This is a genomic window from Curtobacterium sp. A7_M15, from assembly GCF_030705415.1.
GTDB lineage: Bacteria > Actinomycetota > Actinomycetes > Actinomycetales > Microbacteriaceae > Curtobacterium.
Genome location: NZ_JAUZED010000012.1, coordinates 1 through 53,499, shown reverse-complemented (window position 1 = coordinate 53,499; position 53,499 = coordinate 1). Strand labels below are relative to the sequence as shown.

At 72.0% G+C, this 53,499-nt stretch carries 46 protein-coding genes and 2 tRNA genes; 24 read left to right on the top strand and 24 right to left on the bottom strand.

What is annotated here, in order from left to right:
- From Q7F20_RS04265 to Q7F20_RS04230, 8 genes are all read left to right on the top strand, one after another.
- The coding region (locus tag Q7F20_RS04265) for a hypothetical protein (protein ID WP_305738869.1) at positions 1-1,360 on the top strand (1,360 nt) is incomplete at its 5' end.
- A 107-nt stretch (positions 1,361-1,467) separates the two neighbouring features.
- Positions 1,468-1,842 carry a ribosome silencing factor gene (rsfS, locus tag Q7F20_RS04260; RefSeq protein ID WP_305738868.1) on the top strand — a complete coding sequence of 125 codons (375 nt, stop codon included), beginning with the start codon at positions 1,468-1,470 and terminating at the stop codon, positions 1,840-1,842.
- A 117-nt stretch (positions 1,843-1,959) separates the two neighbouring features.
- A tRNA-Ala gene (locus Q7F20_RS04255) sits at positions 1,960-2,035 on the top strand.
- 91 nt (positions 2,036-2,126) lie between these two features.
- A complete protein-coding gene (locus Q7F20_RS04250; RefSeq protein WP_305738867.1) occupies positions 2,127-3,050 on the top strand; it encodes an aldose 1-epimerase family protein in 924 nt (307 codons plus the stop codon).
- On the top strand, positions 3,029-4,558 hold the full coding sequence (locus Q7F20_RS04245; protein ID WP_305738866.1) for an anthranilate synthase component I family protein: 1,530 nt from the start codon (positions 3,029-3,031) through the stop codon (positions 4,556-4,558). The genes Q7F20_RS04250 and Q7F20_RS04245 overlap by 22 nt, the downstream gene beginning before the upstream one ends.
- Positions 4,559-4,680: 122 nt before the next feature.
- Positions 4,681-5,505 carry a hypothetical protein gene (locus Q7F20_RS04240; protein ID WP_305738865.1) on the top strand — a complete coding sequence of 275 codons (825 nt, stop codon included), beginning with the start codon at positions 4,681-4,683 and terminating at the stop codon, positions 5,503-5,505.
- Positions 5,506-5,600: 95 nt separating this feature from the next.
- On the top strand, positions 5,601-7,229 hold the full coding sequence (locus Q7F20_RS04235; RefSeq protein ID WP_305738864.1) for a DNA polymerase Y family protein: 1,629 nt from the start codon (positions 5,601-5,603) through the stop codon (positions 7,227-7,229).
- A 52-nt stretch (positions 7,230-7,281) separates the two neighbouring features.
- A complete protein-coding gene (locus tag Q7F20_RS04230; RefSeq protein WP_305738863.1) occupies positions 7,282-10,764 on the top strand; it encodes an error-prone DNA polymerase in 3,483 nt (1,160 codons plus the stop codon).
- Positions 10,765-10,793: 29 nt separating this feature from the next.
- On the opposite strand, the gene Q7F20_RS04225 is transcribed toward Q7F20_RS04230, so the two are convergent.
- Positions 10,794-12,278 carry a cell wall metabolism sensor histidine kinase WalK gene (locus Q7F20_RS04225; RefSeq protein WP_305738862.1) on the bottom strand — a complete coding sequence of 495 codons (1,485 nt, stop codon included), beginning with the start codon at positions 12,276-12,278 and terminating at the stop codon, positions 10,794-10,796.
- Positions 12,275-12,952: a response regulator transcription factor gene (locus Q7F20_RS04220; RefSeq protein ID WP_305738861.1), complete on the bottom strand. Its 678-nt coding sequence runs from the start codon at positions 12,950-12,952 to the stop codon at positions 12,275-12,277. Before Q7F20_RS04220 ends, Q7F20_RS04225 begins: the two co-directional genes overlap by 4 nt.
- A gap of 207 nt (positions 12,953-13,159) precedes the next feature.
- On the opposite strand from Q7F20_RS04220, the gene Q7F20_RS04215 reads away from it, so the two are divergent.
- On the top strand, positions 13,160-13,468 hold the full coding sequence (locus tag Q7F20_RS04215) for a hypothetical protein (RefSeq protein WP_305738860.1): 309 nt from the start codon (positions 13,160-13,162) through the stop codon (positions 13,466-13,468).
- A gap of 148 nt (positions 13,469-13,616) precedes the next feature.
- Here the strand turns inward: Q7F20_RS04215 and Q7F20_RS04210 are convergent, their stop codons facing one another.
- Complete coding sequence (locus tag Q7F20_RS04210) at positions 13,617-14,711, bottom strand: aromatic acid exporter family protein (protein WP_305738859.1); 1,095 nt, start codon at positions 14,709-14,711, stop codon at positions 13,617-13,619.
- 80 nt (positions 14,712-14,791) lie between these two features.
- Between Q7F20_RS04210 and Q7F20_RS04205 the strand changes: the two genes are divergently transcribed.
- Both Q7F20_RS04205 and Q7F20_RS04200 read left to right on the top strand, forming a co-directional pair.
- On the top strand, positions 14,792-16,036 hold the full coding sequence (locus Q7F20_RS04205; protein ID WP_305738858.1) for an aminoglycoside phosphotransferase family protein: 1,245 nt from the start codon (positions 14,792-14,794) through the stop codon (positions 16,034-16,036).
- A 465-nt stretch (positions 16,037-16,501) separates the two neighbouring features.
- Positions 16,502-18,637 carry a DEAD/DEAH box helicase gene (locus tag Q7F20_RS04200; protein WP_305738857.1) on the top strand — a complete coding sequence of 712 codons (2,136 nt, stop codon included), beginning with the start codon at positions 16,502-16,504 and terminating at the stop codon, positions 18,635-18,637.
- A gap of 85 nt (positions 18,638-18,722) precedes the next feature.
- Here the strand turns inward: Q7F20_RS04200 and Q7F20_RS04195 are convergent, their stop codons facing one another.
- Positions 18,723-18,995: a mycoredoxin gene (locus tag Q7F20_RS04195; RefSeq protein ID WP_070416538.1), complete on the bottom strand. Its 273-nt coding sequence runs from the start codon at positions 18,993-18,995 to the stop codon at positions 18,723-18,725.
- 60 nt (positions 18,996-19,055) lie between these two features.
- On the opposite strand from Q7F20_RS04195, the gene Q7F20_RS04190 reads away from it, so the two are divergent.
- The gene (locus tag Q7F20_RS04190; RefSeq protein ID WP_305738856.1) at positions 19,056-20,585 is read left to right on the top strand and encodes a CYTH domain-containing protein; all 1,530 of its coding nucleotides are present in this window, start codon (positions 19,056-19,058) and stop codon (positions 20,583-20,585) included.
- Between the two features lie 128 nt (positions 20,586-20,713).
- On the opposite strand, the gene Q7F20_RS04185 is transcribed toward Q7F20_RS04190, so the two are convergent.
- Positions 20,714-22,888, bottom strand: coding sequence for a S9 family peptidase (locus Q7F20_RS04185; protein WP_305738855.1), 2,175 nt, complete (start codon positions 22,886-22,888; stop codon positions 20,714-20,716).
- On the bottom strand, positions 22,885-24,060 hold the full coding sequence (locus tag Q7F20_RS04180) for a Fic family protein (protein WP_305738854.1): 1,176 nt from the start codon (positions 24,058-24,060) through the stop codon (positions 22,885-22,887). Before Q7F20_RS04180 ends, Q7F20_RS04185 begins: the two co-directional genes overlap by 4 nt.
- 126 nt (positions 24,061-24,186) lie before the next feature.
- On the opposite strand from Q7F20_RS04180, the gene Q7F20_RS04175 reads away from it, so the two are divergent.
- Positions 24,187-25,386, top strand: coding sequence for an amidohydrolase (locus Q7F20_RS04175; RefSeq protein WP_305738853.1), 1,200 nt, complete (start codon positions 24,187-24,189; stop codon positions 25,384-25,386).
- 85 nt (positions 25,387-25,471) lie between these two features.
- Here the strand turns inward: Q7F20_RS04175 and Q7F20_RS04170 are convergent, their stop codons facing one another.
- Together Q7F20_RS04170 and Q7F20_RS04165 are read right to left on the bottom strand one after the other, a co-directional pair.
- A complete protein-coding gene (locus Q7F20_RS04170; protein WP_305738852.1) occupies positions 25,472-26,362 on the bottom strand; it encodes an aminodeoxychorismate lyase in 891 nt (296 codons plus the stop codon).
- Between the two features lie 34 nt (positions 26,363-26,396).
- Entirely contained in the window at positions 26,397-26,747 is a 351-nt protein-coding gene (locus Q7F20_RS04165; protein WP_305738851.1) for a tryptophan synthase subunit alpha, read from the bottom strand.
- A gap of 96 nt (positions 26,748-26,843) precedes the next feature.
- Between Q7F20_RS04165 and Q7F20_RS04160 the strand changes: the two genes are divergently transcribed.
- Complete coding sequence (locus Q7F20_RS04160; RefSeq protein WP_305738850.1) at positions 26,844-27,368, top strand: 8-oxo-dGTP diphosphatase; 525 nt, start codon at positions 26,844-26,846, stop codon at positions 27,366-27,368.
- On the opposite strand, the gene Q7F20_RS04155 is transcribed toward Q7F20_RS04160, so the two are convergent.
- Genes Q7F20_RS04155 through Q7F20_RS04145 form a run of 3 tightly spaced genes read right to left on the bottom strand, consistent with a single transcriptional unit; the run spans position 27,365 to position 30,284 of the window.
- Positions 27,365-27,655 carry a hypothetical protein gene (locus Q7F20_RS04155; protein WP_305738849.1) on the bottom strand — a complete coding sequence of 97 codons (291 nt, stop codon included), beginning with the start codon at positions 27,653-27,655 and terminating at the stop codon, positions 27,365-27,367. The two genes, Q7F20_RS04160 and Q7F20_RS04155, sit on opposite strands and share 4 nt — an antisense overlap.
- A 27-nt stretch (positions 27,656-27,682) precedes the next feature.
- A complete protein-coding gene (locus Q7F20_RS04150; RefSeq protein ID WP_305738848.1) occupies positions 27,683-29,317 on the bottom strand; it encodes an ABC transporter permease in 1,635 nt (544 codons plus the stop codon).
- Positions 29,265-30,284, bottom strand: a complete 1,020-nt coding sequence (locus Q7F20_RS04145; RefSeq protein WP_305738847.1) for a helix-turn-helix domain-containing protein — start codon at positions 30,282-30,284, stop codon at positions 29,265-29,267. Before Q7F20_RS04145 ends, Q7F20_RS04150 begins: the two co-directional genes overlap by 53 nt.
- A gap of 102 nt (positions 30,285-30,386) precedes the next feature.
- Between Q7F20_RS04145 and Q7F20_RS04140 the strand changes: the two genes are divergently transcribed.
- Both Q7F20_RS04140 and Q7F20_RS04135 read left to right on the top strand, forming a co-directional pair.
- The gene (locus Q7F20_RS04140; protein ID WP_305738846.1) at positions 30,387-31,256 is read left to right on the top strand and encodes an oxidoreductase; all 870 of its coding nucleotides are present in this window, start codon (positions 30,387-30,389) and stop codon (positions 31,254-31,256) included.
- 113 nt (positions 31,257-31,369) lie between these two features.
- Complete coding sequence (locus Q7F20_RS04135; protein ID WP_305738845.1) at positions 31,370-31,714, top strand: hypothetical protein; 345 nt, start codon at positions 31,370-31,372, stop codon at positions 31,712-31,714.
- Positions 31,715-31,758: 44 nt separating this feature from the next.
- Here Q7F20_RS04135 and Q7F20_RS04130 read toward each other — a convergent pair whose 3' ends face one another.
- Entirely contained in the window at positions 31,759-33,897 is a 2,139-nt protein-coding gene (locus Q7F20_RS04130) for an ATP-dependent DNA helicase RecQ (RefSeq protein ID WP_305738844.1), read from the bottom strand.
- Positions 33,898-33,974: 77 nt separating this feature from the next.
- A complete protein-coding gene (locus tag Q7F20_RS04125; protein ID WP_305738843.1) occupies positions 33,975-35,483 on the bottom strand; it encodes a hypothetical protein in 1,509 nt (502 codons plus the stop codon).
- Between the two features lie 190 nt (positions 35,484-35,673).
- Here Q7F20_RS04125 and Q7F20_RS04120 point away from each other — a divergent pair.
- Positions 35,674-35,747: transfer RNA gene (locus tag Q7F20_RS04120), tRNA-Pro, on the top strand.
- 139 nt (positions 35,748-35,886) lie between these two features.
- Here Q7F20_RS04120 and Q7F20_RS04115 read toward each other — a convergent pair.
- Positions 35,887-37,014: a hypothetical protein gene (locus Q7F20_RS04115; RefSeq protein WP_305738842.1), complete on the bottom strand. Its 1,128-nt coding sequence runs from the start codon at positions 37,012-37,014 to the stop codon at positions 35,887-35,889.
- 87 nt (positions 37,015-37,101) lie between these two features.
- Entirely contained in the window at positions 37,102-38,124 is a 1,023-nt protein-coding gene (locus tag Q7F20_RS04110; protein WP_305738841.1) for an LLM class flavin-dependent oxidoreductase, read from the bottom strand.
- A 158-nt stretch (positions 38,125-38,282) separates the two neighbouring features.
- Here Q7F20_RS04110 and Q7F20_RS04105 point away from each other — a divergent pair, with 158 nt between their 5' ends.
- Both Q7F20_RS04105 and Q7F20_RS04100 read left to right on the top strand, forming a co-directional pair.
- On the top strand, positions 38,283-39,392 hold the full coding sequence (locus Q7F20_RS04105) for an acyl-CoA desaturase (protein ID WP_305738840.1): 1,110 nt from the start codon (positions 38,283-38,285) through the stop codon (positions 39,390-39,392).
- Between the two features lie 14 nt (positions 39,393-39,406).
- Positions 39,407-39,619 carry a cold-shock protein gene (locus tag Q7F20_RS04100; protein WP_305738839.1) on the top strand — a complete coding sequence of 71 codons (213 nt, stop codon included), beginning with the start codon at positions 39,407-39,409 and terminating at the stop codon, positions 39,617-39,619.
- Positions 39,620-39,789: 170 nt separating this feature from the next.
- On the opposite strand, the gene Q7F20_RS04095 is transcribed toward Q7F20_RS04100, so the two are convergent.
- The 4 genes from Q7F20_RS04095 to melA form a co-directional block, all read right to left on the bottom strand.
- A complete protein-coding gene (locus Q7F20_RS04095; protein ID WP_305738838.1) occupies positions 39,790-40,656 on the bottom strand; it encodes a carbohydrate ABC transporter permease in 867 nt (288 codons plus the stop codon).
- Positions 40,656-41,615: a carbohydrate ABC transporter permease gene (locus tag Q7F20_RS04090; RefSeq protein WP_305738837.1), complete on the bottom strand. Its 960-nt coding sequence runs from the start codon at positions 41,613-41,615 to the stop codon at positions 40,656-40,658. The genes Q7F20_RS04095 and Q7F20_RS04090 overlap by 1 nt, the downstream gene beginning before the upstream one ends.
- Positions 41,599-42,903: an ABC transporter substrate-binding protein gene (locus Q7F20_RS04085; protein WP_305738836.1), complete on the bottom strand. Its 1,305-nt coding sequence runs from the start codon at positions 42,901-42,903 to the stop codon at positions 41,599-41,601. Before Q7F20_RS04085 ends, Q7F20_RS04090 begins: the two co-directional genes overlap by 17 nt.
- A gap of 127 nt (positions 42,904-43,030) precedes the next feature.
- Entirely contained in the window at positions 43,031-44,455 is a 1,425-nt protein-coding gene (gene melA, locus Q7F20_RS04080; protein WP_305738835.1) for an alpha-galactosidase, read from the bottom strand.
- 123 nt (positions 44,456-44,578) lie between these two features.
- Between melA and Q7F20_RS04075 the strand changes: the two genes are divergently transcribed.
- Positions 44,579-45,403: a helix-turn-helix domain-containing protein gene (locus tag Q7F20_RS04075; RefSeq protein ID WP_305738834.1), complete on the top strand. Its 825-nt coding sequence runs from the start codon at positions 44,579-44,581 to the stop codon at positions 45,401-45,403.
- Between the two features lie 16 nt (positions 45,404-45,419).
- Here the strand turns inward: Q7F20_RS04075 and Q7F20_RS04070 are convergent, their stop codons facing one another.
- From Q7F20_RS04070 to Q7F20_RS04055, 4 genes are all read right to left on the bottom strand, one after another.
- The gene (locus Q7F20_RS04070; RefSeq protein WP_305738833.1) at positions 45,420-46,112 is read right to left on the bottom strand and encodes a DUF6766 family protein; all 693 of its coding nucleotides are present in this window, start codon (positions 46,110-46,112) and stop codon (positions 45,420-45,422) included.
- Positions 46,113-46,182: 70 nt separating this feature from the next.
- A complete protein-coding gene (gene arr / locus Q7F20_RS04065; RefSeq protein WP_305738832.1) occupies positions 46,183-46,593 on the bottom strand; it encodes an NAD(+)--rifampin ADP-ribosyltransferase in 411 nt (136 codons plus the stop codon).
- A gap of 27 nt (positions 46,594-46,620) precedes the next feature.
- A complete protein-coding gene (locus tag Q7F20_RS04060) occupies positions 46,621-47,832 on the bottom strand; it encodes an MFS transporter (RefSeq protein WP_305738831.1) in 1,212 nt (403 codons plus the stop codon).
- Positions 47,833-47,840: 8 nt separating this feature from the next.
- Positions 47,841-48,383, bottom strand: coding sequence for a helix-turn-helix domain-containing protein (locus Q7F20_RS04055; protein ID WP_305738870.1), 543 nt, complete (start codon positions 48,381-48,383; stop codon positions 47,841-47,843).
- Between the two features lie 147 nt (positions 48,384-48,530).
- Between Q7F20_RS04055 and Q7F20_RS04050 the strand changes: the two genes are divergently transcribed.
- From Q7F20_RS04050 to Q7F20_RS04040, 3 genes are all read left to right on the top strand, one after another.
- On the top strand, positions 48,531-49,448 hold the full coding sequence (locus Q7F20_RS04050; RefSeq protein ID WP_305738830.1) for an ABC transporter ATP-binding protein: 918 nt from the start codon (positions 48,531-48,533) through the stop codon (positions 49,446-49,448).
- Positions 49,445-50,281: an ABC transporter permease gene (locus tag Q7F20_RS04045; RefSeq protein ID WP_305738829.1), complete on the top strand. Its 837-nt coding sequence runs from the start codon at positions 49,445-49,447 to the stop codon at positions 50,279-50,281. The genes Q7F20_RS04050 and Q7F20_RS04045 overlap by 4 nt, the downstream gene beginning before the upstream one ends.
- A gap of 71 nt (positions 50,282-50,352) precedes the next feature.
- Positions 50,353-50,838, top strand: a complete 486-nt coding sequence (locus tag Q7F20_RS04040) for a hypothetical protein (protein ID WP_305738828.1) — start codon at positions 50,353-50,355, stop codon at positions 50,836-50,838.
- Here Q7F20_RS04040 and Q7F20_RS04035 read toward each other — a convergent pair whose 3' ends face one another.
- Entirely contained in the window at positions 50,839-51,441 is a 603-nt protein-coding gene (locus Q7F20_RS04035; protein ID WP_305738827.1) for a dihydrofolate reductase family protein, read from the bottom strand.
- Here Q7F20_RS04035 and Q7F20_RS04030 point away from each other — a divergent pair.
- Positions 51,432-53,414 (top strand): family 43 glycosylhydrolase, encoded by a 1,983-nt coding sequence (locus Q7F20_RS04030; RefSeq protein ID WP_305738826.1) that lies wholly within the window; start codon positions 51,432-51,434, stop codon positions 53,412-53,414. The genes Q7F20_RS04035 and Q7F20_RS04030 overlap by 10 nt on opposite strands.
- Positions 53,415-53,499 lie beyond the last annotated feature (85 nt).

The following is a 53,499-nucleotide window of genomic DNA, read 5'->3' as shown; positions in this document are numbered from 1 at the left end:
CGCCTCCGCCGCCGCCCAGGCCGAGGTCCGCCACCGTCCCGGCAGCCACGTCGCCCCCGCCCCGGGAGCAGCCGCGCAGTCGGCTGCGCCGTCGTCCGCTGCGGCGGCCGGTGCCGGCGTGTCGTCGATGCCGCCCGCGTCGGCGACCGAGATCGTCCCCGGCTCGGGTGGACTCACCCGTCGGCAGATCCGGCAGATGCGCGCGGCCGAGGGGCAGGCCATCCAGCCCGTCCCGCTCCAGAACCCCACGCCGCAGTCGTCCGACCGCACCGTCGAGGACGTGCTCGGATCCGTCGATTCGCTGCACGACGGATCGGGTCGAGCAGACTCGACGGGCGCGTCGTCCGTCTCCGAGGGCACGGACCAGCACCCCGTCAGTGCTGGTACGTCCGAGCCCGAGCCGCTCGCGCAGGAGTCCTCCGTCGCCGCGGAGCCCTCGGCCGAGACGGTCGTGCTCGACCAGGCAGCCGTGGCGCAGGCGACCGAGGCCGATGGGTCGCCCGACGCGATCGAGCCCCTCGAGGAAGCCGCCGCCCACGGCGAGGAACCCCGTCGCCACCGTTCGACGTGGGCCCCGCCAGAGACCGCCGAGTCGTCCGACGCCGGCGCTGCCTCGGAGACGCCGGATGCCCCGGCTGCGGCACGACGAACCCCCGTCGAGTCCTCGACGCCGGCGGTGTTCCCACTCTCGCTGGACGAGGACGACACGAACGAAGTCCCGGTCCAGAGCACCGCGGGGGCGGCGCAGCCTTCGGCACCGCACGCGCCTGTCGGCTCCGCTCCGGTCTCGACGGGCATGCAGGACGACGCGACCGAGGCCGCCGCACCCCGCGTGCCGGCGTCGTTCCAGCGCCCGGCCGAGCCGAAGCCCCTCACGACCGCCTTCGAGCCGCCCGTCGGTCACTGGTCGCAGCAGGCGCACGATTCGAACGACGCCGAGATCCACGACGAGGAGACCGGCACCCGCCGCGTCGCCGTGACCAACACGAACGCGATCATCCTGCCGAACTCGGCCCTCGCCGACCCGACAGGTGCGCTGAACGCCACGGGTGAGGTCATCCTCACCGGCTCGATCGACCTGCCGTCCTCGCTGTCCTCGACCGGGTCCCACCGGCCGATCGACGGCGCCGAGGTCGACCGTCTGCTCGAGCAGCACGACGAGCAGCCCGAGACGGACGCCAGCCCGGTCCGTGCCAGCCGTGCGGTGTCGAGCCACACCTCCACTCGGCAGGTCGTCCTGGCGGCGGCCAAGCCGAAGGAGTCGCGGACACCGCTCATCCTCGGCGTGACGGTCGGTGCCGTCGGCATCGCAGCGGCCGCGGTCATCATCGTGGCGCTCGTCACGACCCACACGTTCTGAGTCCTCCCCACCGCACGCTGCCTGGCCGTGTGTCGGTGGGGTGGCTTATGATCATGACCCATCAAGCGATCCGGCAGCCTGCCAGGTCGACCGACCGGAAGGAATCCGTGACCGCCTCCTCACGTGCACTGGAACTCGTGCAGATCGCCGCTCAGGCGGCTGACGCCAAGCAGGCCGAAGACCTCGTCGCCCTCGACGTGACCGGGCCGCTGCAGCTCACCGACGTGTTCCTGCTCGCGACCGGCCGGAACGAGCGCAACGTGCTCGCCATCGCGGACGAGATCGAAGAGCGCCTCCTCGACGCCGGGGCCAAGCCGCTCCGCCGCGAAGGCCGGAGCGAAGGGCGCTGGGTCCTCATCGACTTCGGCGAGATCGTCGTGCACGTCTTCCACGAAGAAGACCGTCAGTACTACTCGCTCGAGCGTCTCTGGTCGGACTGCCCGACGATCCCGCTCGAACTCCCGGTGGACCACACCGCCTAGATGCGACGCGCCCGGGTGGCGGCGATGATTTCGTCACCCGGTGTTCGCATGGTGTACGCTTCACTGGTGCCTCCGGGGAACTGGGGGACAGAGAAGTCGGTGGGAACACCACACTTCGGGTCTGTGGCGCAGCTGGTAGCGCACCTGCATGGCATGCAGGGGGTCAGGGGTTCGAGTCCCCTCAGATCCACCATCACCCCCGCGGTTCTCCGGAACCGCGGGGGTTTTCTCGTTCCGGGAATCCGCGGCCGTGGTGATCCGTCTCTCCCCACTACGCTGAGCGCATGAGCAGCGACGCACCCCTGTCCGGTTCCGCCCTGACGATCACCGCCGGTGGCTACACCGCCGAGATCGCCTCGGTGGGGGCGACGCTGCGGACGCTCCGGTTCGAGGGACGCGACCTGGTCGTGCCGTTCGACGTGGACGAGGTGCGCCCGGCCTTCCGCGGCGCAGTGCTGGCGCCGTGGCCGAACCGCGTCGTCGACGGCAAGTACACGTTCGGCGGGACCGAGCACGAGCTCGCGTTGACCGAGCCGAAGCGGCAGCACGCGTTGCACGGGCTGGTCGCCTGGACCGACTTCCGGACCGTCGCGCACGAACCCGACCGTGCGGTGCTCGCCACGACGGTGCCCGCGCAAGAGGGGTACCCGTTCCGCGTCGAGGTCCTGGTGGAGTACCGCGTCGACGGCGACGGACTGCACACCACGATCACCGGGACGAACACCGGCGCCGACGCAGCACCGTGGGGGACCGGGCCGCACCCGTACCTCGTCGCCGGCGAGGGGCGGGTCGACGACTGGACCCTGACCCTCCCCGCCGCCGAGGTGCTCGAGGTCACCGAGGACCGGCTCGTCCCGACGGGTCTCGCGCCGGTACATGACGAGTTCGACCTGCGCTCCGCGACGCGCATCGGCGACCGCTTCATCGACCACGCCTTCACCGGGTTCGACCGCGATGCGGACGGCACCGCGACGATCGTCCTCACCGCCGCCGACGGCCGTGGCGTCCGCGTCGCGTTCGGCCCGGAGTGCGGGTGGGCGCAGGTCCACACCGCTGACCACGTCGTGCCGGAGTACCACCGCGTGGGGCTGGCCGTCGAACCGATGACGTGTGCGCCCGACGCCTTCAACGCCGGTCCCGATGCCGGACTCGTCGTGCTCGAGCCCGGTTCCTCGTCGGCTGCCTCGTGGACGATCGCGGCGGTCTGACGGCAGCACCCGCGTCCGCTCGGATCGAGGTCCGGCGGCTGTCGTCGGCTCCCGACCTCGGTGCCCTCGCCGCAGCGTCCGGAGCCGACGTGGTCTGGCTCGACTCCTCGTTGCCGGCAGGTTCGCCCCCGACCGCACACGCCCGTGCCCGGTGGTCGGTCCTCGCGCTGACGGACGGTCCGTTCGCGGCACGGTTCCGGCACGAGGGGCGGCGTGCGTTCGTCGAGACGGCCACGGCGTCCCGCACGTGGTTCGGGGGCGTGGCGACCGTCGAGGGCTCGGATCGGCCCGCGTTCGCGGTCCTCGCCGACCTGCTCGCGCGCACCCCGGTGCTGCCGGAGCCGGTCGCGGGCTGCGGTTTCGCGCTCGGCTGGGTCGGGTTCCTCGGCTACGAGCTCGGTCGCGAGTCCGGCGGCGTCGACCGGACGGCCGAGGGGCACGCGGACGCGGACCTGCGGTTCGTGGACCGGGCGGTGGTCGTCGACGACTCCGGTGACGCCTGGGCACTCGCCCTGGCGAGCGATGCGGAACCCGAGGCCAGCGCGCGGAACCGCGCATGGCTGGAGACGGTGACCACCCCGGCCGCGCGGGTCGACGTCGACGGCGCGGCCCCGTTCCTCCAGGGCCGGGCTCCGGCCACCGGGCGCGTGACGCGCGCCGCCTACGAGACGGCGGTGGACGCGTGCCGTGCGGAGATCCGTGCGGGCAACGCGTTCCAGGTGTGCCTCACGACCTCCTTCGCGGTGCCGCCGGTCCAGGAGGCACGGCTCGGCCCCGCCTCGGACCCCCACCTGACCGAGTACCTGCGGCTCCGCGCGCTGGACCCCGTCCCGTTCGGTGCCTACCTGCGGCTCGGCCCGCTGCGCGTGGCCAGCCGGTCGCCTGAGCGGTTCCTGCGGATCGACGCGTCCGGGACGGTGTCCGCAGAGCCGATCAAGGGGACCAGACGACGCTCCCACGACCCTGTGGAGGACGAAGCGGCCCGTGCCGGACTGGCCGCGAGCGCGAAGGACCGTGCGGAGAACGTGATGATCGTCGACCTGCTGCGGAACGACCTGCTCCGGACGGCGGTGCCGGGGTCGGTGCACGTCGATCGGCTCTGCGACGTCGAGACCTACGCGAGCGTGCACCAGATGGTGTCGACGATCGGCGCGGTCCTCCCGGAGGGGACGTCGCGGGCCGCCGTGGTGCACGCCGCGTTCCCGCCGGGGTCGATGACCGGCGCACCCAAGATCAGTGCGATGCGGATCGCGGATCGGCTCGAGGACGGGCCTCGCGGGCTGTACTCGGGTGCGATCGGGTACTTCTCGGCCAGCGGCGCGGTCGACCTGTCGGTGGTGATCCGCACACTGGTGACGGTCGTCGACGACCGGGGCACGGTGTGGTCGCGGTCGTTCGGTGCCGGCGGCGCGGTGACGTGGTCGTCGGTCGCCGTCGACGAAGCGGACGAGGTCGAGACGAAGACGCGCTCGGTGCTCGCGGGAGTGGGGGCCGTCGCCCGCTGGTGAGGCGGGTCGTCAGGGCGGATCGTTCCTCCACAGCCCCGGAGACCACCGACAAACGGCGTGTCGAACGCGTGTTCGAAGCAATTGTCCACAGGATGTCGGACCCGATTGACATCATCGAACACATGTTCGAATATGAGGGCATGCAGACGGCGGCGGCACTCCGATCGCCCGGGGCTCCGACAGAGCCGACCGGGCGGTCCGGTGCTGCCCGGCCGGTGCGGCGGGTCGACCACCTCGGCGACGCCCGCGCCGCACTCGAACGGATCACCTCGCTGCGGTCGCGTGTGGCCGAGATGGAGTCCACCCGGGTCGACACCGAGGGGCTGCCCACGGCCGAGGCACTCGCACCGCTCCTGCCCGGCGGCGCGATCCGCGTGGGCGGCTCCTACTCGGTGCACGAGTCGGTGCTCCTCGCGATGACGATGCTGCAGGCCGCCTCGGCCGCCGGTGCCTGGTGCGCAGTGGTCGGGGTGCCGTCCTTCGGGGTCGAGGCAGCGGCCGCCGCCGGCATCGACCTCGAACGGCTCGTGCTCGTCCCGGACCCCGGTGACCAGTGGCTCACCGTGACGGCCGCGCTGGCGGACGTCGCCCAGATCGTCCTCACCCGCCCGCTCGGCCGGGTGGTGCCCGGCGACGTCTCACGGCTGTCAGCACGGCTGCGACAGCGTGGTGGGGCGCTCGTCGCGCTCGGGTCCTGGCCGGGGGCCGACGTCTCGCTGCGGGTGACCCGGTCCGAGTGGAGCGGCATCGGCGACGGGCACGGCTTCCTGACGGAACGACGGGTCACGGTGTCGGCGTCCGGTCGGGCGGGGGCAGGGCGGCCGGTGGACGCCGACCTGTTGCTGCCCGCGGCGGACGGCACGGTGCGGGCCGCCGTCCCGGACGCTGCGGCATCCGGCCCGAGCCGGACGGCACCCGTGCTGCGTCCCGTGGCGGTGGCGTCGTGAGCCCCCGTGGTGGTGGTCGGACCCGGACCAGCGGGTCCCGCGTCACCGGTGCCCTCGCCGGGCGCGGGTCCGGCGCCGGTGTGGGTGCAGTGGGCGTGCCGGATGCGCGGGCCGTCCGAGCCGACGCGCTCGCCCGTGGTGGTGCGCTGCCAGAGCCCCCGCCGACGCGGACGATCGTGCTGTGGTGCCCGGACTGGCCGGTGATCGCGGCCGCTCGCGCTGCCGGGTCGCCGCCGGACCACCCGTTCGCCCTGGTGGTGAAGGGCCAGGTGTACGCCAGTTCCGCCAGCGCCCGGCAGCACGGCGTGGTCCGGGGGCTCCGTGTGCGTGAAGCGCAGGCGCGCTGCCCCGAGCTCGTCGTGCAGCCCTACGACGACGCGCTCGACCACCGGGCGTTCGAACCGGTCATCCGCGCGGTCGAGGCGGCGGTCCCCGGTGTCGAGGTCCTGCGGCCGGGCACCCTCGCGCTGCGGTCCCGTGGGCCGGCCCGCTACTACGGCGGAGAGCGAGCCGCGGCGGCGACCCTCGCGGGCATCGCTGCCGACCACGGTGCCCCCGGGGTGCGCGCCGGCGTCGCGGACACCCCGTTCGCCGCCGAACACGCTGCACGGGCCCGCCCCGCACGTCCGGGGGAGCGGGTGCGGATCGTGCCCGTCGACGGCTCCGCGCAGTTCCTGGCCGGGCTGCCGCTCGGGGTGCTCGGGGACGCCGACCTGGCGATGCTGCTCGGGCGCCTCGGCATCCAGACCCTGGGTGAGTTCGCCGCGCTGGCCGACGAACAGGTGCGCGACCGGTTCGGGCTCGCCGGGGCGTTCCTGCACCGGCTCGCCGGCGGTCGTGACCCGCGGGAGATCGCGGCGCGCGCGGTCCCGCCGGAACTCCGGGTCGAGGCGTCGTTCGAACCCTCGCTCGACCGTGCCGACCAGATCGCGTTCGCGTTCCGCCGCTCTGCCGACGACTTCGCCGCACGGCTGCGGGCAGCCGGACTCGTCTCCACGACGATCCGGGTCGGCATCGTCGACGAGCGGGACATCCTGCTCGAGCGCACGTGGGTGCACCCGCGGTGGTTCGACGCCGCCGACGTGGTGGACCGGGTCCGTTGGCAGCTCGCCGGCGGAGTGGACCCGACCGGGCTCGAGGCGCCGGTCGTCCAGGTGGTCCTCGAGCCCGTCGCGGTCGACGACATGGCCAACCACGAACGCGGACTCTGGGGGACCGGGCCCGACGAACGCGTGCACCACGGTCTCGCCCGCGTGCAGGGGCTGGTCGGGCACGAGGGCGTGGTGACGCCGCGGATCGGCGGCGGTCGCACCCTGGCCGAACGCGTGGTGCTCGTGCCGTGGGGTGACGCTCCCGTCGGTGGCGAGCGTGCCCTGGCGACCGTCCGCGACCGCCCGTGGCCCGGCAAGCTGCCCGGGCCGCCGCCGGCGACCGTGCTCGACCGTCCCCGCCCGGTGGACGTCGTCACCGGCGACGGTGGCACCGTCGACGTGGACGACCGCGGTGCCCTCACCGGGGTCCCGGAACGGTTCCGTGCCGAGGGGGAGCGTGGCGGCCGGTTCGACGCCGTGACGGCGTGGGCCGGACCGTGGCCGCTCGTCGTGCGCTGGTGGGAGGCCGGCGGTCGCCGACTCCACCGGTTGCAGCTCGTCGACGCCGACGGACGTGCCTGGTACCTCGTGCTCGCCGACCACCGGTGGTGGGCCGAGGCGGTGGCGACGTGACCGGCGTCGGTGTCGGCCGCGTGGCCGTCGGCGCGGACAGGCAGGTGTGCTGATGGGGTACAGCAACCCGCCGATCCCGTGGTCCCAGTTCGAACGCGCGCTCTCCGACAAGCGGAACCCCGGCAGCTCGCACGACGGCGACGGTGGCGACAGCCCAGCGTGGTCCCGCAAGCGCGAGCCCTACGCTCCGACGACCCCGCCGGTGTCGGACGACACCAACGTGCCGGTCGTTCCGTACGCCGAGCTGCACGCGCACTCGACGTTCAGCTTCCTCGACGGCGCGAGCGGACCGGAACAGCTCTTCGAAGAGGCCGCTCGACTGCATCTGCACGGGCTCGCGCTCACCGACCACGACGGCTTCTACGGTGCTGCGCGCATGGCCGAGGTGGCCGAGGCCTACCCGACCGTCGCCACGGTGTACGGCACCGAGCTGTCCCTCGGACTGACGGAGCCGCAGAACGGCGTGCCCGACCCCGAGGGGACGCACCTGCTCCTGCTGGCGGACGGGCAGGACGGGTACCACCGGCTCGCCGGCGCCGTCACCCGCGCGCACCTGGCGGCCGGCGCCGAGAAGGGACGGCCCCGGTACGACCTCGACGACCTCGCAGCACGGTCTGACGGGCACTGGCGGGTGCTGACCGGGTGTCGCAAGGGGGCCGTCCGGCAGGCGCTCGAGCGCGGGGGCGAGTCCGCGGCCGAGGACGCCCTGCGCGCCCTGCTCGACCGGTTCGGCACCGCGGGGGTCGTCGTCGAGCTCACCGACCACGGCGACCCGATGGACACCGCACGGAACGACGTTCTGGCCGACCTCGCCGCGAAGCACGCGCTGCACACGGTGGCCACCGGCAACGTGCACTACGCCACCCCGGACCGCTTCCCGGTCGCGACGGCGCTCGCCGCGGTCCGCGCCCGCCGCAGTCTCGACGAGATCGACGGGTGGCTGCCGGCCGCGCCGACGGCACACCTCCGGTCGGGGGCAGAGATGACCCGGCGGTTCGCCCGCTACCCGGGGGCGATCGAGCACAGCGTGGAACTCGCCGATGAGCTCGGGTTCCGGCTGAAGACCGTCAAGCCCGGGTTGCCCGACATCGACGTCCCCGACGGGCACACCACGATGTCCTGGCTGCGGGAACTCACGTGGCGCGGCGCCCGCCGGTTCTACCCCGGCAGCGCCGACGGTGTCGACCCGCAGAAGCGCGAGCGCATCGAGCGCGAGCTCTCGGTGATCGAGGACAAGGACTTCCCCGGCTACTTCCTCATCGTCCGGGACATGGTGCAGTACGCCCGTGAGCGCGGCATCCTCTGCCAGGGCCGCGGTTCGGCGGCGAACTCGGCGGTCTGCTACCTGCTCGAGATCACCGCGGTCGACTCGATCCGCTACGGGCTGCCGTTCGAACGCTTCCTGTCGGCCATGCGCGACGAGGAACCCGACATCGACGTCGACTTCGACTCCGACCGTCGTGAAGAGGTCATCCAGTACGTCTACGAGAAGTACGGCCGGTTCAACGCCGCGCAGGTCGCGAACGTCATCACCTACCGTCCGAAGGGCGCCGTGCGGGACATGGCGAAGGCGCTCGGCCACAGTCCCGGGCAGCAGGACGCCTGGTCGAAGCAGGTCGAACGCTGGGGCTCGGTGACCGAGAGCCAGGACCACGACATCCCCGACACCGTGGTCGACATGGCACAGCAGGTGCTCGGGTTCCCACGGCACCTCGGCATCCACTCCGGCGGCATGGTCCTCACCGACCGGCCCGTGGGCGAGGTCGTGCCGATCGAGCACGCCCGCATGGACGGCCGCACGGTGCTGCAGTGGGACAAGGACGACTGCGCCTACATGGGGCTCGTGAAGTTCGACATGCTCGGACTCGGCATGCTCGCCGCGCTGCAGTACTCGTTCGACCTCGCCGCCGAGCACTGCGGGGAACGCTGGGACATGCACTCCATCCCGAAGGAGGAGCAGGGCGTCTACGACCAGCTGTGCCGGGCGGACACCATCGGGGTGTTCCAGGTGGAGTCCCGAGCGCAGATGGGAACGCTGCCCCGACTGCTGCCACGGCGCTTCTACGACCTCGTGATCGAGGTCGCCCTGGTGCGTCCCGGGCCCATCCAGGGCGGCGCGGTCCACCCGTACATCCGACGTCGCACCGGCGAAGAGCCGATCACGTACATCCACCCGTCGCTCGAACCCGTGCTCGAGCGGACCCTGGGGGTCCCGCTCTTCCAGGAACAACTCATGCAGATGGCGATCGCGGTGGGAGGGTGCTCTGGCGACGACGCCGACCTGCTCCGGCGTGCGATGGGGTCGAAGCGCGGGCACGAGAAGATCGACCGGCTCCGCGAGAAGCTCTACGCGGGGATGGCAGCGAACGACATCCACGGCGAGGACGCCGACGCCATCTACGCCAAGATCCAGGCGTTCGCGAACTTCGGCTTCGCGGAGAGCCACTCCATCAGCTTCGCGCTCATCGTCTACGCGAGCGCGTGGATGCGACTGCACTACCCCGGGGCGTTCCTCGCAGCGCTGCTCCGTGCGCAGCCGATGGGGTTCTACTCACCCCAGACCCTGGTGGCCGACGCACGGCGGCACGGGGTGACGGTGCTGCGTCCGGACATCCTGCGGTCCGGCGTGGACGCCACGTTGGAACCGCTGCACGACGACGACAACGCCGCCGCCGACGACGGCGTCGGCTCGGCAGACGGCGGTCCAGGAGGCGCGACGCACGTCCACGCGACGGGTCACGACGACTGCCTGGCCGAGGAACAACCCCCGGTGCTGCCGTTCGACAAGGCCACGCCCGACGACACGGCACGGCACCGGCGGGACGGCGCCTTCGCGGTCCGCCTCGGACTGGCCGAGGTCTCCTCGCTCGGCCGGAAGAGCGCCGAGAAGATCGTCGCCGAGCGGGACACCCACGGCCCCTTCACCGACATGTCCGACCTCGCTCGTCGCGTCGGCCTGACCACGGCGCAGCTCGAGGCGCTCGCCGCCGCCGATGCCTTCGCGTCGATCGGGGTCGACCGACGCGGTGGGATGTGGTCGGCCGCACAGGCCGCTGCCGAGCGTCCCGACCAGCTGCCCGACACCCAGGTGACGGTGCAGCCTCCGCTGTTCGGGCAGATGACCAGCGGTGACGTCCTCATCGCGGACATGTGGTCGACGGGGATGACGACGGACGATCATCCCGTGCGGCACGTCCGTGGGGGCCTCGTGGCTCGCGGGGTGCTCAGCGTGCAGGACACCGCGACGGCCGAGACCGGACGGCGGGTCGAGGTCGGGGGGATCGTGACGCACCGGCAGCGTCCGGCGACGGCGTCCGGCATCACGTTCATGAACGTCGAGGACGAGACCGGGCTGGTGAACGTGATCTGCAGCGTCGGGGTGTGGGGGCGGTACCGACGGGTCGCGCGTGAGGCGCCGGCGGTGATCGTGCGCGGGATCCTCGAGCGGTCGCCGGACGGGGTCGTGAACCTCGTGGCCGACCGGATCGAGCACCTGTCCCTGTCGGTCCGCACGCGGTCGCGGGACTTCCAGTGACCGGACCGGCAACGCACCGGCCCGACGCGCTACTGCACTTCCGGGATGCGGATCGTGACCTCGAGCCCGCCGGACCGGACGTTCCGGAGCGACGCCGTCCCGCCAGCCCGTTCCGCCACGGCACGCACGATCGCGAGCCCCAGACCGGAGCCTCCGGGCAGGGGGATCGTGCCCGTCGCGGGATCGGGGTTCGGGCGGGACTTCCGGGCCTCGTCGGGACGGGTGAACCGGTCGAAGGCGACCGGGATGAACGACTCCGGCACACCGGGGCCGTCGTCCGTGATCTGCAGGATCCCCTCGCCACCGGCACTGCGCCACGAGACGAAGATGCCTCCGCCACGGGGGAGCGCGGCGACCGCGTTGCCGGCGATGTTCGTGACGAGCTGTGCCATGCCGCCGGTGTCGAGCCGGTACCGCGGCTCCGCGGTGCCACCGCCGATGCCCGGGCCGGAACCGCCGACGGCGACCGGGGACTCCAGGTCGAAGTCGACGGTGATGTCCTTCGTGGACGCGATGAGCCGGACGCGGTCGACGGCGCTCATGACCTCGTCGCCGAGGTCCGACCAGCCGGTGGGTTGCGCTTCGGCACCGTCCTGTTCACGGCGCTCCGACTCCTCGATGCGGGACAGTGTGAGCAGGTCGTTCGCCAGGCGGGACAACCGCGCCACGCTGAGCTTCGCCCGCTCGATGTGGGCGGCGAGGGCAGCTGCGTCGTCCCCGTCGAGGGACGCCAGGTCGAGCTGGGTCGTGAGGATCGCGAGGGGCGTGCGGAGTTCGTGGCTCGCGTCCGAGACCATCTGGCGTTCGCGTTCGGTCGCCTGGCGCGTGCGGGCGAGGAAGGCGTTCAGGGTCGTCGCCAACGAGGCGAGTTCGTCCTGCGCCGGTCCGACCGGCAGCTCAGCACGCTCGGGGGCGACGGAGAGACGCTCGGCCTCGCGCCGCATCCGGTTCACCGGGCGCAGGGCTGCGGTCGCGAGCGCCCACGACGCGACGCCGAACGCGACCAGGATCGCGAGTCCGGTGAGCGACAGCGTCGAGGTGAGGTCGTCGACGACGATCGCCTCGGCCTGCGAGTTGCGGGCCGCGACGACCGTCCACCGCCCCGCCTGGTTGACGGGGTGCTCGACGACGACGCGGTACTCCGAGCCGGCGACCCGGATGAGCGACGTCCCGGCCTTCGTCTCGGTGAGACTGCCGAGAGCGCGCTCGACACGTGGCGGCATGGTCGACAGGGCGATGTCACCGGACGGCGAGACCACGGCCACGAGCTGCGCGTTGCCCGGCGGGGACAGATCGGGATCGCTGTCCACCTCGAGCGTGGCCACGTACGGATCGGCGTCCGCGTCGAGCAGGGTACGGGTGGCGCTCGCGACGACGCTGACGACCTGGAACCGCATCACGAGCACGAGCAGCACGATGACCACCGCCGCGATCGCCGTGGACCCGATGGTGATCCGAGCGCGGAGCGACAGGTTCCGCAGCGGACGGCTCAGGCCACGCCCGGGACCGGTCACGCCCCGAGCAGATCGAGCCGGTAGCCGCGACCGCGCACGGTGGAGATCGCGACCGTCGCCTCGTGCGAGGTCAGCTTCTTGCGGAGGTACGAGATGTAGTGCTCGACGACGTTCGGGTCGACGTGCTGCGAGCCGTCCCAGACCTCTTCGAGGATCTTCGGACGGTCGACCACGGTGCCCACCGACCGTGCGAGCAGTCGGAGGAGCGCGAACTCGGTGGGGCTGACGGCGACCCGCTGGCCCTTGATCATGATGCGACGGGCCTCGGAGTCGATCGCGACGTCGCCGACCTCGATGGTGCGCGGGGCGCCGGCGGACTCGCGGCGGCCGAGGGCGCGGAGGCGGGCGGTGAGCTCGGCGAAGGCGAACGGCTTCGTGAGGTAGTCGTCGGCGCCGGCGTCGAGGCCGAACACCCGGTCGTCCACGGCATCACGAGCGGTCACGAGGAGGATCCGGACCGGGTCTTCGCGCTCGCGGATGCGTCGGGCGAGTTCGAAGCCGGACATGCCGGGCATCATGACGTCCACGACGGCCAGGTCGAACGCCTGGTCGCCGAGAGCGATCAGTGCCTCGACCCCGTTCTCGACCGCGGTGACGCGGTACCCCTCTGCGGCGAGCCCACGCTCCATGAGCGCGCGCATCTCGTCATCGTCCTCGACCACCAACAGGCGCATAGCGACCTCCTCGACCCCATCGTGGCACCGAACCTGTACATGCGGGAGATCTCCCGGCCGAACAGGCTGAATCTCGTCACAGTCACGGCGGTCGGACAGGTAGAACGGTCTGTCCCCCGTTCGTGGGACGTGAGGACTGCTTGCTTCGTTGCTATGCTCGCGCCTCGGACGAGGCGTACCCGACGCCAGGTCCACAGTGGGGGCACCATGAACGACACGCCGGAACACCCGGCCCTCGTCCGTCTGCGTGCCGAGCTCGACGCCGCCTGGAAGGGCATCGGCGTGCTCGGCGACATGGAGGACAGCAGCCGCGACCGTGTGGTCGCCGAGCTCCGGGCAGCGGTCCCGGACATCGCGAGCATCGCCGCCCGAGCTGCGGGGGCCGACGCCGCCGTCGCCGAGATCCGACGGTTCGCGAGCGTCGAGGTCGTGCCGAGTGACTCGGCCGTGCCGAACGCGACGATCTGGGACGACATCGTGCACTCGGCGGCAGAAGCAGCTTCGGCCGCACGCTGACACGAGGTCCAGTGAGCAGGAATGGTCGAGTCTGCCGCCCGGACCCGACAGTTCCTGCTCACTGACGAGCGCGGACGGACGACACTGACGAGCGCGGACGGACGACACGGACGAGCGCGCACGGACGACGGCGGGGGAGCCAGCCGCGTCAGTCGTCTTCGCCGAGCAACTCCTCGCGCACGCGCCGGATGTCCTCGAGCAGCGCCCCGATCAGGATCCAGTGCCGGGAGTTCGGCCGGATCACCTCGAGCGGCGCCGTGAGTGCCGGCTCCGCGACGTGCTCGTCGGGGTGCGGCGACGTCGGGACCGCCCACCGGAGCCCGGGGGACACGGTCGTCGACTCGGGGACCTCCTTCGCGGCGACCCGGGCGCTGAGCGACCGCACGTCGGCCGCGATCCGGGCGACCTCGGTGGCGATGCTCCCCACGACGGGGTCCGCACGGAGGTCGGGCGCCGTGTTGTCCTGGATCGCCCGCGTCATCCCGGTGACCCGGGTGACGAGCACACGGAGGTGTTCGGCCACGACGATGTCCTCGTCGAGGACGGTCCGGTGCCGGCCACCGCGCGGGTTCATCGTGAGGGACTCGCGGGCGGCGGTGAGCGAGGCCTCGGCTCGGGCGTGCTGCTGCCGGAGCGCCCTGGCCTGCAGGAGTGCCTCGTGCCAGCGGTCCTGGTCCCAGCCCTCGGTGAGTCCGATCGCCACCCGCTCGAACGCGGCGGCGGTGTCCCGGGCGAGCCGCGCGACCGCGAGGTGCGCCGGGCCGAGCAGCACCGGTGGCACGACGAGGGCGTTCACGATGAGGGCGACGATCGCTCCGAGGACGGTCTCGAGGATCCGGTCGGCCGAGTAGTTCGGCGTGACGACGCCCGCGGTGAGCACGAGCATGCCGCTGATGCCGACCTGCGTCGCCGAGGTCGGGGTGAGCCGGAGGGCCCAGGCGATGAGGATCGCGAGCACGATGACGAGCAGGACGACCCACACGGAGTCGCCGAGCCACAGGTGGAACCCGGTGGCCAGCACGACCCCGAGGACGACCCCGGCGCTGCGCTCGAGTCCCTTCACGAACGACTGGTTGATGCTCGGCTGGACCACGAGCAGCGCGGCGATCGCGGCGAAGGTCGGGAACGGACCGTGGATGAGCAACCGGCACAGCAGCACGGCGGCGACCACCGCGACCGCGGTCTTGACGACCTGCAGGAACGGCGTGCGACTGGAGCTGCGGAGACGCGCGACCGGGTTCACGACGACCACGGTAGCCACGGTGCGCGCGCCGAGCCGTGCACGAACGCGACGAATCCGGCCCTGTCCGGTTGACTGGTCTCGTGTGGCCCAACCATGAGCGCGTCATCCCGCAGGCCTTCGCCGGCTCCGGGACCTCCGTGGTGGCCGCACGCGCGCACTCGGTCGAACCCTCGGGCAACGGGTACCTGTACGGCTACGAGGTCGACACCGTGGACCGCAACGGCCAGCGCGCCACGGTCCTGACCTACGTGGACACCGGTGGGACGCACGACCAGAACAGCGCGATCGTCACGGACCCGGCGACGGGGGAGCCCGTCTCGGTGTGGGCGTACCCGAACGACCCCGGGCTGCCGGTGCTGCCCCAGGTGACGTACCGCGACGCCGTCGCCGAGCTCCTCACGACGCTCGGCATGCCGGTCACCGACCCGACCCTCACGGTCGCGGCCTACCGCCCCGGCAAGCGCGCCGTGGTGCGGGTCGACGCTGCCGAGGGGACGCTCTTCCTCAAGGTCGTGCGCCCGCACCGGGTGGCCCCGATCGAGAAGTCGCACGAGCAGTTCGTCGCGGCCGGGCTGCCGGTGCCGCGGGTGCTGTCGAGCCGGGGGGACGGTCTACTGGTCCTCGAGCGCATCCGCGGTGTCCCCGCCGGCAGTCGGATCCTCGAGATCGCGGACGACCCGCGGTTCGTGGCCTCGCTCGCGGCGCTCACCGGTCGGATCGCGACGGTCCCGATGACGCAGCAGGCCCGCGCGGACGCGATGGACCACGCCGACTGGCACCGACGCACCCTCGTCGCCGCGCTGCCGCAGGACGCCGAGGAGATCGACTCCCTGTACGACGCCATCGGACGACGCTCGATCGGCTGGGCGACGGCGACGAAGCAGGTCGTCCACGGCGACCTGCACCTCGAGCAGGTCTTCGTCGACGAGGACGAGCCGTGGCGCATCTCCGGTCTGCTCGACATCGACACGGCGGGCTGGGGCTACCCGGTGCGCGACATCGGCGCCGTGGTGGCGCACCTCGTCGTCACCGGGCTGTGGCACCGCTCCCGGGGCGACGCGGATCGCGGGGCGGCCGCCGAGCGCCTCGCCGACGCCGTCGCCCGCGACTGGGTCGCTCGGAACCCCGACCAGTCGGACCGGATCGGCCCGGCGATCGGCGCGCAGCTGCTCGCGCACGCGGGCGGCCAGGCCACGACCGGGTCTGCCAACGGCATCCACACCGCGGAGCAGCTGCTGGCAGCGACGCAGGCGGCGCTCGCCGAGGCGACGCCGATCGTCCCGTCCGACGGCCTGCTGCGGCCGCGGTCCGCACCACAGGCCTGACGCGACCACCTGCGGGACGGCGGTCGCGAGGCGGGTCCGCACCGCGCCTCCCGGATCCGACAGGAGGTGGATCCCAGGAGGCGCGACTCGCGCGGGCGTCGTCGAGTCGCCTCCGTCGGTGGTCGAGGAGTAAACTGAACGAGCACGCACCGCGTTCCCGCGTGCCGCGTCGATTCCGGACGCAGCAGTCGGTCACTTGACCGACGTGGGGACCGGGTCCGTGAGCGCTCCGAGGGGGCACCACGTGCGTGTGACGGCGCCGGATCCCGGCGCGGACCGTTGCATCCGGCCCCACCCGGTGGCCGCGATGGGAACGGTCCGCGGGACTCCACGTCCCCCGGACGGGGACCGGCGAAGCGGTGGGCCACGGTGGCCCACGGACACCGGAGCCGTGCCAGGCACCGGTCCAGGACTTCCGCCCCGAGGGGCGGCTCGCCCGCACGAACGGGCGGAACAGGAGGAGCGTTGGCTCGATCAGGCACCCGGCGAGCAGCCGGCGGGACGCGGACCGCGTCGCGTCGCACCAGGCCGCTCGACAACGACGGCGTCATCCCCGTCCTCGCCCGCGCCGTGCGCGAGGTCGAGGCGGCGGCGCAGCGAGGTCCGCTGAAGGCGTCGAACCGTTCGAAGTTCCAGGCGGTCGCCCTGCTCATGCGCGAGGAACGCGCACGGGTCAAGGCGGACACCGAACTCACCGACTCGCAGCGCGCCGAGCAGCTGAAGCGGCTCGACGGTGTGGCGACGATCCTCGCGAAGACCGCGGCGCGGGACACCAGCGTGATCCAGCTCTTGACGGAAGAGGCGTCGGTCAGCGAGACGACCCGCGCCGTCAAGCGCGACATGATGATCGCGGGCGGCATGGAGCTGCAGCCCGAGGAACTCGTCATCGCTGCGGAACCCTCGCCGACGGTGGAGACCCCGGTGCGAGCCGTCGTGCCGCAGTCGGTCGTGCAGCGACAGCTCGCCAACCCGTTCCTGCCGCCGGACTTCGCGCTCGCCGACCAGCCCGTGGCGCACCCGCGTCGTCTGGCGAACTGGGAGCTGTTCGGCCCGCTGTTCAAGTCCTTCGAGTACGGCGCGGGCGGGGGAGCGGCGACGATGCCGCTGCCGGAGCCCACGACGCTGCACTCGCGTTCGGGCACGACGCTCATGAAGCACCAGGCGGAGCTCATCGCCGCCGTGGCCGAGGGCCACCGCACGTTCCTGCTCGCCGACGAGCCCGGTCTCGGCAAGACCGCGCAGTCGCTCCTCGCCGCCGAGGCCGCGAACGCGTTCCCGCTGCTGGTGGTCGTGCCGAACGTCGTGAAGACGAACTGGAAGCGCGAGGCCGCCCGCTGGGTCCCGAACCGCTCCGCCACGGTGATCCACGGTGACGGGGACGACCTCGACGGGTTCGCCGACATCGTCATCGTGAACTACGAGATCCTCGACCGGCACGCCGGTTGGCTCGGGAACTTCGGGTTCAAGGGCATGGTCGTCGACGAAGCGCACTTCATCAAGAACAAGGACTCGCAGCGCTCGCGGTTCGTGCTGCAGATCGCCGAGGCGATCCGGTCCCGCACCGCGTCGCCGCTGCTGATGGCCCTCACCGGCACGCCGCTGATCAACTCGGTCGAGGACTTCCGCACCATCTGGGAGTACCTCGGGTGGATCGACGACAAGAAGCCGCGCGCCAAGCTCATGAACGAGCTCGAGGAGATCGGCCTGACACCGGCCGACCCCGGGTTCTTCGTCGAGGCCCGCAAGGCCGTCATCGACCAGGGCATCGTCCGCCGCCGCAAGGTCGACGTCGCCGCGGACATCCCGGCACGCCGGATCGCCGACATCCCCGTCGAACTCGACGACGAGGTCGGCCGCTCGATCCGCGACGCCGAGCGCGAGCTCACCGCGAAGCTCGTCCGTCGGTACCACCAGGCGCTCGACGCGCGCACCGGCCAGGACCCGGTCGTCGGCATCGACCACAAGCTCGTCCGCCAGGTCGCGCGGTGGGAACTCGAGGACCAGGACGCCTCGCCGACCGGCGAGAACGTGTTCTCGATGGTGCGGCGGATCGGTCGTGCCAAGGCGCAGCTCGCGGCGGACTACGCGGCGCAGCTGGCCTCGAACGTCGGCAAGGTCGTGTTCTTCGCGAAGCACCTCGACGTCATGGACCAGGCGGAAGAGGTCTTCGCACGTCGACACCTCCGGACCGCGACGATCCGCGGGGATCAGACGCCGGCGCAGCGCACGGCGGAGATCGACTCGTTCGTGAACGACCCCGACGTCGCCGTGATCGTCTGCTCGCTCACCGCCGCGGGCGTCGGCCTCAACCTGCAGGTCTCGTCCAACGTGGTGCTCGCCGAGCTGTCGTGGACGAGCGCTGAGCAGACCCAGGCGATCGACCGCGTGCACCGCATCGGGCAGGAAGAACCCGTGACCGCCTGGCGGATCATCGCGGCCCAGACGATCGACACCAAGATCGCCGAGCTCATCGACTCGAAGGCGTCCCTGGCCGCCCGCGCGCTCGACGGCTCGGACGAGGAGATCGTCGACTCGGGCGACATCCAGCTCGACGCGATGGCGGCGCTGCTGACCGAGGCGCTGGAGCGCGGAAGCAAGTAGCGCCCGCCGCCGGCACAACGCGCCCCGCAACAGTCATCGCGCCCCGTTTCCACGGGGCGCGATGCACGTTACGGGGTGCGCGGCGTCAGATGCGCGACTGCACCTCGGCCAGCGACGGGTTCGTCGCCGTGCTGCCGTCCGGGAACACCAGCGTCGGCACGGTCTGGTTGCCGCCGTTCACCTCGGCGACGAGCTCGGCCGTGCCGGGCGTCTGCTCGATGTCGACCTCGCGGTAGGGGACACCGGCCTTCGACATCTGGTTCTTCAGGCGTGCGCAGTAGCCGCACCAGCTGGTGGTGAACATCGTGACGGCGCCGGCCTCCGGCACGAACGCGTCGCGGGTGATCGTCTCGCTCATGCGCTCAGGGTAACCCCGCCGGTTCGGGGAACACGGCGAAGCCCTGGTAGACAGGAGCGCGTGAGTGACACGCACCTCGAGATCGAGCGGACCTACGACCTCCCCGAGGGTGGTGCCCTGCCCGACCTCGTCGGCATCGGCGGCATCATCCGCACCGAGCACCAGGAGCCGTTCGACCTCGACGCGACCTACTGGGACACCGAGCGGTACGACCTCGTGGCGGCCCACGTGACGGTGCGACGCCGCACGGGTGGCCCCGATGCCGGCTGGCACATCAAGCGCGCCTCGTCGGACACCGTCCGGCACGAGCAGCACTTCCCGCTCACCGACGACGCCGACGCCGTCCCGGACGAGGTCCTCGCCGCACTGTTCACCGAGCGTCGTGGTCGTGGCCTCCGGCCCGTCGTCCGGATCGCGACCACCCGCACCGTGACGCGGCTGCTCGACGAGGACGGCGACCAGGTCGCCGAGCTCGCGGACGACCAGGTCCGCGCGACACGGCTCGACGACGAGGCACCCGAGAGTCCGCGCACCTGGCGCGAGGTCGAGGTCGAGATCGTCGGCGGGGTCGACCCGCAGGTCGCCCACGAACTCTTCTCGTCGCTGGACGGGCGCTTCGCCGCCGTCGGCGCCGGCCCCGCCGCCGTCTCGTCCAAGCTGGCACGTGGGCTGGCAGGAGCACCGGCACCGCGCCTCCAGGCCGAGGACAAGCCGGACAAGGGAACGACCGCACGCGTGCTGGTGAAGCGGCTGCGGAAGCTGCGCGGAGCGCTGCTCGTCCAGGAGGCGCGGCTTCGCTCCGGCGACGCCACCGACCTCCGGCAGGCGGCCGAGACCGCCCTCGAGATCGCCGCGATCCTCGGTGCGTACCGACCGGCGTTCGCCGACGGCGATGCCGTCGATCGAGCGGTGGAGGGTGCGGACGGACTCGCGGAGGTCACGGCGCGCGCCGCCCTCGCCGAGTACCTCGTCGACCGACTGCCGCGCGCGTCGACCCCGGCGCAGGACGAACTCGTCGACGCCATGACGCGCGAGCGGATCCTGGCGGCCACCCGGGAACGTCGCAGCCAGGCGGTCCGGGACGTCGTGGCGTTCCTGCACGGTGAGCCGTTCCTCGAGCTCCTCGACGCCCTCGACGACGCGGTCGAGCGTCCCGCACCGACCGCGTGGGCACTCCGGTCGCCGAAGAAGGTCGCGCAGGACGTCGGTGCCGAGCTGAAGCCCGAGGTCCGCGAACTCGTGCGGGCCGCGGTCGCCGACGACACCTCGGACACCGCTGCGGCGCGTGAGGCCGCCGACCGTGCCACGACCGAAGCCGCCTGGCAGGCGACGATGCGGGCGCGGCTGGCGATGGACGTGCTCGGCGACGACGCGTTCCCGCACGCGCTGTGGAAGCGCATCGGGACGGCCGCCGACGTGCTCACCGAGCGGGTGCGGTCGCTGCACGCGCTCGACACGCTCCGGACGAACGCCGCGATCGCCGAGCGCGGTGGTGAGGGCACGTTCGGGTACGGCGTGCTCGCGGGTGACCGGGTGCGCCTGGCCGAGGAGTCCTACGACGAGGCGGTGCACGCGCTCAATCGCGTGTGAGCCCTGAGCCCTGGGCCCTGGGCCCTGGGCGCGCGGGGCGCGGGGCGCGCGGGTGCGCGCTGTTCGTCTGGTGAGCAGAAATGGTCGGGTGCCCGCGAGCAACCCGACCGTTTCTGCTCACCGGATGGTCAGGACGCGGGCGTCTCCTCCGCGGGCGCCTCCTCTGCGGGCGCCTGGTCCGCCAGCCCGAGGACGTCGAGGAGCCAGGCCAGCTCGAACGCCCGCTCCTTCCACGAGTCGTACCGCCCGCTGACACCGCCGTGACCCGCGGCCATCTCGGTCTTGAGGAGCACCGGAGCGCCGACCTCCCGCAGCCTGGCGGTCCACTTCGCCGGCTCGACGTACAGCACCCGGGTGTCGTTGATGGAGGTCACGGCGAGGATCTTCGGGTACCGCACGTCGTCGCGGACGTTCTCGTACGGCGAGTACTCGCTCATGTACCGGTAGACCTCGGGATCGTGCAGCGGATCGCCCCACTCGTCCCACTCGATGACCGTGAGCGGCAGGTCCGGGTCGAGGATGCTCGTCAGCGCGTCGACGAAGGGCACCGCCGCGAGGATGCCGGCGAACCGTTCCGGAGCGAGGTTGGCGACGGCACCCATGAGCAGCCCGCCCGCGCTGCCACCCTCGGCGACGAGACGGTCGGCGGTGGTGCGCCCGGTGTCGATCAGGTGCGTGGCGACCGCGACGAAGTCCGAGAAGGTGTTCTTCTTCGTCAGGGTCTTGCCGTTCTCGTACCAGTGCCGGCCGAGCTCGCCGCCACCGCGCACGTGGGCGACGGCGAACACGACGCCACGGTCGAGCATCGAGAGACGCATGACGCTGAAGCCGGGGTCGATCGAGTGCTCGTACGACCCGTAGCCGTACAGGTGGAGGGGGGCCGGGCGCGCGGTGTCGACCGCGTCACGGCGCCACACCAGGGAGATCGGCACGCGGGTGCCGTCGTCGGCGGTGGCCCAGTCGCGTTCCTGGACGTAGTCGGCCGGGTCGTAGCCGCCGAGCACGGGCTGGCGTTTCAGGACCGTGACCTCGCCGGTCGCGAGGTCGAGGTCGCTCACCTCGGAGGGGGTGACGAAGGACGTGAACCCGATCCGGAGCGTCGGCTGGTCCCACTCCGGGTTGCCGCCGAGTCCGGCCGAGAACAGGGTCTCGTCGAAGGGGACCTCGTGCGCGTCGCCGAAGCCGTCGCCCTCGATCGGGATGACGGCGACGCGGGGGAGCGCTTCGGACCGGTACTCGAGCGCGAGGTGCCCGGCGAAGGCGTCGACCGACTCGATGCGGCGCTCGGCGTGGTGGGCGACGACGACGCGCCGGTCGCGCTCCGACGTGGGGTCGTCCGCGGGGACGTCGACGAGCTCGAAGTTCTCGGCGCCGTCGTTGTGCAGCACGAGGAAGCGGTCGCTGCCGCCCACGATGGCGTGCTCGATCTCGTACTCGACGCCCTCGCGCCGGGGCCACACGACCTGGAACTCGCCGGTGGGGTCGGCCGCGTCGAGGACGAGCGCTTCGGACGTGATCTTCGACCCGAGCTCGATCACGATGTACTGCGAGGACCGGGTCACACCGACGCCGACCCAGTACCGGTCGTCCGGTTCCTCGAACACGACGACGTCGTCGGCCGCCGCGCTGCCCACGGTGTGCCGCCAGATGCGGTCGGGCCGCCAGGATTCGTCGACTGTCGGGTAGAACACGAAGCGGCCGGACGGGTCGAAGGTCGCCCCGGAGCCGGTGTTCGGGATCTCGTCGCCGAGGTCGGTGCCGGTCGTGAGGTCCCGGACGTGCAGCGTGTACCGCTCGTCGCCCTCGACGTCGATGCCGTAGACCAGCCGCGTACCGTCGTCGCTGATGTCGTAGGAGCCCAGCGAGAAGAAGTCGTGCCCCGCTGCGAGCTGGTTGCCGTCGAGGACGACCTGCTCGCCTGGGAGCGTCGCCTCGCCCTCGACCACGGCCGGCGGGGTCCAGTCGTCCGGACCGGCGATCGGCGCGCGGCAGTGCACGCCGTACTGGCTGCCCTCGGCCGTGCGGGTGAAGTACCACCAGTCGCCCATGCGGACGGGCACCGAGAGGTCGGTCTCCTGCACGCGGTTCTTCACCTCGGCGAAGATCCGGTCGCGCAGCCCGTCGAGGTGCGCCGTCGCCTGCTCGGTGTGGGCGTTCTCGGCTTCGAGGTAGGCCAGGGTGTCCGGCGACTCCTTGTCGCGCAGCCACTCGTAGTCGTCGACGAAGTCGATGCCGTGGTGGGTCCGCGTGACGGGCCGCTTGTCGGCGGTGGGCGGGGTGGCCTGGGCGTGCTCGCTGCTCACCACCCCACCCTATTCGCCCGGTGCGTGACGGCGTCGTGGACGCGGTCGGGGAAGGCCGTCAGTTCGTCGGCGACGGCGACCGCCACCCATGCCCGGCGTCGACGCCGTTCGGTGGCCGGCCGCAGCACGCCGGCGCGGCACAGGTCGTCCGTGACGGTGTCGATCGTCCGGGAGTCGTCGCCGAGCAGCTGCTCGAGGCGGTCCTCGGTGACGACGGGATCGTCGACGGCCCGGAGGACCGGCGGCGTCGCGACCGCGGCCTCGTCGAGGAGCAGCGCCGTCACGGTGGCTTCGTCGCAGACCGTCCCGAGGGCGATCGCGAGGTCGCGGACCCACTCGTCGACCGCGCCCCGCCGGTAACGGTCGAGGTGCCAGAAGTACCGGTCGCGTTCGGCGACCAGGGCGGTCGCGACCGGTGCCGCTACTACGCGGGCGAGGCCACGACGGCGGAGCACGGCGGCGACGAGGGCCCGACCGATGCGCCCGTTGCCGTCGGTGAACGGGTGGATCGACTCGAACTGCGCGTGCGCGATGGCCGCCTGCGCGATCGGGTGCAGGTCGTCGCGGTGGAGGAACTCGAACAGGTCGTCCATCAGCTCGGGCACGAGTGCGGGAGGTGGCGGGACGTGGCGTGCGAGCCGGGGCGTGGCGCCGCCGCCGATCCAGTTCTGCACGTCCCGCCAGCGGCCGGCGTACCGACCGTCGAGCGGATCGTCGCGCATGAGTCGGAGGTGGGCCGCGAGCAGCGCCTGTTCCGAGATCATGCCCGAGGCCGCGGACGACACGAGCGTCTCGAGCGCCGCGCCCGCCCGGACCATCACCGTCGCGCTCTGGTTCGACCGGACGCCGACCACCGCCCGCGCGAGGTCGTCGAGCGTGGCGTGCTCGTCCTCGATGCGGGAGGAGGCGACCGCGTCGGTCCGGGCGAGCAGACGGCCGAGTACGGCGAGCCGGTCGCCGTGCTGCCCGTCGAGGTCCGCGACGGTGGCCGCTGCCCGGTCGAGCAGTGCTGCGGTGTCGGCGTCCGGGGCCCAGGGCAGCCGGGCGATCCGCGGGGGGATCGACGCCACCACCGATGTCGTCTCGCGGTCGTGCCGTGGACCGCGCACGCCGCTGCGCCAGGGGAGCGTGACGGTGGTGTGGGACGGCCAGGGGTGCTCGGTGCGGGGCATCGGTTCCTCCACGGTGGACGAGACGGGACGACGCCTCGACGCTAGAGCGGCACCGGTCACCGCCGCGAGGAATCTGCATGTCGTGTGCACGGCCGCGGTGTCCGTCCCCGTCGGTACCGTGGTGGCATGAGCAACTCCTTCGTCGTGACGAACGCGCACGTGGTCCCCGTCACCGCCCCCGAGTTCGACGGCGGTGCCGTCGTGGTCGAGGACGGTCGCATCACCGCGATCGGCCCGGACGTCTCACCGCCCGACGGTCTGCCGGTCGTCGACGCGGCGGGGGCGTGGCTCGTCCCCGGCTTCGTCGAGTCGCACGGACACGTCGGCATCCACGAGGAGGCGAACGGCGAGGCGGGCAACGACACGAACGAGATGACCGGTCCGAACATGGCCGGGGTCCGGGCGATCGACGCGATCGACATCGACGACGAGGGGTTCCGTGACGCCCTCGCCGGCGGCATCACCTCGATCGTCGTCAAGCCGGGCTCGGGCAACCCGATCGGCGGCCAGACCGTCGCGATCAAGACCTGGGGCGGCCGCACGATCGACGAGCAGCTCATCTCCGACGCGGTGAGCGTCAAGAGCGCCCTGGGGGAGAACCCGAAGCGCGTGTACGGCGGCAAGGGTCAGACCCCGTCCACCCGACTCGGCGTCGCGAAGATCATCCGCGACGCGTTCGTGGACGCCCAGAACTACCGTGCCGCCCGCGACGCCGCGGAGGCGAAGGGCGACCCGTTCGCTCGCGACCTGACGAAGGAGACGCTCGTCCGCGTGCTCGACGGCGAGCTCGCGTGGGACCAGCACACCCACCGTCACGACGACATCGCGACCGCGATCCGACTGGCCGAGGAGTTCGGCTACCGCCTGGTCGTGAACCACGGCACCGAGGCGCACAAGGTCGCGCACGTCCTCGCCGAGAAGGACATCCCCGTCATCTACGGACCGCTCTTCACCAGCCGTTCGAAGGTCGAGCTCCGCGACCGCGGCATCCCGAACCTCGCGGCCATCGCCGCGGCCGGGGTGCGCGTCGCGATCACTACCGACGCCCCCGTCGTGCCGATCGGGATGCTCGTCGACCAGGCCACCGCCGCCGTGAAGGAGGGGCTGCCCCGGCAGACCGCGCTCGAGGCGCTCACGACGAACCCCGCCGACTTCCTCGGGTTCGGGGACCGCGTCGGCCGCCTCGCCGAGGGCTACGACGCCGACCTCGTCCTGTGGGACGGCGACCCGCTCGACGCGACCAGCCGCGCGACGCGCGTCTGGATCGAGGGCGAGTCCGTCTTCGAGTGGGCCGACGGCACGGGCGTCACCACCCCGCGCTGGTAGCGATCCGTGCCGGACGGGAGGCGCGGGACGGGCCCGCACCGCGCGTCCCGTCCGTCACGTGGTCACGTCCAGGGCGAGACTCGCCTCAGACCTCGCGCGCCAGCAGGAAGTCGTTGATCCGGGTCGTGAGCTCCGCGTCGATCGCCCGCTCGACGCCGTTCACCGACCGGATCGGCGCCGCCTGGCGGACGCTCGAGACGAGCCAAGCGGCGTCGGCCGCGTGGAAGTCGTCCAGCGTGACGAGCTCGTAGGCCGTCTCGAGCCCTGCGTCCTCGGCGAAGCGGAACACGTCCGCCTGCGTGGTCCCGTCGAGGATTCCGATGTCGGTCCGCGGCGTCACGAGCCGGCCGCCGACGGACAGGACGAGGTTCGCGCGCGTGCCCTCGAGCACGTAGCCGTCCGTCGAGACGAACACGGCGTCGTCCGCGCCACGGCGGACGGCCTCGCGGAGTGCCGCCATGTTCACGGCGTAGGACAGCGTCTTCGCGCCCTGCAGCAGCCACGGGGACGTCCGCTCGACGTCGTGCCGGTAGCCGCGGTCGAGCGTGACGACCGAGATGCCCTCGGTGCGCGCGGCCGTCGAGTCGGGGGACGGTGCCGCGTAGACCCACCCCGTCGGGCGCTCCGATCCCTCGACCCCACGGGTGAGGACGGTCTTCACGAAGGCCTCGCGCACGGGGTCGAGCCGCGCGCAGACGCCCTCGACGGCCTGCCGCCACGCGTCGGTGTCCGGTGCGGGCAGGTCCAGCTTCGCCGCCGAGCGGCCGAAGCGGGCGAGGTGTGCCTCGAGCGCCTGCGGATGTCCGTCGACCACGGTGATCGTCTCGAAGACGCCGTCGCCGCGCGTGATGCCGAGGTCCTGCACCTGGACGTGCTCCTCGAGCGGCTTCGCCCACGTGAACGCGTCCGCTGCCGGGTCGTGCGGGGCGCGGTCGCGGGAGGGCTGGTTCAGGACGGCGAGGACGGTTTCGGTCATGCCCCCATCCAACCGCAGCCCGGCCGGGAAGGCCCTAGCCGGCTTCGGGCAGCGCGCCCAGGAGCTTCCACACCGCCGGCGTCAGCTCGGGGTGCTGCAGGGCGATGCGACGGAGCCGGTGGTACTCCTCGCCCAGACGCGTGCCCTGCCCGGAGGCGGGGTGCATCGACCACTGCGCGCTCCGCTGGCCGATCGCGGCGTCCAGTTCGACGGCGTCGGCACGGAGGATCAGCACGACCTGTTCGTCCACGGTGGGGAGCGTCGGCATGAACTCCCACGGGTCCTCGCCCTGGCGGCTGCGGTGCTCGACGATCATCGAGATCTCCTCGGCCGCCTCGGCGCGCAGCACTTCGAGGCTGCGCCCGGCCCTGCCCGGCTCAGCCATGGTGCCCCCGCAGCACGCCTGCCATGGAAAAAGCGTACGCCACTTCTCGGGCCCGACCGGACGCCCGCACCCGGTCGCGTCGGTCAGACTGGACACGTGACGGAACGTGACGCGAGCAAGTCCCAGCACCCCGCCGTGGTCGTCGTCTACCTCGTGCGTGACGGGGAGCAGGGTCCCGAGGTGCTCCTCGGCGAGAAGCGTCGCGGGCTCGGCACCGGCCGGATCGTCGGGCCGGGCGGCAAGCGGGAGCCGGGGGAGACCGCCGTCGAGACGGCGGTGCGCGAGGTCGCCGAAGAGGTCGGCCTGCGGCTCGACGCGGCGGACCTGGAGGCGCGGGGCACGTTGGACTACAGGTTCCCGTACCGCCCGTCCTGGTCCCAGGTCTCGGACGTCTTCGTCTGCCGCCGCTGGCAGGGCAGCCCGTCGGGCAGCGACGAACTCGAACCACGGTGGATCCCGGTCGACGCCGTGCCCTACGACGCGATGTGGGACGACGCGAAGTACTGGCTGCCGGGCGTGCTCGACGGCGGATCGGTGCGGGCGCGGTTCACCTTCGCCGAGGACGACGCGACCGTCTCGGGCTACACCGGCACCGGGGTGGCGGCGCCGTCGCGTCCCTAGCGCGTCGGCGTCTGGGTGCGGGTGCTGCCGGTGCGGGCCTCTTCAGCGGCGGCGATGACCTCGGCGTCACCGCTCCGGCCGCCGAGCGGGCGCACGAAGAAGTCGATGATGCCGAAGACGATCGCACCGATCATCGCGAACATCGCCCAGCCGACGAACAGGCCGGCGACGTTCCGGCCGTCGGCGGGGGCGAGCAGCACGCTCGCCGCGTAGAAGCCGACCGCCAGCACCAGGAACACGACGACGACGGTGACGAGGACGCGGTGCCAGGCGATGCGGGGGTTCATGCCCTCAGGATACGCGCCGCCCGCGGCTCAGCGGTCCGCGTGCCGACCGTGCGGACGGTCGGTGCCGGTGGGGCCGGCGCTCGCGCCGGCTCCGTCGACGGCGCGACCCGACGCGTCGGGCCGACCCGCGGCCCTGGAGCCGTCCACCCGGTGGACGGGACGGGTGCGGGGGCCGGTCGCCGCGCCTCCTTGACGCTGCACCGGACCGGTGCGGTCCCCGCGCACGACGGGGATGCGACCGGTGGGCGTGGCTTCGTTCTCGAGGCCGTCGCGGCCGCCGATGAAGACGTCGCCGCCGACGCGTTCGTCCTCCCACCCGTCGTCACGGAGGACGGTCAGCGTGCCGGTCTCGGTCGAGGTGAGACCGTGGCGCTCGAGCTCGGCGTCGCGCTGCTTGCCGAGGAACTCGCGGTTCGCGTTCTGGGCGTCCTGGAACATCGTCGTCCGGCCGGTCACGATGGCGCGGATGCGTCGGCGTTCCCACCACTTCTTGCCGAAGTACCTGAGGACGAGCCCGGCACCGGCGTAGCAGGCCATCGTGATGATCCCGCGGGAGTACGACGGGCCGACGCCGTAGATCTGGTGCTTGATCATGTCGACCATGCTCGAGCCGACGACGACGTTGTTCAGCCACGCGAACGGCTCCGGCATGAACCACTTCGGGTAGGCGCCACCGGACGAGGGCATCGACAGGAAGACGAAGCAGATCATGGCCGGCGCGGCGATGAACCGGCCGACGAAGTAGCTCAGGCCGTTGACCGCGAGGCCGATCGCGACGATCCAACCCCAGGCGATGAGGACCAGCGGCACGAAGTGTCCGTGGATGGCGCCGACCACCGGTCCGGCGAGCGTGTTCGTGATGAGCGAGATCACCAGGCCACCCACGACGATGACCGCCATGCGGGTGCGGTGCCGGAGCGGCCCGCCCATGATGCCGATGAACATCGCGACCATGTACCCGCCGATGCACCAGGCGAGCATGACGTACATGGCGACCGTGCCGTACTCGTCCCATGCGGGCAGCGGTGCCAGTTCGGTCACGGTGGGGGCGGCCACCCCGATGCCGGTCAGGACGGTGCTGAGCGTCACCGGGACGAGCGAGGCGACCTGGAACTGGTGCGCCGTGGCCTTGAAGACCTCGTTCGTCGACGGGTCGTAGGCCACCGCCATGGTGCCGGCGAGCACGTCGCGCTTGGCCTGCGCCAGGGAGTCGTAGGTGTGGAACAGGTACTCGCCCGGCAGCGCCTTCTGCACCGCGGCGACGAGCGTCGGGTCGCTGCCGACGAGGGCGACGGGGACGTCGTGCGGGTGCGGGGCGTGGAACGCGAAGACGTAGCAGAGGCAGAAGCCGACGATGAAGAACAGCGGCATCCACAGCTGCAGACCGATGAGCTGGAGCGAGGGGTGCAGCGTCCCGAACCAGCGTCGGTAGGCGCTGATGCGCTGCGGCTCCGGAACGGGCGCCTGGCGGACACGACCCGCACCGCCGGAGCCGGACCGCGTGGGCCGTGTGCCGGCGACGGGGGCGCCGCGTCGGGGCTTCGAGCCACCGCGTGTCGACGGCCGCGTCGCGCGCTGCTTGGGAGCTGAGGACTGCCGCGGCCCCCCGTCACGATCCGGGAGGTCGTTGTTCCTGGGGACGTCGTTCCGCGGCGTGCTCACTCGGCGATGCGCTCCTGTTCTGGGTCGGGCCGCCAGGATACGCCCGGGATCCTGGCGGCGCGCCCGCCGGCCCGCGCCCGCGTCCGCCGCCCCCGCCCGCGCCCGCGCCGCCACCACCCGCCCGCGCCTCGCCCGCGGCCAGGCTGCCGAGCAGCGCCAGCGCCCCGGCCGAGGACGACCCCGGTTCGGCGTGGTGCACCACGAGCAGCTGCCCGTCCGTCCCGCCGATGCCGAGCTTCTCCCGCCGGAGCTCGAGCTCGCCGACCTCGGGGTGCCACATCCGTACCGTCGCCCCGGCGAGCGGTCGGACGTCGTGGCGTGCCCACAGCCGACGGAAGTCCTCGCTCCCGAGGGACAGTTCACCGACCAACGACGTGATGGCCGGGTCGTCCACACTGGTCCCGATGGAGGACCGGAACGAGGCCACCATGCCACCCATCTGCTGTTCCCAGTCCGGGTAGCGCTCCTGCTCGGTGCGTCCGAGGAACATCGTGCGCAGTCGGTTCTCGCCCGCTCGCATGCCCGGGGCCAGGGCGGACGCGAGCAGGTTCGCCGCGAGGACGTCGAACGCACGGTTCTCCACGAACGCCGGCAACCCGATGACGTCGAGCAGCTGCAGTGTGCCGGTCGGGACGCGCTCGCTCCGGACGCCGCGGGGACCCCGGACACGGTCGGGAGCTGCAGCACGTGACCCGGACGCGCTGGCGAGACCTCGCAGGTAGGCACTCGCGGTGGCGTCGAGGCCGAGCACCCGACCGATCGCGTCGAGCACCTGCCCCGACGGGTTCCGGTCGCGGCCCTGCTCCAGACGGAGGTAGTAGTCCGCGCTGATGCCGGCGAGCGTCGCCACTTCCTCGCGGCGGAGTCCCGGGGTGCGTCGCACGCCCGTGACGCGCAGGCCGGCGTCCTCCGGTCGCACGAGCGCACGTCTCGCCCGGAGGTACTCGCCGAGGGTGTTGTCGCTCACCCCTCGATGCTACGGACCCGGCGCGGGTCGATCCTGGTCCCCGTGGTCCCAGGGTCGACGGGGACCTGTCCGTCCCCGCGGACCCGGAGCATCGTGGAGGACATGACCGACACCACACTCCCCGGCGGTTCCTTCCGCCTCGCCGACGACCTCGACCTCACCCGCGTCGGGTACGGCGCCATGCAGCTCGCGGGCCCCGGCGTCTTCGGGCCGCCCACCGACCGCGACGAGGCGATCCGCGTCCTCCGGACCGTCGTCGAGCTCGGGATCACCCACATCGACACGGCCGATTTCTACGGCCCGCACGTCACCAACGAGGTCATCCGCGAGGCCCTCCACCCCTACGCCGACGACCTCCACATCGTGACGAAGGTCGGTGCCCGACGGGACGCGGACGGCGGCTGGCCGCACGCCCGCGAGCCGCACGAGCTCGTCGAGCAGGTGCACGACAACCTGCGGCACCTGGGGCTCGACCAGCTCGACGTGGTGAACCTCCGCGTCGGCGGCTTCGACGCCCCGGAGCCGGGCAGCCTCGCACCGCAGTTCGAAGCGCTCGCCGAACTCCAGCAGCAGGGGCTCATCAAGCACCTCGGCCTGTCCACCGTGAACGCGGAGCAGCTCGCCGAGGCGCAGTCGATCGCCCCCGTCGTCTGCGTGCAGAACTTCTACAACATCGCCCGCCGTGAGGACGACGCGATGGTCGACAGCACGGCCGCGCAGGGCATCGCCTACGTGCCGTACTTCCCGCTCGGCGGCTTCTCGCCGCTGCAGTCCGGAGCGCTCGACGCCGTCGCCGATCGGCTCGGGGTGTCACGGCTGACCGTGGCGCTGTCGTGGCTGCTCCAGCGCTCGCCGAACATGCTCCTCATCCCGGGGACCTCCTCGGTGGCGCACCTGCGCGACAACGTCGCCTCGGCGGGCTTCACCCTGCCGGCCGACGCGGTGGCCGAGCTGGACGCGATCGGCGCCTGAAACGCGGGTCGGTGCGGACGGGAGGCGCGGTGCGAGCCCGCACCGCGCCTCCCGTGTGCGACGATGACGGCTGGGGGCGGCGCCCGACGACGCGTCCACGGGGGAGGTCCGACATGTCCGCACGATCGACCGGCGCCCAGCCGACCGGCTGGGCGAGCAGCTGGTGGCTCGCCGTGCCCGGGGCCGTCGCGCTGATCGCCGGCGCCGCGCACGCGTACGGCCTGGCGAACGTGCTCACCGAGGGACTGTCGCCGTGGTGGGTGGTGACGGGGATCGTCGCGCTCGTCGCGCTCCTCGCGACCGTGGTCGCCCTGTTCCGGGTGCCCGGGCCGCGCCCGGCCGTGGTCGTCCTCGCGGCCGCGGGCTTGTTCGTGGCCGGCGGAACGCTCCTGGCCGACGCCGCAGTCGTCGTCTTCCTGCAGTGGGTCGCCGACGGCCTGCGCAACCCGAACGGCTGAGCAACCCGAACGGCTGAGCAACCCGGACGGCTGAGCCGGAGTGGTCAGGCGACCGTGGCCAGCGCGAACGGCAACACGGCCGACGCTCCCGCCCTCCTGAGTTCGCGCCCGGCCACGGTCATCGTCCACCGGCTGTCGACCAGGTCGTCCACGAGCAACACCGGCCCCTCGTGCGCCTGCAGCGCCGCTGCGAGCGCGGGATCGACCACGAACGTGTCCCACACCCCGGACAGTCGGTAGGCGCTGTTCGTGGCACCGTCCCCGCGCGGCGTCCCACCGTTCCGGCCGAGCGTCCCGAGGAACTGCAACCGCCCGATCGAGGACAGCGCCTGCGCCAGGGACCCGACGAGCTCCGGCCGGGACCGCGACGACATCGCGACGACCCCGGTCGGACGGGTCTCCCACGGCCAGTCCTTGAGCGCGCGGACGCAGCCGTCGACGAGCTCCCGCGAGACCGGCGCGTCGGGCACTCCTGGCGCGAAGAGCGCTCGGAGGGGGCCGCCCCACCCGAGGTCGGTCAGACGGGCGACCGCGCGACCGGGCTGGACGAGCTCGTCGGGGCCGATCTTGCCGCGCACGGGGACACCGAGCGACGACATCCCCGACGGCCACTGGGCGCGCGGGGCGATCTCGACACCGACCTTGTCGAGCGCCGCTGCGGCTCCGGAAGCGTCCGACGACGACACCGACGTCGGGAACCAGGCACCGGCACAGTTGTCGCAGCGACCGCACGGCTCGGCGGACGGGTCGTCGAGGTCCTGCTGCAGGAGCTGCATCCGGCACTGCGCCGTGGACTCGTAGTCGAGCATCGACGCCGCCTCGGCAGCGCGAGCAGCCGCGACCCGCTCGTAGCGAGGCGCGTCGTACTCCCACGGTTGCCCGGTCGCGACCCAACCCCCGGCGACACGCTGGACGGCGCCGTCGACGTCGAGCACCTTGAGCAGGAGTTCGAGGGTGGAGCGCTTGATGTCGACCAGTCCCTCGAGGGCGACGGTCGACATCGCCGAGTCGCGGGACAGCGCGTTCAGCACCGCAGAGGCCCGGGACTCGGTCGGCATCGAGGCGCTGGCGAAGTACTGCCAGATCTCCTGGTCCTCGCGCCCGGGAAGCAGCAGGACGTCGGCGTTGTCGGTGGCGCGGCCCGCGCGACCGATCTGCTGGTAGTACGCCACCGGGGAGGACGGCGCCCCGACGTGCACGACGAACCCGAGGTCGGGCTTGTCGAACCCCATGCCGAGCGCACTCGTGGCGACCAGCGCCTTCAGCTCGTTGCCCTTGAGCTGTTGCTCGAGCTGCTCGCGTTCCTCGGTGTCGGTGCGACCCGTGTAGGCGCGCACGGCGTACCCGTTGTCACGCAGGAGCCGGGCGATGTCCTCGGCCGCGGAGACGGTGAGCGTGTAGATGATGCCGCTGCCCGGCAGGTCGCCGAGGTGCGCGAGCAACCAGCCGAGCCGCTGCCGTGCGTCGGGGAGCGACAGCACGCCGAGCCGCAGCGAGGCCCGCGCCAGGGACCCGCGGATCGTGAACACCGGGTCGTCGGGGCCGGCCGTCAGCTGCTCGGCGACGTCCTCGACCACGCGTTCGTTCGCCGTGGCGGTGGTGGCGAGCACGGGCACACCGTGGGGGAGCGACCGGATGAGCTCGGCCAACCGGCGGTAGTCCGGCCGGAAGTCGTGGCCCCAGTCGGAGATGCAGTGCGCCTCGTCCACCACGAGCATGCCCATGCGGGCGATGAGCGTCGGCAGCTGTTCGTCGCGGAACCTGGGGTTGTTGAGCCGTTCGGGGGAGACGAGCAGGACGTCCACCTCGTCCCGCGCGAGCGCCGCCTGCGTCTCACCCCACTCGTGCGCGTTCGCGGAGTTGATCGACACCGCCCGCACTCCGGCCCGTGCAGCGGCGGCGACCTGGTCGCGCATGAGTGCGAGCAGCGGCGACACGAGCACGGTCGGGCCGCCCCCGCGTCGCCGGAGCAGCAGCGTCGCGAGGAAGTACACCGCGGACTTCCCCCACCCCGTGCGCTGCACCACGAGGGCTCGCTGCCGGTGCTCGACGAGTGCCGAGATGGCCTCGAGCTGCCCCGGGTGGAACACGGCGTCGGGGCGCCCCGTGAGCGCAGCGAGCGCCTCCTGCGCCTCCGTAGCGATCGCGGGGGACGGCGGAGCAGGCGGTGGGGCTACAGACATGACCCCATGCTGTCAGCACCGACCGACGAAACCCGACCCGCGCCTCCCGGCTGTGGAGAACTCGCCCACGGGACCCGCTACTGGTACGTGATCAGCGACGGTGTCGGCGACACGTCCGCCATCGTCTGCTGCGGCGTCAGCATCGGCTGGTCCTCATCGTAGAAGTTCTTCCAGCCCCAGTGGATGCCCGCGGGCGCACCGACGTGCAGCGCCTTCCACGTCGCCTGCTTGTCCGGTTGCGACCCCTGCCCGTCGACGTGCACGAGCATGTCGAGCTCCGGGTGCTGCTCGAGCGACGCGCGGTCCTGGATCATCGACAGCCGGAACTGGTGGAGAACGAACGCCTTCGGGGGCAGCCCCTTCGATCGGACCAGATCGGCGAGCCACGAGGACACCTCGTTCACCTCGGACGCCTTCACGCTGCCGATCTGCCGCAGCGGAACCTGGTCGTGACCGAGCCGCCACTCCGGGTCGAGTGCGAGCCAAACGCCCGGCTCCGACAGCAGCGACTCGTACCGCTTCGCCTGTGAGAGGAAGTCCGCGCGCCCCGGCTGGAGGTCGAGGATCACGGGCATCCCGGCGTCGTGCGCGGCATCGACGTAGGGCTCGAGCGTCGACACGGGCAGCTCGGTCGAGTAGTCCCCGTCCGCGCCGGCGTCCCCGGCGGCGACGGTCGCGATGACCTCCATCGCGGGGGTGATCGGTACGCCGCCGAGCCCCTTGTACGACGCTGCGACGGACTTCGCACGCTGGACCGTCGCCACCGGGTCCTGCTCACCGAGGACACCGAGCGCGGGTGCTCCCGGCGCGCCGTAGAGCGCCACGTAGCGGTGCCCATCGAACGGCCGCTGTCCGCCGTCGGGCAGCTGCCACCCGTTCTCGGCGGCACGGACGGTCCACTCCGGGTCCTGCAAATCGGCGAACGCCGCCCCGACCAGCACCGTCGGGTGGTCGCGTCGCTCGTGCAGCGCCGTCACGACGTCGGGGGCGGCCGAGGGATCCGTCACACCGTCCGGCATCGTCACGACACGGGCACCCGCCGCCTTCGCGGTCGCCACGGCTGCGGCGTCGGCGCTCGCGTCCGCCACGACGACGGTGGCCTGCCTGGAGGCGCTGCTCGGCTCCGGCGCGTCCCCTCCGTCCGGCGCGTGCTGCTCCGGGACGTCGGTGTCGATGGTGACCGTGCCCTCGGCCTGGTACCAGCGGGCGCCGAGGCGCTCGAGCTCGCGCGCGGCGGGCGACTCGCCCTTCTGCTGTGAGCCACCCTTGCCCTGCGACTCGTCCTGCTCGGTGAGCAGGACCGGGACGTGCGCTGCCTCGGCGGCGCTCGCCGCGGACCGCACGGCGTCGGCGTCGTCGGCGGGCGCGATCACGGCGCCGGGTGCGGACGCGAACAACGCGCGGCTCGTGCGGACCGATCGTTCGGCCGCGTCGGACTCCGCAGCGACCGACACGGTCTGTGCCGTCGCCTTCGCCAGGGTCGCGCGGGTCGGCCCGGACTGGGCCCCGGTGCACCCCGCCGCTCCGAGCAGCAGACCCGTTGCTGCGAGTGCGAGGAGGACACGGGAGGCGGGACCGGAACGCATCGGGCCACCCTACGAGCCGGGCGGCGGGGACCCTGGGAATCCGACGGGTGTCGTGCTGGGCGGACGCCGTGCCGGGGCGACGCGCGCGGGACGATCCGTCGTGGCGTCGGAGGGGGCCGGCGTCCGCTATGCTGGTCGGGTTGCTCCGCGCTCCGGTCGGACGCGGGCGACGTGGGTCCCTCGGGGCTCGCGGGCTGTGGCGCAGCTTGGTAGCGCACTTGACTGGGGGTCAAGGGGTCGCAGGTTCAAATCCTGTCAGCCCGACCGAGAAGCCCCGGTGGAACGCTGTTCCGCCGGGGCTTCGGTGTTGGTGCCGTGCTCTTATCGAAGGGCCTGCGCGCCACCTGCCCCCGCCGCGCTGGGCAGCTGATCTCCGCTCGTTCCGCGGCGCCACCGAAGAGCCCTACGGCTGCCGCGCAGCGAGGTAGCTGAGGGTGCCGTCGAGCAGATCCGTGAGGTCCGCCGCCGACGCCTCGGCGAAGTCGATCTCTGCGATCGCCTGGAACCGGAGTGTCCCGTCCCCGTAGAAGGCAGGCCTCGTCCTGTTCCGGTTGTTCCGCTTCCCGTCGGCCAAGGGGACCCCGGCGAAGCCGTGCACGATGACCGGCTCCCACTCGCCTCGCGGCTTCGGACGGCTGGACCGGGTTCGGCTCAGGAGTGATGCCAACTCCGGGCGATGGGCGTCGAAGTGCGCTCGGATGCTCGCAGCATCGAGCGAGTCGGCCATGCTGGTGGCGAGGTCGTACGCCGCACGGCGCACCTCTTCGTCCTCCTTCTCGCCGGGCCGGGGGTCGAAGTCCACACCGAACCGGAGTTCTCCGCCCGACTTCGTCTCCCACCACCGGACCTCGGCCATGAAGGTCCGGTCCTTCCCTTCGCCACGGATCGGTGTCCACCCCACGACGAGCGGGATCCCACCGCCGGCGGTCACACCGTCTCCTGCGTAGCGACCTCGGGACCGGAGGTCCTCGGCGATCCGTCTCGTGGCGACACGCGCGAGGAACTTCTGGTCGAGCACCCGGATCGGTAACCGGTCGGCTGCTCCCCGGGCCGCGAACACTCCCGAGATCGATCGATCCCAGGTGCTGACTGCCGCCGCCGCCTCGACCGCGAGCGATCGGGCGAGCGGGTCCTCGGCCTCCGACCACCGCGCGAGCAGGTCGGCGAGGCTGATGAAGGTCCAGCGAGGTACGTCGGCGCCCACGCGGTGCCGGTCGGCGTCGAGGGCCGCGAGGTACAGGTCGGGGCGGGGCTGCAGCGACTCGTACTTCCCCTGCTGCTCGGCACTCATGATGTGTCCGAGCTTCACCTCGATGACCGCCCGCCGCTGGCCGGCGCTGAGTAGCAGGTCTGCCCGGTTCGACTTCGATGCCTCGCGCGTGACGTCGTCCGGGACGAAGCCGACGACGCCTTCCCACGGTGACGAGTCCCGGTCGCTCAGGAGCTGGATGATGTCGGACACGGTCGTCTCCTGCGTCAGCAGACGACCGAGCCCGCGGTTCTGGACCCACGGTCGAGTGTTGTTCCCCACGAGGTCAGGATGGCGTCGGACCGGGCAGGACCCCGCCCGCCGCGCCGAGGACCCTCCGGACGCGACCACCCGGCGCGAGCGACCGCGTCAGCGCCCGGCCGGCGCCCACCCCAGCTCCGGCCCGAGCCGCTCGGCAATGTCCGTGACGATCTGCGCGTAGTCCTCCGCCTCGAACGAGAACGGCAGCGCGAACGCGACCTCCGTCGCCACCTGGTAGCCCGCGTCCGCTCGGAGTCGATCGGCGATCTCGGCCGACGTCCCGACCAGGTCGGCGGCGAAGAGCAGCTTCCCCGGCCCCATCGGCACGCCGACGCGACCGGAACGGCTTTCGACGTAGGTGCGGTACCGGGCCTCCTGTGACGGTGTCGCGGTGTCGGTCGGGATGACCACGAGGCCCTGCGAGACGCGGGCGGTGCTCGGGGACGGGTGCGCATCGAGGTAGGCCTCGACCTGGGCCCGCTGGTTCGCCGCGAAGTCCGTGCCGTTCTCACTCCGCGTCACGCTCGAGGTCAGCAGGTGGAAGCCGTTCTGCGCGGCCCACACGGCGGACCTGGTGCTGCCCGTGCCGTACCAGAGCCGGTCGGCGAGACCCTGGCTGTGCGGCTGGACCGTCGTGGCGAACTCCTCGATGCCGCGACGCTCGGCGACGTCGACGACCGGATCGCCCCGGACGAGGTCGCGGAAGCGCAGGAGCCGGGCCTCGCTGAAGTCCTCCTGCTCGGCGGTGTCCGGGTACAGCGCCTCCCGGTAGAGGTCGTAGTTCATCGGGGTGCCCGACGAGAAGCCGGGGTTGAGGCGACCGTCGAGGAGCACGTCGACCGTCGCCAGGTCCTCGGCGAGACGGAACGGGTTCTCGGCGCCGATCGGCGTGACGGCCGTGCCGAGCGCGATCCGCGAGGTCCGCTGCGAGGCGGCGGCCATCAGCGCGACGGGGGAGGAGATGCCGTGCTGCAGGTGCCGGTGCCGCAGCCACGCGCTGTCGAAGCCGAGTTCCTCGGCGCGCTCGATGACCCGCAGCGTCTCCTCGTGCCCGAGTCCCGGCCGCGCGGGGTCGAACGACCCGATGGTGAGGAAGCCGAGGCGTTCGAGGGGGTGTCCGTCGAGAGGCATGCGTCGATCGTGGCAGACGATCCGACGAACACGAACCGTCGGATTGCGCATCGGCAGGGCGAACACGCATGTTCGGCCCTTAGTGTCGCGCCAAGCGCAAACGCGTGAACTTACTCGCATTGGTTGAAGGACCGATCCGTAACGGAAGGTCGGTCCTCATGACCACCACTCCGCTCGCTCCGGGCTACACCCGCACTCGTCCCGCCACCGGTCCCCGCAAGGGCACCTCGACCTACTCCGCGCTGTTGGCACGGGTGAAGGACAACGGCCTCCTCCGCCGCCGCACCGGCTTCTACTGGTCGCTGTTCGGCAGTCTCGTCGGCACCATGGCCCTCGCCTGGGTCGCGTTCGCCTTCCTCGGCGACTCGTGGTTCCAGCTCATCGTCGCCGGGGCCCTCGGCGTCCTCTTCACGCAGTTCGCGTTCCTCTCGCACGAGGCCGCGCACCGCCAGGTCTTCGCCTCGCAGAAGTGGAACGACCACGCCGGCCGCTGGCTCGGCACCTTCATGGTCGGCCTCAGCTACTCGTGGTGGATGAACAAGCACACCCGCCACCACGGCAACCCGAACACCGTCGGCAAGGACCCGGACATCGCGCCTGACGGCATCCGCTTCCTGCCGGAGGACGCCGCGTCGGCGAGGGGTCCGCTCATGACGACGTTCCTGCGCTTCCAGGGCTGGCTGTTCCTCCCCCTGCTCACGCTCGAGGGCCTGAACCTGCACCGCTACGCGGTGATGAGCATCGTCACCGGCAACGGCACGAAGGCCGACGTGAAGCACCGCTTCCTCGAGGCCGGCCTGCTCGTCGCCCGCTTCGGCATCTACCTGACCGCTGTGTTCTGGTTCCTGCCCTTCGGCATGGCCTGCGCGTTCCTCGGCGTCCAGCTCGCCGTCTTCGGCGTGATGATGGGCGCCTCGTTCGCGCCGAACCACAAGGGCATGCCGACCATCGCGCACGATGCGAAGGTCGACTTCTTCTCCCGCCAGGTCCTCACCTCCCGCAACGTCCGCGGTGGCTGGTGGGTGTCGTTCCTCATGGGCGGGCTGAACTACCAGGTGGAGCACCACCTGTTCCCGTCGATGCCGCGTCCGGCGCTGAAGCAGGCCCGCCTGCTCGTCCGCGACCACTGCGACACGCTCGACGTGCCCTACACCGAGACCACCCTGCTGCGCTCCTACGGCATCGTCGTCCGGTACCTCAACCGGGTCGGGCTCGCCGCCCGTGACCCGTTCGCCTGCCCGATGGTCGCGCAACTGCGCATCCACTGAGAGGGGTAGCACTGATGCCCACCGGAACCGTCAAGTGGTTCGACAACAACAAGGGGTTCGGCTTCATCACCCCGGACGACGGGTCGGACGACCTGTTCGCCCACTTCTCCAGCATCGTCGTGACGACGGGCCTGCGCTCGCTCGAGGACACCGACCACGTCCGGTACGTGGTCGGCCCCGGCAAGAAGGGTCAGCAGGCCGACGAGATCTCCGTGATCCGCGGCTGACGTCACCGGCTGACGGACGGGAGGCGCGGTGCCAGCGGGCCCCGCGCGTCCCGTCCGTCGGTCGGTCCGTATCAGGGCCGCAGGACGATCCGTCCGAAGACCTCGCCCTCGCCCTCCCGGTCGACCAGGTTCACGCGACCCCGCTCGGTCCGCCCGAGCGCGCCAGCGGCCTACTTGATCCCCGTCGAGGCGATGCCCTGCACGAACTGCCGCTGGAATGCCAGGAACACCACGAGCAGCGGGAGCACCGTCACGGTCGCGATCGCCATCACGGCACCCCACGGCGAACTGAACGCCGGGTTGTTCGTCAGCGTCGACAGGGCCACCGGCACCGTGAGGTTCTCGTTGCCCTGCAGCACGACGAGCGGCCACAGGAAGTCGTTCCACCGGGTCATGAACCCGAGGATCACGAGCACCCCGACGAGGGGACCGCAGGTCGGCAGCACGACCCGGAAGAAGGTCTGGAATTCACCAGCGCCATCGAGCCGCGCGGCCTCCATCAGGGCGTCCGGCACCCCGAGCATGAACTGCCGGGCGATGAAGATCCCGACCACGTCGAACACCGTCGGCAGGATGACGGCCCAGGGGGAGTCGACCAGCCCGATCTTCGCGACGACCAGGAAGCTCGGCACCAGGGTCACCTGGATCGGGATCATGATCGTGACGAGGAACGCCGAGTAGAGCAGCCCCCGCCCGACGAAGCGGAACTTCGCCAGGGCGTACCCGGCCATCAGCGACACGACGACGCTCAGCGCGGTGCCCACACTGGTGATGAGCGCGGAGTTCCCGAGCCACCGCCAGACCGGCTGCGTGCTGAACACCTGCGTGTAGTTCTCGAAGGTGGGCCGGGTCGGGAAGAGTGAGAACGTGCCGCTCTGCGACTGGCCCCCGGGGGTGAGCGCGGAGACGACCATCCAGTACAGCGGGAACACCATGAGGATCGCCAGCGCGGTGAGCCCGGCGACGAGCACCCAGCGGCCCGGACGTGGGCGTCGGGCACGGACCGGGCGCGGTTGGGACGTCGTGAGTACTGCCATCAGAGCATCTCCTCGGCCTTCTTGTTGGCCCGCTGCCGGAGCAACGTGAACACGAGCAGGATCGCGACGAGCACCAGCCCGAGCGCCGCGGCGTACCCCATGCGCGCGTCGATGAACGCGGACCGGAACACGTACTGGATGAGCACCGTGGTCGAGAAGCCGGGGCCACCGCCGGTCATCACGTAGATGACGTCGAACGCCTGCAGCGAGAACACCACGTTGAGGATGAGGAGGATCGACGTCGTCGGACGCAGGAGCGGCCACGTGATGGTCCGGAAGCGGACCCAGCGTGAGGCACCGTCGATCGCCGCGGCCTCCTTCAGTTCTGCGGGCACGGACTGCAGCGCACCGAGGTAGATCACCATGCAGAAGCCGATCCGGGTCCACACGACGACGATCACGAGGGTCGCCATCGCCCAGCCGGGCGCGGTCAGCCAGGGCACGCGGCCGAGTCCGAGTGCCTCGAGCAGGTTGTTCACGACCCCGTAGTCGCCGTTGAAGATCCACGACATGATGACGCCGACCACGACACCGGCGGCGACCATCGGCACGAAGAACAACGCTCGGAAGACCGAACGTCCGGGCAGCGATCGGTTCAGCGCGACGGCGAGGGCGAGCCCGATCGCCATCGCGGTCGGGACGGTCCCGATCGTGAAGACGAGCGTGTTCCGCAGCGCCGTCCCGATGAGCGGGTCGGAGCCCATGTCGACGAAGTTCTTCCCGCCGACCCAGGTGCCGTCACCGAGCGAGGTGCTCGAGTCCTGGAAGCTCAGGGCGATCGCGGTGACGATGGGGATGAGCGAGAAGCCGAGGAACAGCAGTGCGGCGGGGCCGACGAACACCCAGGGGACGACCCGCCCGTGACGTCGTCGCACGGCACCGCCGGCCGGGAGCCCTCCGGTGGGCGGGGCCGTCGACGCCGTGGTCCGGACCGGCGCGGTCTCAGTTCGCAGTGACACTGCGCATCGCCTCCATCATCTGGCTCGAGGCCTCCTTCGGACTGAGCTGCCCGAGCAGGCACAGGTCGAGGTAGTCGGCGAACACCGCGTTGAGCGACGAGAAGTACTGCCCGCTCTCGGCCTTCACCATCGACAGCGGGATGGTCGACCCCTGGTCGATGAACCGCTGCATGGTGTCCGAGTTGGACGCGTACCCGATGTCCGCCGCGTCGAGGGACTCGCGCGCCGGCAGCCAGTTGCCGTCGTGGCAGAACTGCTGCATCTTCGACCGCGAGGTGATCATCGCGACGAGTTCGGCCGCGAGTTCCGGGTGCTTGCTCGACTTCGTGACGGCGAGGGCGTTCCCGCCGAGGTCGCTCGCCTCGCCGGCGTTCCGGATCATCGGCGCCGTGCCCCAGTTGTCCCGCATGTCCGTGTCGAGCTGCACGATGGACTCGGGATTGTTGAGCATCATGCCGATCTGCCCCGTCAGGAACAGGTTGCGCGAGACGTCCCCGCCGCCGCTCTTCGACAGGTTGCCGGTGGTGGCGAGGCCGTCGGCGTACCACGTGCGGCCGAACGCCAGGGCGTCGATCGCCTCCGGGGTGTCCATGGAGGGGGTGGCGCCGTCCTCGCCGAGGAACGCGCCCCCGTTCTGGTACACGAACGGCAGCCAGCGGTAGGCGGTCTCCGGCGCGGACCAGCCGTACCCGAACGCGTACTTGCCGGTGACCTGCTTGACCTCCTTCGCGACGTCGAGGAACTCGTCCCAGGTCCAGGCGTCCGCGAGCGCGGTGGGCGGCGCCACCCCGATCTGCTCCATGACCTCGCGGTTGTAGTAGGTGATGAAGTTGTCGGTGTGCTGGAAGACGCCGTACACGCCGTCGTCGCGGGCACCGATCGCCCAGAAGGGCTCGCTGTAGTCCTGCTGGTAGTCCTCCGGGATCGATCCGGAGATGTCGACGAGGCTGCCGTTCGCGGCGTACCGGCCGATCTGCTGCGGGGTGATCCGGATGACGTCGGGTGCGAGGTCGGCGGCGAGCCGGGTGATGAACCACTGGTGGAACTGACCGGTGGTGACCTCGACGGCGACGCTGGTGCCGGGGTGCGCCGCGACGAACTCGTCGGCGATCTGCTGGTAGCTCGTGATGTCGGTCGGGATGTTCCAGGTCGAGAGTCGGATGTGCTTCGTGCCGCCTCGGGCGGCGGTGCCCTGGCCGGCACAGGCGGCGAGTGCGCCGGCCATCGAGATGCCGGCGAGCGCGAGGAACCCGCGTCGGGCGAGCTGGGTGGGTGGTCGGGTCGGCATGGTCCTCTCCTTCGAGGTCGTGGTGCCGTGGTGGTCGGGGAGGCGCGGTGCACGTCCCGGGGTCCGGGTGCGTCCGTGACGGGGCCGGGTCGCGCGGTGGACCCGGCCCCGCCGGCGGACGGGGCGGTCAGACGAGGGCGGGTCGCGCCTCCTGGACGGCACCCTGCTCAGCCGGTTCCGCGGTCGCCGGACGCAGCGACTCCGGGAGCAGCGCGGCGTGCGCGTGCAGCAGCTCGTCGGTCATGTCGGCGATCCGGTCGAGCGTGAGGTGCGCCGCGGTGAGGGGGTCGAGCGCGACCGCGTGGTGGACGTGCTCGACGCTGCCGGTCAGCGCCGCGCGGACGGCCAGCGTCTGCACGTTCGTGTTCGTCCGGTTGATCGCCGCGAGCTGCGGGGGGAGTTCGCCGAACGAGATCGGGGTGACCCCGTTGCCGTCGGCAAGGCAGGCGACCTCGACGCAGGCGTCCGACGGCAGGTTCGCGATCACGCTGGTACGGTTCGGGACGTTGCCGTAGACCACCGCGGGGACGCCCGTGACGATCGCGTTGACGATGCTCGCGCCGTACTCGACCGACGGGGAGAGGTCGGCCTTGAGCTTCTCGAGCTGCTGGTCGACGTCGCCCTGCTCGTCGTGGGCGAGGCAGATCTCGTAGTAGTCCCAGCGCTCCGGGATGTACTCGAGCACCGTCTCCGGGTCCTTGCGGAAGTACGGCACGTACTCGCTCGCGTGGTGGCTGGACTCCGTCTCGAAGTACCCGAACGACCGCATCAGCTGCGTGCGGACCTGCTCGTTGCCGCCCTCGTAGTTGCTGGCAGCCGCAGCGGCCTCGCTGTGGTCGCCGTCGTCGTCGTGCAGGTCCGCCGCCGCGATGCCGCGTCGGTGCTTCGCGGTCATGACCTCGCGGAGGCGCGGGTACAGGTCCTCGCCGTTCCGCCGCTTGAACTCCAGGATCCAGGCCTGGTGGTTGATGCCGGCGCTGACGTACTCGACCTCGTCGTACGGCACGCCGAGGGTCCGGGCCAGCATGCGCGTGGTGCCCTGCACGCTGTGGCAGAGGCCGACGGTGCGCAGGCCCTTCGCGTTGAGGAACGCGGTGGCCATCGCCATCGGGTTCGCGTAGTTGATGAACTGGGCGTCCGGGCAGAGTTCGAGCGCGTCGCGGGCGATGTCCTCGTAGGCGCGCACGGACCGCAGGAACCGGAAGACGCCGCCCGGGCCGACGGTGTCGCCGACCGCCTGGTCGATGCCGTACTTCCGCGGGATCTCGACGTCCCACTTGTACGACTCGACGCCACCGACCTGGAACGTGATGATGACGACGTCCGCGCCGGCGAGGGCTTCGCGACGGTCGGTGGTCTCGAGGACCTCGGTGCCGAGGCCGTGGTGGGCGACGAGCTCGCGGGCGGCGTTCGCGGTACGGGCGACCCTGCCCGCGTCGAGGTCCATGAGGTGCAGCGTCGCGCCCTGCAGCGCTGGGAAGGAGACGAGGTCGCCGATGAGGCGGAAGGGGAAGACGAAGCCGCCGGCGCCGATGATGGTGATCTTGGTCATGGTTCGACGCTAGGAAGCGGTGGCGGGTGCGAGCCTCCGGCTTCGGACGGCGGGCTTCCAGGATCCTCGGATCGGCCCGGGCTCGGCCTGTCCGTGCCGAGGTCGCCGTCGTAGGCTCGTGGCGTGCTCAACGTGGAGACGATGGAAGCGGCGTACTGGAGCCACCGCGGCCCGGCGCCGCTCATGGCGTCGTCGCACCGGCACGACGACCTCGAGATCAACCTCGTGCTCGACGGGCACCTCGACTACCGCTTCGGCGGTGCTCCGGTCAGTGTCCACGCGGGCGAGATCGCGCTCTTCTGGGGATGGACGCCGCACCAGCTCGTCGGCGACGGGACGGGTACGGGAGAGTTCCGCTGGGTGCACATCCCGCTCGCCGAGGTGCTCGCCTGGGGACTGCCCGACCACGACCTCGGGGCGATGCTGCTCAACCGCCCGGTCGTCGTGCCCACCGAGGCCGCGGGGCGTGACGTCGAGTCGATGCTCGGGTCGTGGCAGCGCGACTTCGCGGACGAGGGCGCCGAGACCATCGCGAACCTCGAGGCCCAGGCGCTCGTCCGGCGGCTGCTGCGACACCACCGGGACGCCGTCGACCTCCGCACGGACGGCGGGCACGGCACCGCGGACGCCATGCACCGGGTGATCGACATGGTGCGGTTCGTGGTCGACCGGTTCCGCGAGCCGATCGAGGTGGCCGACGTGGCCGCGGCGGCGCACCTGCACCCGCACTACGCAATGTCAGTGTTCCGCCAGGACGTCGGAACCACCATCCTCGAGTACCTCACCCGGTGCCGGGTCGCCGAGGCGCAGCGGCTGCTGGCGACGACCTCGATGACGACGTCGGAGATCGCGCACGCGGCGGGGTTCGGATCGCAGTCGAGCTTCTACGCGCACTTCGCCCGGGCCTGCGGCGGTCCGCCGGGGGAGTACCGGGCCCGGTCGCGCTGACGACCGCGGCTCGCGCTCAGCCGCCGGTCTCGGTGTGCGGCGCCGCGACCGGCTTCGACTGACTCGACCCGCGCTGCCGGAGCCACACCGTCGCGACGACCATCACGGTGATGACGAGGAACTCCGACTGCCAGTTCTGCATCGACTCGAACCAGAACTGGCTCGTGCCGAGGTACTGCCACGCGGTCACGACGGTTCCCCCGTGCTCGAGCTGCTCTTGGTTGTACGCGGCTGCGCCGCCGATGACGTGCCCGACGACACTGCCTGCGAAGAGGACCGCGAAGAGCAGGAGCAACGAGTTCTCGTACAGGACGAGCGCGACGCCCCCGCGACGGACGGGCCCCGGCACGTGCGACTCCCTCGCTCGGTCGCGCGGATCGACGTCCTGCGGGGCGTCCTCGTCGAGCGGCTTCGACTCGCTCGAGCCCTTCTGGAAGAGGAAGACCGTCAGCACGACGTACGACCCCATCTGCAGGAACTCGCTCTCCCAGTTCTCGAAGGTGGCCTCGGCGAAGTCGCCGCTGCTCAGGAACCCCCACAGCGACTCGGCGGCCTGCCCGTGCAGGACCGCGTCGTGGTCGGCGACGCGCCACCCGGCCAACACCATGCCGACGAAGCAGCACAGGAAGACCGTGGCGTTCGCGACGAACAGCCCGTTCCGCCGGAGCCACGACCACTCGGCCGGACGTGCGCGCGGGGACACACCCATCGGGCACCCACCCTCCACTCGACGACGAACGCAGTGCCGCCACGCTAGTGATGGGATCCCCGGAGCCCGGTCAGTTGATGATCTCGCCGCGCTCGTCCGACCGCAGGACGGCCAGACGGTCCCGCCACGCCTGCAGCGCCTCGGGCGTCAGCCTCGGCCAGTCCGTGACCTCACCGGTGATCCGGAGGGGCGCCGCGCTGCGGTACGAGCGCGTCGGGTTGCCGGGGAACTTCTTGTCGGTCACGTTCGGGTCGGCCTCGAACGAACCCGTCGGCTCGACCTCGTACACGCGGGGGAGTCCGTCGCCCGCCGCGAGTTCGGCCGCGAGCCCCGCTCCGTCGCGGAGTGCGGTGAAGTAGACGTGGTTCATCACGACCTCGGGCCGGTAGTTCGACCGGAACCCGGAGGTCAGCAGGTCGCCCACCCGCAGGTCCGCCTTGGTGCCGTGGAAGAACGGCCCGTCGTCCAGCGCATCGCTCACGGCGTCAGGGTAGCGCTCGGCGCCGCGTCAGGCGGTGGCGACCTCGACTCCTCGGACGCTCCGGGTCGACGCCGCGACCGCGGTGGCCAGCACGATCACCACCGCGCACCCGACGAGGGTCGCCGGGGTGCCGACGGCTCCGGCGAGCGGCCCGACGAGCGCCTCACCGAGCGGCACCGCGACGAACGACCCGACCATGTCGTACGAGTACACCCGCGAGAGCAGCTCCCGCGGCACGTTCGTCTGCAGCGCGTGGTCCCACGCGATGGAGAACAATTCGAGGGCGATGCCGCCGAGCAGGAACGCGACGAGGAGCACGGGGAGGGTCGGCACGAGTCCGAGTGCCGCTGCCGGCAGCGCCGTCACGGCCATCGTCGCGACGCCGATGCCCAGCGCTCGCCGGGGTCGCCACCGCAGCGCCACGACGGCCCCGACCGCGAGTCCGACCGTCTGGGCGGACACCACGAGCCCCCAGGCGGCCCGACCGAACGACTCGTCGGCGACGACGGGGCCGAGCACGGTCGTCGCTCCCACGAACGCGGCGTTGAGCACCGTGAACTGCGCCACCACGGTCCACACCCACCGGCGACGGGTGAACTCCGCCCAGCCGTCCCGGAGGTCGGCGAGCACCGAGGTCGGCGCCGCGTCTGTGTCCCGGACGGGTCTCGGGAGCCGGATCCGGGCGAAGAGGAGTGCGGCGAGCGCGAACCCCGCTGCGTCGATCGCCAGCCCCCACCCGGCACCGACGACGGCGACCACCGCTGCGCCCGCCGACGCCCCGACGACGGTGCCGCCGTTCAGGGCGAGGCGGATCACCGCGTTCGCGGGACGGAGTTCGGTCGCCGGGACGGTCTCGGGCACCATGGCGGCGGTCGTCGGCAGGCTCACCGCCGCGACCGCGCCGTTCAGGATGCTCAGCACCACGAGCAGCGCGACGGTGGCGGTGCCGGTCAGGACGAGCGCGGCGATGGTCGCCTGGGTGGCCGCTGCCGCCAGTGCCGTGACGACGAGCAGGAGGTCACGGGGCACCCGGTCCGCCAGCACACCGCCGAAGAGCAGCACGGCGACGTTCGCCACCGAGCGGGCGGCGACCACGAGGCCGAGGTCGACGGGGGAGCCGGTCAGGTCGAGGACCGCGAAGGCCAGGGCGATGGGGGCGACCGCGTTCCCGACGATGCTGACCGTGCGCGCGGTGACGAGCCACCGGAACGGGGCGTGGCGGAGCGGACCGGTGATCACGGGCGTCCTCACGGCCGCCGCATCGGGAACATCGAGACCGTCATCGAGACCGGCACCGTCCCGGCGGTCCGTGGTGGTCGGGCCGCGGCGTGCAGGAGCGCCGCGGCGTCCCCGACGTGCTGCACCACGCGGCGCCAGGTCTCCGGCGCGACCCAGAGCTCGGCGTCCGTGGACGTCGACGGACCGGTGGTGCGGTCGTCGGTGCGGCGGAGGAGCTCCTGGACCAGGGCCTCGACGTACACGCGCTGGTCCTCGGCGGGGACCGGCTCCGGAGCGGGACCGTCGGCGGCGTCCAACCGGAACCGCCGCCCGGACGACTCGTGCCGGTACCGCTTCGCGTCGCCGCCCCGCAGCCGCACGGTCTCGACGACCCGCACGAGCCCGGCGCGTTCCAGCACCCGGAGGTGGTAGCTCGCGGCGGCCTGGGACACGCCGAGCTCCCGTCCGGCCTCGGCGGCGCTCATCGCGGCGCCCGTGACGAGCGACAGCAGGCGCAGCCGGACGGGGTGCGCGGTGGCGCGGAGGTTCTCGATGGTCGACACGCACGCCATCGTGGTCGGCTCGGGCACGACCGTCAAACGCCTCTTTGGGGGTCGGTCGTCGGGACGCCGTGTCGCGGGAGGTCCCCCGAGCGGTCCACCCCATCTCCCCCTCAGGGTGGACGCGGCCGACTCCCAGGTCCCCGTAGCGTGGCCGCCGTGATCGAAGTCGAGCACCTCACCAAACAGTACGGTCCGAAGACCGCCGTCGACGACGTCTCGTTCGTCGTGCGGCCGGGCAGCGTGACCGGCTTCCTCGGGCCGAACGGCGCCGGGAAGTCCACCACGATGCGCATGATCATGGGGCTCGACCGCCCCACGGCGGGGCGGGCGACCGTGAACGGGCAGCCGTACACGACCTTCCGCGACCCGCTCCGGCAGGTCGGGGCGCTGCTCGAGGCCAAGGCCGTCCACCAGGGGCGGAGCGCCTACAACCACCTGCTCTCGCTCGCGGCGACCCACGGGATCCCGAAGTCCCGCGTGCACGAGGTCATCGACATGACCGGCCTGGACTCCGTCGCCAAGAAGCGCGTCGGCGGGTTCTCGCTCGGCATGGGGCAGCGACTCGGCATCGCCGCGGCACTGCTCGGCGACCCCAAGACCCTCATCCTCGACGAGCCGGTCAACGGCCTCGACCCCGACGGCGTGCTCTGGGTCCGCCAGCTCGCCCGACGCATGGCCGCCGACGGCCGCACCGTGTTCCTCTCCAGCCACCTGATGAGCGAGATGGCCCAGACCGCCGACCGCGTCGTCGTCCTCGGCCGCGGTCGCGTGCTCGCCGACGCACCCATCCAGGAGTTCGTCGCCGCGGGCGGTGCGAACGGCGGCAGCCGCGTGGTCGTCCGGACCCCGGCCCCCGACCAGCTGTTCCAGGCGATCGGACCGAACGCCTCGGTCACCCCGCGCGAGGACGGCACCTTCATGGTCGTCGGCCCGGACGCCACCACGGTCGGGAACATCGCCGCACAGGTCGGCGTCCCGCTGCACGAGCTCACCCCGGTGGGAGCCAGCCTCGAGGAGGCCTACATGGCGCTCACCCGCGACGACGTCGAGTACCGATCGGAGGGCACCCGATGACCGCCACGACCCTGCCGCCCACGGTCGGGCTCGGCTTCGGCCGGCTCGTCCGCAGCGAGTGGATCAAGCTCCGCAGCATCCGCTCCACGATCTGGTGCCTCGCGATCCTCGTCGTGGTCACGATCGCGATGGCCGTCCTCATCGGCAACGCCCTCGACGTCGGGACGCCGGTGGGCCAGGACTCGGCGAACGGCACCCTCGTCACGATCAACACCGCGAGCGTGTCCCTGACGGCCCTCGTCGTCGCGGTGCTCGGCGTGCTCATCATCACGGGGGAGTACGGCACCGGCCAGGTCCGCTCGACGTTCACCGCCGACCCCCGTCGGACGGGCGTGATCCTCGCGAAGGCCTCCGTCCTCGCGGTCACCACCTTCGTCGTCAGCGCGGTGTCGATCTGGATCGGGGTGTTCGCCTCGGCGGCCCTGCAGGCGGGCAAGGGCGTGAACGCCGACCTCGCCGACCCGGCGGTCTTCCTGCCACTCCTCGGCGCCTCGGTGTACGTCACGCTCCTCGCCCTGCTCGCCTACGGCATCGGACTCCTCGTCCGGTCGAGCGCCGGTGGGATCGCCATCACCCTCGGGCTCCTGCTCGTCCTCCCGATCGTGCTCTCGCTCATCGCGAACGTGCTCCAGGCGCAGTGGCTCCTCGACGTGACGAAGTTCCTGCCCGACCAGGCCGGGGCGCAGCTGTACACCTACTCGGCCGGCGACGCCGGCGGCGCACCACAGGACGGCATCGTCCTGAACGGCTGGGGTGGCTTCGGCGTCCTCGCTGCCGAGGTGGTCGTGGTCGGCGCGCTCGCCCTCTCGGTGGCGCGCCGACGCGACGTCTGACGCCACCATCCACCGGACGGGAGGTGGGCGCCGCCAGCCGGCACCGCGCCTCCCGTCCGTAGGCTCGTACCGTGACCCGCCACACCCACCTCGTCGTCCCGGCGCTCGCCGCCCTGCTGCTGCTGGCCGGCTGCACGACGACGCCGACGGTCGACGAGGGGGCGCTCGCCGACTGGCGGAGCGCCCAGGAAGCGGCGACCGAGACCGAGCCGGACGTCCTCGGCGTGCTGACCGCGGACATCGGACCCGGGCGGCAGGACCCGTCCGAGGTCGGACCCGGCGTGACCCTGCGGTTCCCGGCCTCGCAGACCGTCGACCACCTCGAACTCTCGTGCTACGGCAACGGGCAGATGCAGGGAATCGTCCGGATCGAGTCGCGGCGCGGGTCGGGCAGCTCCACCGTCGACCCGGTGGACTGCCGGGACAGCCCGCACCCGATCCGGCTCACCGACCTCGCGAGCACGGACGTCGACTCGGTCGCGTTCAACGGCTTCGACAGCGACCGGCCGAGTGCGTGGCGGCTGGTCATCGTCGGGGCGGCGACGTCCCGGGGCTGATCAGCGCCGGAGCTCGTACCGGTGCAGCGTCACGCCGGTGTCCCAGCGCTGCTGCTCCACCAGGTCGAGCAGCAGCGGCCCTCGGGCGCCGGAGGCCGGCGGGTCGAACAGCGGACGGCCCCGGCCGAGGACGGCGGGGTGCGTGAACACCATCAGCTCGTCGAGGAGTCCGGCGTCGAGCAGCTGCGTCGCGATGCTCGGGCCGCCGACACCGACGTCGCCTTCGGACTCGTCGCGGATGCGGGCGAGCTCGTCGATCGCGTCCTCGTCGCGGCCGATGATCCGCGTGTTGTGGTCGGCCGCGGTCCGCGAGCGGGAGACCAGGATCTTCGGCTGCTCGGTCCAGATCTCGCCGTACTCGCGCATGTACGCGGGCAGGGACTCGTCGGTGCGGGCGTCGGGCCAGAACGGGTCCATCATGTCGTGGACGATGCGACCCTCGACCGACAGCGTCATCGCCCGAGCGCGGCGGTTGAACTCGCGGTGCACGGTCTCGTCGATGCGGAGCCACTCCGGTCCCTCGACGCCGCTGTGCTCTCCGGCCTCGGCCTCGACGAAGCCGTCGAGCGAGGCGTTGATCCAGTAGACGAACCGTGCGGACATCTCGCGACTCCTTCGTCGGACGGGCCGGTGGCGCCGAGCGTACGCTCGCCCTCGTCCGCACGCTCCTCGACGACGAGAGCAGGTCCACCGTGCGCCGATCACTCCGAGCAGCACTCGCCATCGCGACGGTCGCGGGGCTCGCGACCACGTTCCTCCAGGCCGGTGTCGGCGGCGGATCCGCCGAGGCCGCGGCGACGACGTCCGCACGGGGCAGCACCGCGCCCACGCACCGGAACCCGATGACGCTCGCACTGCCGGACGGGCAGACCGCCGCGAGCTGCGCCGACCCGACCGTCGCCCGCGGGGTGGGCCGCGACCGGAACTGGTACCTCTACTGCACGACCGACGCGCTGACGGAGACGGAGCAGAACCCCGACGGGTCGCTCGTGCAGCACGGGGTCCCGACCTACCGGTCCACCGACCTGACCCACTGGACCTACGTCGACGACGCCTTCCCGACGAAGCCTGCCTGGGTGGGTGACGCGAACGGCATCTGGGCGCCGGACGTCGTGTACCGCGCCGGGACGCACGGCCGGCCGGGGACCTGGTACCTCTACTACGCGGCCTCGGACACGCCGAGCGGCACGGCACCGACCGGTGGCGGATCGGCCGTCGGCGTCGCCACGAGCCCGAGCCCGACCGGACCGTGGACGGACTCCGGCGGTCCCGTCGTGGCACCGCAGGCCGCGCCGAACGGCAGTGGGCAGCGGTGGGAGTTCGACCCGGAGGTCATCACCGACCACGGCAGCACCTACCTGTACTTCGGCAGCTACTTCGGCGGGGTGAACGTCCGTCGGCTGACCGCCGACGGGCTGCGGTCGATCCCGTCGACCGAGCGAGAGATCGCGATCGACAACCGGTACGAGGGCACGTACCTGATGCGGCACGACGGTTGGTGGTACTTCATGGGGTCCGCCACGAACTGCTGCAACGGCGCCCTGACCGGCTACGGCGTGTTCGTCGCCCGGTCGCGCAGCCCGCTCGGACCCTTCACCGACCGGGACGGTGTGCGGATCACGAGCACCCGGGTGGGCGGGACGCCCCTGCTCGCCCAGAACGGGAACCGCTGGGTCGGCACCGGGCACAACACCGTCGTCACCGACCTCGCCGGGCAGGACTGGATCGTCTACCACGCCGTCGACCGCGACGACCCGTACTACGCCGGCCAGGGCACCTACACGAAGCGCCCGGTGCTCATCGACCCGCTGGACTGGGTGCGCGGGTGGCCCGTCGTCCGTGGCGGCGCCGGCCCCTCGGACGACATCGAACCGGGACCGGTGGCGCAGCCGGGGCAACGGCCGACGTACCGCGCCACGGCAGCACCGGTCGACGTGCCCGGTCGGACGATCCGAGCGCTGTCGACCGACTTCGACGGGACGACGCTCCCGCCGACACTCCGCTGGACCCGCGAGCCCGACGCGTCCACGTGGACGGTCGCGGGCGGCGCCTTCCGGTGGCGGACGCAGGACGCCGACATCCACCCGCCGTCGACGCCGCTGGCATCGGTGCTGTCCGAACCGGCTCCGCGGGGCGACTGGGTGGCCGAGACCACGGTGGCCGTCGACACCCCGGCGACCGGCGACGGTGTGAACTACGTGCAGGGCGGCCTCATCGTGTACGGGAGCGACAGCGACTACGTCCGTCTGACGTCCAACTCGATCTTCGACACCCGGCAGACGGAGTTCGGCAAGCAGGTCTCCGGGCAGGCGGCCGGCGCGCCGACATACGGGAACATGGTCGTCGGGCCGGTCGGGGACGCCACGACGCTGCGGATCGTGCACCGGTTCGTGGCCGGTGAGCACCGCTACACCGCGTACACCAGCGTCGACGGTCGGCACTTCGTGCGGGGCGGGACGTGGACGGCGGACCTCGGCACCGAGCCGCGGATCGGCCTGATCTCGCTCGGCGGTGCGGGTTTCACGAGCACGTTCGACGACCTGCGGGTGGCCACGGTGGCGACGTCGCGGCACTGACGCACCGCGCCCGCGGCCCGCCGATGCACCGCGCCCGCGACCCGCGGACGCACCGGGGCGCAACCCGCGACCCGCGCCCGCGCCC

Bases quoted from the DNA above. Each gene is read 5' to 3' on its own strand.
- Q7F20_RS04250 (WP_305738867.1), top strand. From the start codon at position 2,127: ATGAGCAGCGACGCACCCCTGTCCGGTTCCGCCCTGACGATCACCGCC.
- Q7F20_RS04240 (WP_305738865.1), top strand. From the start codon at position 4,681: ATGTTCGAATATGAGGGCATGCAGACGGCGGCGGCACTCCGATCGCCC.
- Q7F20_RS04230 (WP_305738863.1), top strand. From the start codon at position 7,282: ATGGGGTACAGCAACCCGCCGATCCCGTGGTCCCAGTTCGAACGCGCG.
- Q7F20_RS04220 (WP_305738861.1), bottom strand. From the start codon at position 12,952: ATGCGCCTGTTGGTGGTCGAGGACGATGACGAGATGCGCGCGCTCATG.
- Q7F20_RS04215 (WP_305738860.1), top strand. From the start codon at position 13,160: ATGAACGACACGCCGGAACACCCGGCCCTCGTCCGTCTGCGTGCCGAG.
- Q7F20_RS04195 (WP_070416538.1), bottom strand. From the start codon at position 18,995: ATGAGCGAGACGATCACCCGCGACGCGTTCGTGCCGGAGGCCGGCGCC.
- Q7F20_RS04180 (WP_305738854.1), bottom strand. From the start codon at position 24,060: ATGCCCCGCACCGAGCACCCCTGGCCGTCCCACACCACCGTCACGCTC.
- Q7F20_RS04175 (WP_305738853.1), top strand. From the start codon at position 24,187: ATGAGCAACTCCTTCGTCGTGACGAACGCGCACGTGGTCCCCGTCACC.
- Q7F20_RS04170 (WP_305738852.1), bottom strand. From the start codon at position 26,362: ATGACCGAAACCGTCCTCGCCGTCCTGAACCAGCCCTCCCGCGACCGC.
- Q7F20_RS04165 (WP_305738851.1), bottom strand. From the start codon at position 26,747: ATGGCTGAGCCGGGCAGGGCCGGGCGCAGCCTCGAAGTGCTGCGCGCC.
- Q7F20_RS04155 (WP_305738849.1), bottom strand. From the start codon at position 27,655: ATGAACCCCCGCATCGCCTGGCACCGCGTCCTCGTCACCGTCGTCGTC.
- Q7F20_RS04140 (WP_305738846.1), top strand. From the start codon at position 30,387: ATGACCGACACCACACTCCCCGGCGGTTCCTTCCGCCTCGCCGACGAC.
- Q7F20_RS04135 (WP_305738845.1), top strand. From the start codon at position 31,370: ATGTCCGCACGATCGACCGGCGCCCAGCCGACCGGCTGGGCGAGCAGC.
- Q7F20_RS04130 (WP_305738844.1), bottom strand. From the start codon at position 33,897: ATGTCTGTAGCCCCACCGCCTGCTCCGCCGTCCCCCGCGATCGCTACG.
- Q7F20_RS04125 (WP_305738843.1), bottom strand. From the start codon at position 35,483: ATGCGTTCCGGTCCCGCCTCCCGTGTCCTCCTCGCACTCGCAGCAACG.
- Q7F20_RS04110 (WP_305738841.1), bottom strand. From the start codon at position 38,124: ATGCCTCTCGACGGACACCCCCTCGAACGCCTCGGCTTCCTCACCATC.
- Q7F20_RS04105 (WP_305738840.1), top strand. From the start codon at position 38,283: ATGACCACCACTCCGCTCGCTCCGGGCTACACCCGCACTCGTCCCGCC.
- Q7F20_RS04100 (WP_305738839.1), top strand. From the start codon at position 39,407: ATGCCCACCGGAACCGTCAAGTGGTTCGACAACAACAAGGGGTTCGGC.
- Q7F20_RS04095 (WP_305738838.1), bottom strand. From the start codon at position 40,656: ATGGCAGTACTCACGACGTCCCAACCGCGCCCGGTCCGTGCCCGACGC.
- Q7F20_RS04085 (WP_305738836.1), bottom strand. From the start codon at position 42,903: ATGCCGACCCGACCACCCACCCAGCTCGCCCGACGCGGGTTCCTCGCG.
- melA (WP_305738835.1), bottom strand. From the start codon at position 44,455: ATGACCAAGATCACCATCATCGGCGCCGGCGGCTTCGTCTTCCCCTTC.
- Q7F20_RS04070 (WP_305738833.1), bottom strand. From the start codon at position 46,112: ATGGGTGTGTCCCCGCGCGCACGTCCGGCCGAGTGGTCGTGGCTCCGG.
- Q7F20_RS04055 (WP_305738870.1), bottom strand. From the start codon at position 48,383: ATGGCGTGCGTGTCGACCATCGAGAACCTCCGCGCCACCGCGCACCCC.
- Q7F20_RS04045 (WP_305738829.1), top strand. From the start codon at position 49,445: ATGACCGCCACGACCCTGCCGCCCACGGTCGGGCTCGGCTTCGGCCGG.
- Q7F20_RS04035 (WP_305738827.1), bottom strand. From the start codon at position 51,441: ATGTCCGCACGGTTCGTCTACTGGATCAACGCCTCGCTCGACGGCTTC.